This is a genomic window from Cellulomonas sp. P1_C4, assembly GCF_056406355.1.
In genome coordinates this window covers 1-57,671 of record NZ_JBFUAI010000001.1, presented here as the reverse complement: position 1 = coordinate 57,671, position 57,671 = coordinate 1, and the positions used below count along the sequence as shown (strand labels likewise).

The 57,671-nt window shown below is 72.6% G+C and carries 48 protein-coding genes (1 of these 48 running past the window's edge); 24 read left to right on the top strand and 24 right to left on the bottom strand.

The features are described 5' to 3' along the window. Positions 1 to 1,059 carry the 5' portion of an ABC transporter substrate-binding protein gene (locus AC1DYZ_RS00240; protein ID WP_477063219.1) on the bottom strand. 267 nt of this gene lie to the left of the window's left edge, so only the first 1,059 of its 1,326 coding nucleotides appear in the window; the start codon lies at positions 1,057 to 1,059; its stop codon lies off the left edge, out of view. 416 nt (positions 1,060 to 1,475) lie between these two features. Here AC1DYZ_RS00240 and AC1DYZ_RS00235 point away from each other — a divergent pair, with 416 nt between their 5' ends. Then, positions 1,476 to 2,687, top strand: a complete 1,212-nt coding sequence (locus tag AC1DYZ_RS00235) for an alpha-hydroxy acid oxidase (protein WP_477063218.1) — start codon at positions 1,476 to 1,478, stop codon at positions 2,685 to 2,687. A gap of 192 nt (positions 2,688 to 2,879) precedes the next feature. Here the strand turns inward: AC1DYZ_RS00235 and AC1DYZ_RS00230 are convergent, their stop codons facing one another. The 5 genes from AC1DYZ_RS00230 to AC1DYZ_RS00210 form a co-directional block, all read right to left on the bottom strand. Beyond that, positions 2,880 to 8,672 carry a rhamnogalacturonan lyase family protein gene (locus AC1DYZ_RS00230; protein ID WP_477063217.1) on the bottom strand — a complete coding sequence of 1,931 codons (5,793 nt, stop codon included), beginning with the start codon at positions 8,670 to 8,672 and terminating at the stop codon, positions 2,880 to 2,882. A 538-nt stretch (positions 8,673 to 9,210) separates the two neighbouring features. Further along, on the bottom strand, positions 9,211 to 10,095 hold the full coding sequence (locus AC1DYZ_RS00225; RefSeq protein WP_477063216.1) for a hypothetical protein: 885 nt from the start codon (positions 10,093 to 10,095) through the stop codon (positions 9,211 to 9,213). A gap of 126 nt (positions 10,096 to 10,221) precedes the next feature. Then, on the bottom strand, positions 10,222 to 10,731 hold the full coding sequence (locus AC1DYZ_RS00220) for a nucleoside/nucleotide kinase family protein (protein ID WP_477063215.1): 510 nt from the start codon (positions 10,729 to 10,731) through the stop codon (positions 10,222 to 10,224). A gap of 120 nt (positions 10,732 to 10,851) precedes the next feature. Continuing rightward, positions 10,852 to 12,018, bottom strand: coding sequence for a Gfo/Idh/MocA family protein (locus AC1DYZ_RS00215; protein WP_477063214.1), 1,167 nt, complete (start codon positions 12,016 to 12,018; stop codon positions 10,852 to 10,854). Continuing rightward, complete coding sequence (locus tag AC1DYZ_RS00210; RefSeq protein WP_477063213.1) at positions 12,015 to 13,964, bottom strand: DUF6807 family protein; 1,950 nt, start codon at positions 13,962 to 13,964, stop codon at positions 12,015 to 12,017. The genes AC1DYZ_RS00215 and AC1DYZ_RS00210 overlap by 4 nt, the downstream gene beginning before the upstream one ends. Positions 13,965 to 14,131: 167 nt before the next feature. Between AC1DYZ_RS00210 and AC1DYZ_RS00205 the strand changes: the two genes are divergently transcribed. The 4 genes from AC1DYZ_RS00205 (at position 14,132) to AC1DYZ_RS00190 (ending at position 18,823) form a co-directional block, all read left to right on the top strand. Then, positions 14,132 to 15,082, top strand: a complete 951-nt coding sequence (locus AC1DYZ_RS00205; protein WP_477063212.1) for a carbohydrate ABC transporter permease — start codon at positions 14,132 to 14,134, stop codon at positions 15,080 to 15,082. Then, on the top strand, positions 15,075 to 16,013 hold the full coding sequence (locus tag AC1DYZ_RS00200; RefSeq protein WP_477063211.1) for a carbohydrate ABC transporter permease: 939 nt from the start codon (positions 15,075 to 15,077) through the stop codon (positions 16,011 to 16,013). Before AC1DYZ_RS00205 ends, AC1DYZ_RS00200 begins: the two co-directional genes overlap by 8 nt. Before the next feature lie 56 nt (positions 16,014 to 16,069). Continuing rightward, entirely contained in the window at positions 16,070 to 17,386 is a 1,317-nt protein-coding gene (locus tag AC1DYZ_RS00195) for an ABC transporter substrate-binding protein (protein ID WP_477063210.1), read from the top strand. A gap of 228 nt (positions 17,387 to 17,614) precedes the next feature. Continuing rightward, the gene (locus tag AC1DYZ_RS00190) at positions 17,615 to 18,823 is read left to right on the top strand and encodes an MIR domain-containing protein (RefSeq protein ID WP_477063209.1); all 1,209 of its coding nucleotides are present in this window, start codon (positions 17,615 to 17,617) and stop codon (positions 18,821 to 18,823) included. On the opposite strand, the gene AC1DYZ_RS00185 is transcribed toward AC1DYZ_RS00190, so the two are convergent. Together AC1DYZ_RS00185 and AC1DYZ_RS00180 are read right to left on the bottom strand one after the other, a co-directional pair. Continuing rightward, positions 18,816 to 20,237, bottom strand: coding sequence for a serine hydrolase domain-containing protein (locus AC1DYZ_RS00185; RefSeq protein ID WP_477063208.1), 1,422 nt, complete (start codon positions 20,235 to 20,237; stop codon positions 18,816 to 18,818). The genes AC1DYZ_RS00190 and AC1DYZ_RS00185 overlap by 8 nt on opposite strands. A gap of 172 nt (positions 20,238 to 20,409) precedes the next feature. Continuing rightward, on the bottom strand, positions 20,410 to 22,995 hold the full coding sequence (locus AC1DYZ_RS00180) for an ATP-dependent Clp protease ATP-binding subunit (RefSeq protein ID WP_477063207.1): 2,586 nt from the start codon (positions 22,993 to 22,995) through the stop codon (positions 20,410 to 20,412). Positions 22,996 to 23,282: 287 nt separating this feature from the next. Between AC1DYZ_RS00180 and AC1DYZ_RS00175 the strand changes: the two genes are divergently transcribed. Together AC1DYZ_RS00175 and allB are read left to right on the top strand one after the other, a co-directional pair. Beyond that, positions 23,283 to 24,275: a ScyD/ScyE family protein gene (locus tag AC1DYZ_RS00175; RefSeq protein WP_477063206.1), complete on the top strand. Its 993-nt coding sequence runs from the start codon at positions 23,283 to 23,285 to the stop codon at positions 24,273 to 24,275. Between the two features lie 163 nt (positions 24,276 to 24,438). Then, positions 24,439 to 25,779, top strand: a complete 1,341-nt coding sequence (allB, locus tag AC1DYZ_RS00170) for an allantoinase AllB (RefSeq protein ID WP_477063205.1) — start codon at positions 24,439 to 24,441, stop codon at positions 25,777 to 25,779. A 4-nt stretch (positions 25,780 to 25,783) separates the two neighbouring features. Here the strand turns inward: allB and AC1DYZ_RS00165 are convergent, their stop codons facing one another. Next, positions 25,784 to 26,464 (bottom strand): YoaK family protein, encoded by a 681-nt coding sequence (locus AC1DYZ_RS00165; protein ID WP_477063475.1) that lies wholly within the window; start codon positions 26,462 to 26,464, stop codon positions 25,784 to 25,786. On the opposite strand from AC1DYZ_RS00165, the gene AC1DYZ_RS00160 reads away from it, so the two are divergent. The 10 genes from AC1DYZ_RS00160 (at position 26,455) to AC1DYZ_RS00115 (ending at position 39,807) form a co-directional block, all read left to right on the top strand. Continuing rightward, complete coding sequence (locus tag AC1DYZ_RS00160) at positions 26,455 to 27,573, top strand: acetamidase/formamidase family protein (RefSeq protein WP_477063204.1); 1,119 nt, start codon at positions 26,455 to 26,457, stop codon at positions 27,571 to 27,573. The two genes, AC1DYZ_RS00165 and AC1DYZ_RS00160, sit on opposite strands and share 10 nt — an antisense overlap. Continuing rightward, positions 27,570 to 29,090, top strand: a complete 1,521-nt coding sequence (locus tag AC1DYZ_RS00155) for an AtzH-like domain-containing protein (protein ID WP_477063203.1) — start codon at positions 27,570 to 27,572, stop codon at positions 29,088 to 29,090. Before AC1DYZ_RS00160 ends, AC1DYZ_RS00155 begins: the two co-directional genes overlap by 4 nt. Continuing rightward, positions 29,087 to 30,301: a pyridoxal-phosphate-dependent aminotransferase family protein gene (locus AC1DYZ_RS00150; RefSeq protein WP_477063202.1), complete on the top strand. Its 1,215-nt coding sequence runs from the start codon at positions 29,087 to 29,089 to the stop codon at positions 30,299 to 30,301. The genes AC1DYZ_RS00155 and AC1DYZ_RS00150 overlap by 4 nt, the downstream gene beginning before the upstream one ends. Next, complete coding sequence (locus AC1DYZ_RS00145; RefSeq protein ID WP_477063201.1) at positions 30,301 to 31,545, top strand: allantoate amidohydrolase; 1,245 nt, start codon at positions 30,301 to 30,303, stop codon at positions 31,543 to 31,545. The genes AC1DYZ_RS00150 and AC1DYZ_RS00145 overlap by 1 nt, the downstream gene beginning before the upstream one ends. Before the next feature lie 12 nt (positions 31,546 to 31,557). Then, positions 31,558 to 32,364: a Cof-type HAD-IIB family hydrolase gene (locus AC1DYZ_RS00140; protein WP_477063200.1), complete on the top strand. Its 807-nt coding sequence runs from the start codon at positions 31,558 to 31,560 to the stop codon at positions 32,362 to 32,364. Then, positions 32,361 to 32,891 carry an alpha/beta hydrolase family protein gene (locus tag AC1DYZ_RS00135; protein WP_477063199.1) on the top strand — a complete coding sequence of 177 codons (531 nt, stop codon included), beginning with the start codon at positions 32,361 to 32,363 and terminating at the stop codon, positions 32,889 to 32,891. Before AC1DYZ_RS00140 ends, AC1DYZ_RS00135 begins: the two co-directional genes overlap by 4 nt. 41 nt (positions 32,892 to 32,932) lie before the next feature. After that, positions 32,933 to 33,583: a SanA/YdcF family protein gene (locus AC1DYZ_RS00130; RefSeq protein WP_477063198.1), complete on the top strand. Its 651-nt coding sequence runs from the start codon at positions 32,933 to 32,935 to the stop codon at positions 33,581 to 33,583. 23 nt (positions 33,584 to 33,606) lie between these two features. Beyond that, a complete protein-coding gene (locus AC1DYZ_RS00125) occupies positions 33,607 to 34,659 on the top strand; it encodes an aminotransferase class V-fold PLP-dependent enzyme (RefSeq protein ID WP_477063197.1) in 1,053 nt (350 codons plus the stop codon). A 165-nt stretch (positions 34,660 to 34,824) separates the two neighbouring features. Next, positions 34,825 to 36,927, top strand: a complete 2,103-nt coding sequence (locus tag AC1DYZ_RS00120; protein ID WP_477063196.1) for an MMPL family transporter — start codon at positions 34,825 to 34,827, stop codon at positions 36,925 to 36,927. Positions 36,928 to 37,038: 111 nt separating this feature from the next. Further along, positions 37,039 to 39,807: a cation-translocating P-type ATPase gene (locus AC1DYZ_RS00115; protein WP_477063195.1), complete on the top strand. Its 2,769-nt coding sequence runs from the start codon at positions 37,039 to 37,041 to the stop codon at positions 39,805 to 39,807. A gap of 117 nt (positions 39,808 to 39,924) precedes the next feature. Here the strand turns inward: AC1DYZ_RS00115 and AC1DYZ_RS00110 are convergent, their stop codons facing one another. The 9 genes from AC1DYZ_RS00110 to AC1DYZ_RS00070 all read right to left on the bottom strand — a co-directional run bounded on the left by AC1DYZ_RS00110 (position 39,925) and on the right by AC1DYZ_RS00070 (position 46,609). Next, positions 39,925 to 40,479, bottom strand: coding sequence for an O-acetyl-ADP-ribose deacetylase (locus tag AC1DYZ_RS00110; protein WP_477063194.1), 555 nt, complete (start codon positions 40,477 to 40,479; stop codon positions 39,925 to 39,927). A gap of 768 nt (positions 40,480 to 41,247) precedes the next feature. After that, positions 41,248 to 41,685, bottom strand: a complete 438-nt coding sequence (dtd, locus tag AC1DYZ_RS00105; protein WP_477063193.1) for a D-aminoacyl-tRNA deacylase — start codon at positions 41,683 to 41,685, stop codon at positions 41,248 to 41,250. Beyond that, positions 41,682 to 42,638, bottom strand: coding sequence for an asparaginase (locus AC1DYZ_RS00100; protein ID WP_477063192.1), 957 nt, complete (start codon positions 42,636 to 42,638; stop codon positions 41,682 to 41,684). Before AC1DYZ_RS00100 ends, dtd begins: the two co-directional genes overlap by 4 nt. Before the next feature lie 2 nt (positions 42,639 to 42,640). Beyond that, complete coding sequence (locus tag AC1DYZ_RS00095) at positions 42,641 to 42,982, bottom strand: DUF2516 family protein (RefSeq protein ID WP_456823413.1); 342 nt, start codon at positions 42,980 to 42,982, stop codon at positions 42,641 to 42,643. Positions 42,983 to 43,001: 19 nt separating this feature from the next. After that, positions 43,002 to 43,421, bottom strand: coding sequence for a type II toxin-antitoxin system VapC family toxin (locus AC1DYZ_RS00090; RefSeq protein ID WP_477063191.1), 420 nt, complete (start codon positions 43,419 to 43,421; stop codon positions 43,002 to 43,004). 1 nt (position 43,422) lies between these two features. Beyond that, the gene (locus AC1DYZ_RS00085) at positions 43,423 to 43,689 is read right to left on the bottom strand and encodes a type II toxin-antitoxin system Phd/YefM family antitoxin (RefSeq protein WP_477063190.1); all 267 of its coding nucleotides are present in this window, start codon (positions 43,687 to 43,689) and stop codon (positions 43,423 to 43,425) included. A 34-nt stretch (positions 43,690 to 43,723) separates the two neighbouring features. Then, positions 43,724 to 44,824, bottom strand: a complete 1,101-nt coding sequence (locus AC1DYZ_RS00080; protein WP_477063189.1) for an FUSC family protein — start codon at positions 44,822 to 44,824, stop codon at positions 43,724 to 43,726. Between the two features lie 7 nt (positions 44,825 to 44,831). Next, positions 44,832 to 46,028, bottom strand: coding sequence for a CAF17-like 4Fe-4S cluster assembly/insertion protein YgfZ (gene ygfZ, locus AC1DYZ_RS00075; RefSeq protein WP_477063188.1), 1,197 nt, complete (start codon positions 46,026 to 46,028; stop codon positions 44,832 to 44,834). Then, the gene (locus AC1DYZ_RS00070; protein WP_477063187.1) at positions 46,025 to 46,609 is read right to left on the bottom strand and encodes a heme-binding beta-barrel domain-containing protein; all 585 of its coding nucleotides are present in this window, start codon (positions 46,607 to 46,609) and stop codon (positions 46,025 to 46,027) included. Before AC1DYZ_RS00070 ends, ygfZ begins: the two co-directional genes overlap by 4 nt. A gap of 179 nt (positions 46,610 to 46,788) precedes the next feature. On the opposite strand from AC1DYZ_RS00070, the gene AC1DYZ_RS00065 reads away from it, so the two are divergent. Continuing rightward, positions 46,789 to 47,160, top strand: coding sequence for a DsrE family protein (locus AC1DYZ_RS00065; RefSeq protein WP_456823407.1), 372 nt, complete (start codon positions 46,789 to 46,791; stop codon positions 47,158 to 47,160). On the opposite strand, the gene AC1DYZ_RS00060 is transcribed toward AC1DYZ_RS00065, so the two are convergent. Beyond that, entirely contained in the window at positions 47,157 to 47,609 is a 453-nt protein-coding gene (locus tag AC1DYZ_RS00060; protein WP_477063186.1) for a DUF4395 domain-containing protein, read from the bottom strand. The genes AC1DYZ_RS00065 and AC1DYZ_RS00060 overlap by 4 nt on opposite strands. A 310-nt stretch (positions 47,610 to 47,919) precedes the next feature. After that, the gene (locus AC1DYZ_RS00055) at positions 47,920 to 48,654 is read right to left on the bottom strand and encodes a hypothetical protein (protein WP_477063185.1); all 735 of its coding nucleotides are present in this window, start codon (positions 48,652 to 48,654) and stop codon (positions 47,920 to 47,922) included. 235 nt (positions 48,655 to 48,889) lie between these two features. Between AC1DYZ_RS00055 and AC1DYZ_RS00050 the strand changes: the two genes are divergently transcribed. From AC1DYZ_RS00050 to AC1DYZ_RS00040, 3 genes are all read left to right on the top strand, one after another. Beyond that, a complete protein-coding gene (locus AC1DYZ_RS00050; protein WP_477063184.1) occupies positions 48,890 to 49,618 on the top strand; it encodes a winged helix-turn-helix transcriptional regulator in 729 nt (242 codons plus the stop codon). Between the two features lie 66 nt (positions 49,619 to 49,684). Further along, positions 49,685 to 50,965, top strand: coding sequence for a Na+/H+ antiporter NhaA (gene nhaA, locus AC1DYZ_RS00045; protein ID WP_477063183.1), 1,281 nt, complete (start codon positions 49,685 to 49,687; stop codon positions 50,963 to 50,965). 11 nt (positions 50,966 to 50,976) lie between these two features. Continuing rightward, complete coding sequence (locus AC1DYZ_RS00040; protein WP_477063182.1) at positions 50,977 to 51,909, top strand: alpha/beta fold hydrolase; 933 nt, start codon at positions 50,977 to 50,979, stop codon at positions 51,907 to 51,909. Positions 51,910 to 51,915: 6 nt separating this feature from the next. Here the strand turns inward: AC1DYZ_RS00040 and nth are convergent, their stop codons facing one another. Continuing rightward, entirely contained in the window at positions 51,916 to 52,614 is a 699-nt protein-coding gene (gene nth / locus AC1DYZ_RS00035; RefSeq protein WP_477063181.1) for an endonuclease III, read from the bottom strand. A 176-nt stretch (positions 52,615 to 52,790) separates the two neighbouring features. Between nth and AC1DYZ_RS00030 the strand changes: the two genes are divergently transcribed. Further along, positions 52,791 to 53,207, top strand: coding sequence for a hypothetical protein (locus tag AC1DYZ_RS00030; RefSeq protein ID WP_477063180.1), 417 nt, complete (start codon positions 52,791 to 52,793; stop codon positions 53,205 to 53,207). A 131-nt stretch (positions 53,208 to 53,338) separates the two neighbouring features. Continuing rightward, positions 53,339 to 54,016, top strand: a complete 678-nt coding sequence (locus tag AC1DYZ_RS00025) for a Crp/Fnr family transcriptional regulator (RefSeq protein WP_456823399.1) — start codon at positions 53,339 to 53,341, stop codon at positions 54,014 to 54,016. An 18-nt stretch (positions 54,017 to 54,034) separates the two neighbouring features. Here the strand turns inward: AC1DYZ_RS00025 and AC1DYZ_RS00020 are convergent, their stop codons facing one another. The 3 genes from AC1DYZ_RS00020 to AC1DYZ_RS00010 are packed head-to-tail and all read right to left on the bottom strand — an operon-like array spanning position 54,035 to position 55,023. Next, a complete protein-coding gene (locus AC1DYZ_RS00020; protein WP_477063179.1) occupies positions 54,035 to 54,529 on the bottom strand; it encodes a RidA family protein in 495 nt (164 codons plus the stop codon). After that, positions 54,529 to 54,687 (bottom strand): DUF4177 domain-containing protein, encoded by a 159-nt coding sequence (locus AC1DYZ_RS00015; protein ID WP_146847999.1) that lies wholly within the window; start codon positions 54,685 to 54,687, stop codon positions 54,529 to 54,531. The genes AC1DYZ_RS00020 and AC1DYZ_RS00015 overlap by 1 nt, the downstream gene beginning before the upstream one ends. A gap of 42 nt (positions 54,688 to 54,729) precedes the next feature. Continuing rightward, entirely contained in the window at positions 54,730 to 55,023 is a 294-nt protein-coding gene (locus AC1DYZ_RS00010; protein ID WP_456823397.1) for a WhiB family transcriptional regulator, read from the bottom strand. Positions 55,024 to 55,264: 241 nt separating this feature from the next. Here AC1DYZ_RS00010 and AC1DYZ_RS00005 point away from each other — a divergent pair. Continuing rightward, positions 55,265 to 57,671 (top strand): penicillin-binding protein (locus tag AC1DYZ_RS00005; protein ID WP_477063178.1); only part of this gene is annotated, 2,407 nt, incomplete at its 3' end.

Below are 57,671 nucleotides of genomic sequence, written 5' to 3'. Positions count from 1 at the left end.
CTTGCCGACCTCGGGGTCCGTGAGCAGGAAGTTGATCAGGGTCGCGGCCTGCTCGGGGTGCTTCGTGTTGGCGCCCGAGGACAGCAGCATCGACGGCTTGAAGAACAGGTGCTTCTCGCCGGGCTTGACCGACGGGATCTGCGCCATCGAGAGGTTCGCGGTGCCGGAGTCGGCGACGTAGCCGGCCAGGAAGTTGTCCCAGCTCATCTCTGACGCGGTCTCGTTGACCGTGAAGCCACCCTTGGGCGCGAGCGCGATGTTGCGGTCGGTCGGGTAGACCAGCTTGTCCGCCCGCAGGTCGGACGTCAGGTCGAGGAACTTGACGACGTCCTTCTCCGTGAAGCCGAACGTGCCGTCGTCCTTGAAGGGCGTCTTGCCCTCCTGCAGCAGCCACTGGATGAAGAACCAGAAGGTGCCGGTGTAGTCGACCGCGCCGTACAGGCCGTAGCCGTCGGCCGTCTTCTCGCCGGCGCCGGAGACGTCCTTGATGAAGGTGTTGTAGTCGTCCCAGGTGTAGTTGGCCTCGTCCGGGAACGTGGCCCCCGTCTGCTCGATCACGTTCGGGTTCTGGAACATGGCGAACGTGTTGGTCGACGTCGGGATGCCGATCAGCTTGTCGTCGAGGACACCCGCCTTGGTGAGCGTCTTGTCGAAGCCCGACAGGTCGATGGTTCCGTTGTCGACGTACTTCTGCAGGTCGAGCAGCTGCCCGTTCTGGTTGAACTCACGCAGGTACGACAGGTCGAACTGCATGACGTCCGGGAGCGCGCGGCCCGCGGCCTCGGTGGAGCGGGCCGTCCAGTAGTCCGGGAACGCAGCGAAGCTGGTCTGGACCGTGATGTACGGGTACTTCTCCTTGAACAACGCCAGGGCCTGGTTGTACCGGTCGGCCCGGTCGTCGTTGCCCCACCACGTGAAGTTGAGGGTGACTGGGGATGTGTCCGGGCCGGTGGAGCTGGCCGTGGGCTCGCTGTCGCCAGAACCGCCAGAAGAGCAGGCGGTCAGGGCGAGGGCAGCGACGGCGGCTACCGCGGCCGTCTTCCAAAGGGTTCGCTTCATCGTCGTTGAGCCTCCTTGCTCGGGGTGTGAAAGCGCATTCCGGACGTTAGGCGAGCGCTTCCCGGGCTGTCAACGTCTGGCGCTGAATCGTTACAAAACCCTGCTCGGCCAGCGTCACCATGCCACGTCGACCGGGGACCGGCGGCTCGGGCGCCGGTCAGCGCGCGACGGGCCAGCCGAGCGCAGCGTCCGCAGATTCGGTCGTCCGGACGCTCGAATGTGCGGACGTCCCCACCATCCGTTGCAGCGTCCGCAGATTCGGTCGTCGGGCCGCTCGAATGTGCGGACGTCCCGTCGCCCTGCGCATCGGCCTCGGTTGCTAGCGTCGAGTGCAGGCCGTGGAGCTCCGCCTCCACGTGTTGTATCGTTTCAAACCCGTGCTGCCCGACGACGCGCCACACACTCTGGAGTCCCCGGTGACCAACCGTCAGATCCCCTCGTGGTCCGAGCTCAAGCCGCTGATGCGCCCGAAGCCCATCGAGCTCAACGGCACCAAGCGACGGCTGGCCGACGCGCTGACCATCGCGGACCTGCGCACGCTGGCGCGCAAGCGGACCCCGCGGTCGGTGTTCGACTACACCGACGGCGCCGCCGAGGCCGAGATCAGCCTGCGCCGCGCCCGGTCGCTGTTCCACCAGCTCGAGTTCCAGCCGTCGATCCTGCACGACGTGTCCCACGTGGACCCGACCACCGACATGATCGGCACGCCGAGCGCCCTGCCGTTCGCGTTCGCCCCCACCGGCTTCACGCGGATGATGAACCACGAGGGCGAGCGCGCGGTGGTCCGCGTGGCCCAGCGCCGGGGCATCCCGTACGCGCTGTCGACGATGGGCACGACGTCGATCGAGGAGGTCGCGAAGGCCGGTCCCGACGCCCGCAAGTGGTTCCAGCTGTACGTCTGGAAGGACCGCTCGGCGGGCGAGGATCTCATGGCCCGCGCCAAGGCCGCCGGCTACGAGGCGCTCATGCTCACGGTCGACGTGCCGGTGGCCGGCGCGCGGCTTCGCGACGCCCGCAACGGCTTCTCCATCCCGCCGGCCCTCACGGTCAAGACGGTCCTCGACGCCGCGACCCACCCCGCCTGGTGGATGAACCTGCTCACCACGGAGACCTTGACGTTCGCGTCGCTGACCACCTGGTCGGGCACCGTCGCGGACCTGCTGGACAAGCTGTTCGACCCGACCATGACGTTCGCGGACCTCGAGTGGATCCGCGCGTCCTGGGACGGGCCGCTGATCATCAAGGGCATCCAGACCGTCGAGGACGCCCGCCGCGTGACCGACGCCGGCGCCGACGCCGTCGTGCTGTCCAACCACGGCGGCCGCCAGCTCGACCGCGCGCCGGTCCCCCTGCGCCTGCTCCCGGACGTCGCCGAGGCCGTCGGCGACCGCACCCAGGTCTGGGTCGACACCGGCATCATGAGCGGCGCCGACGTGGTCGCCGCGCTGGCCCTCGGCGCGGACGCGACCCTCGTCGGCCGCGCCTACCTCTACGGCCTCATGGCCGGCGGCGAGCGCGGCGTCGACCGGGCGGTCGACATCCTCGAGCGCGAGGTCCGTCGCACCATGGCCCTCCTGGGCGTCTCCACGGTCAAGGAGCTCGGCCCCCAGCACGTCCGCCTGCCCTGACACGACCACAACGTCCGAGCAAAGGGAGGCCAGGACCTCCTTCTGCTCGGACGTTGCGGAATGCAGGTGCACAACGTCCGAACAAGAGTGGGCCAGGGGCTCCCTCTGCTCGGACGTTGTCGTTCTGGCATGGCATGACGACGGCCGGCCCGGGTGGGAGGAGCCACCCGGACCGGCCGTCGTCTGCTCAGGTCAGCGCGTGACCTTGACCTTCAGCTCCGGGCTGCTGGTCGACCCGAGCGGGTTGGCCAGCTCGGCGCGGTAGACGTGCGTGCCAACCGCTCGACCGGAGACGGACGTCGTCGCCTTCTGCGCGTTGAACCCGTTGGCCGTCAGGGACTGGGTGTCGATGAGCACCCCGTCCTCGTACAGCCGGTAGATCGTCGCGTTCGTCCCCCACCAGAGGTTGGTGGTGAGCGTGTACGACCCGTCGCCGTCCTTGTTGTCGGCGCTGAGCACCGGGGCTCCGGGGTTGGCCGCAGTGACCTTGACGGTCAGCGGGGCGGTCGTCGTCGACCCGTGCTGGTTGGTCAGCACCGCGGTGTAGACGTACGTCCCGTTGGGCTTGCCGGCGATCTGGAAGGCCGCCGACTGGGCGTTCGGGGTGGCGTCGACCAGGTCGCGCGTGGCCACCTTGACCCCGTTCTCCAGCAGCGTCACGGTCTGGGCGTTCTGGCCCCACCACAGGTTCATGGCGACCGTGTAGCTGCTGTCGTCGTCCCAGTTGTCGCTGGACAGCACGCCCTTGCCCGGTGCGGCGGTCGCCGGTCCCGGAACCCGCTCGTCCGGACCCGTCGCCGCACCCGTGTAGACGATGCTCGGCGCCGGCGGCGTCGACATCCCGTCACCCAGGAAGTAGCCCGTGTGCGGCGGCTGGTTGTAGCCGGTGTTCTGCCAGGCGACCCCGAGCCGGTAGACCGGGTCGGACTGCAGGGTGCGGAACCGGTAGTCGGTGAGGTCCACCGTCGTGGCGATCCGCAGGGCCGACGAGTCGGCCAGGCGGGTGACGATCTCCTCGCGCCAGTCGCCGAACAGGTCGGCCTGCAGGGCGGGCGTGCCCTTGGTGCCGTTGTCGGAGAGGGTGCCGGTCGCCCGGTAGATCTCGTCGGCGGTCTTCGTCGACGGGTTCCACTTGGCGATCGTCGGGACGCCGGTGAGGGTCGTCGTGTTCCAGTCGTGGTCGGTGATCTCCCGCAGGAGGTCGCCGTCCCACCAGGTGAGGAAGTTCGCCGCGGGGATGGTGGTGCTGAGCAGGGTGCCGTCGGCCGCCCTCATCTCCCCCGACCGCGAGTTCCACGTGCCGTCGGTGGTGACGGCCCACGACTCCGAGCCCGGGTGGGAGGCGTCGATGTCGCCCGAGGCGCCGCGGCCGGTGTCGGCGGTGGCCGGCATCGACCAGAGCACCTCCCCGGTCTTGGCGTCGCGGAACGTCGCCCCGATCCCCTTGCTGTGCGGCGCCTCCTCGTGCACCGCGAACACCTCGAGGCCCGGCCGGCTGGGGTCGAGGTCGCTGACGTGCAGCGCGTCCCCGTGCCCGAGCCCGGTGCTGTAGAGCGCCGTGCCGTCGTCGTCGATGGTCATGGAGCCGTAGACGATCTCGTCCTTCTGGTCGCCGTCCACGTCGGCCACCGACAGGTTGTGGTTGCCCTGGCCCATGTACTGCGAGCCGGACACGTCGGAGTCGAACGTCCAGCGCTTCACCAGCTGCGACCCGTCGAAGTCGTAGGCGACCAGGACGGCCCGCGTGTAGTAGCCGCGGCTGAAGATGACGCTCGGGTGCTCGCCGTCGAGGTACGCGACCCCGGCGAGGAAGCGGTCGACGCGGTTGCCGTAGGCGTCGCCCCACGCGGCCACGTCACCGCGCGGCGGCGTGTAGTCGATGGTGTCGATGGCCGCGCCCGTGGCCCCGTTGAACACCGTGAGGAACTCCGGCCCCGTGAGCACGTAGCCCGACGAGTTCCGGTAGTCCGCACGCGGGTCACCGATGACCGTGCCGACGCCGTCGACGGTGCCGTCCGCGGTCTTCAGGGTGACCTCGGCCTTCCCGTCGCCGTCCAGGTCGTACACCTGGAACTGCGTGTAGTGCGCGCCGGCCCGGATGTTCTGGCCCAGGTCGATGCGCCACAGGCGGGTGCCGTCCAGCTCGTACGCGTCGATGTAGACGTTGCCGGTGTACCCCGCCTGGGAGTTGTCCTTGGAGTTGGACGGGTCCCACTTGACGATGACCTCGTACTGCCCGTCGCCGTCGACGTCCCCGACGGAGGCGTCGTTGGCGTTGTACGTGTACGGCTGGCCGTCCTTCGTGTACGCGTCCGCCGGCTTGTCCAGCGGGACGTCCAGGTGCTGGCTGTCCCACACGCGGAACTCGCCCGTCGCCCAGCGCTCGATCCCGTCGACCACCGAGCTCACCCGGTACACCGACGCCGCCTTGCCGCCCGCGTCCAGCAGGTTGGTGCTGGAGGTGAGGGGCAGCGTGGTGATCTTCTTGCCGTCCCGGTACACGTGGAACGCGATCGAGTCGGGGTCGAGGCCCAGCTGTCGCCAGCCGAGGTAGACGCCGCCGTCGGTCTTCACCGCGACCGGCGACCGGTCGAGGCGCTCCGCCTGCCGGGCGAGGGTGGTGACCGCGGGGGTCGTGATCGACGACGACGCCGCCGACACACCACCCGCGTTGACCGACGCGACCTTGTACGTGTACCCGATCGTGGTCAGCACGGTCGTGTCGGTGTACGACGGACCGTCCGCACGCCCGACGACGACGAACGAGCCGTCCTTGGCCTGCCGCGACACCTGGTAGAACAGTGCGCCGTCGACGGCACCCCAGGTGAACGTGACGTCGTTCTTGTTGACCGCACCCAACTTGAGGCCGGTCGGCACGGCGGCCGTCGGGACGTCGGGATCGACCGTGGTCACGTCGAGCGTGTCCGTCGGCACCGACTCGAGGCCGCTCGGGTCGAGCGCGACGACGTGGTACTCGTACGCCAGCCCGACGTCGGGCGTGGTGTCGACGAATGTCGTCGTCGTGACGTCACCGAGCGCGACGGCCGCGGTGGCGCCGGCCGCCTTCCGGTAGACCCGGTAGCCCGCGGAGTCGTCCGTGCCCGTCCAGCTGAGCGAGACGTTCACCGACGAGCCGTCGATGCTCAGGTCGTCGAGCGTCAGACCCGACGGCGCCAGCAGCAGCGGCGTGATCTCGATGCCGTTGAGTCGCGACGAGGCGCCGGTCATCACGAGGTTCAGCTGGCCGTCGGTGACGAGCACCGGCTGGCTGACCTTCTCCGAGACCGACCCCGCCCCCGCGTTGGAGGCGCCGAAGTCCTTGCCCTCGATCTGGACGTTGGAGCGGCTGGTGCCGATCCAGTCGCCGTTGTACGTCTTCACGGCGTAGCTGCCGTCGGGCACGTCGACCGCGAACACGTGCTGGGTGCCCGGCAGCAGGAAGTCCCGCTGCAGGTCGTTCGGCGGCGGCGTGAAGTTGACCCCGCGGTCGCGGCCGCCCAGACCCGTCGGGTCCAGCCAGCCCCAGCCGATCTCGGGGGTGTAGCGCGAGTTCTGGCTCAGCTCGGTGTAGCCCGGCATGAGCGGGCCGCCGGCCAGCTGCACGTCGAACTTGTAGAGCGCGGCCTTCGTCGTGACCCGCACGGCGGCCGACGGGGCCGACGAGCCGCGGCCGTTGACGGCCACGACCCGCAGGTCGTACGACGCCCCCTCGACCAGCCCGCCGACAGCCGCCTGCGGCAGCGTGGACGTGGCGACCAGCGCGTACGCGCCGTCACCCGCCGCGGCGTCCTTGCGGAACACCTGGTAGATGTCCGCGCCCTCGCTCACCGTCCAGGTCAGCTGGACGCCGGCGTTGGAGACGCTGCCCGCGACGACCCCGGCCGGCGCGGCCGGGACCTGCGCCGGCGGCTCGGCGTCGACCACCTCGTCGGCCAGCGGGACGTCCAGGTCGGCGATGCCCGAAGCGACCAGGCGGGCCATCTGGATGGCGCCGTACTCCTGGAAGTGGGTGTCGTCGATCGTGCCCGTCGGCCGGCCCGGGTAGACCCCGGCCGGCACGTACAGGAACACGCTCGTCGACGCCTCCGGACCGATCTGGTCGAGGTACGCCCGGCTGGAGGCCGCGAGGTCGACCAGGGGCGTCCCGGTCTCGGCGGCCAGCGCCGTCGCCGCGGCCACGTACTCCGGGAACGAGACGTTGAACTTGCCCGTCGCCGGGTCGAAGCTGCGCCGCGAGACGGGCGTGACGATCACGGGGGTGGCCCCGCGCTGCACGGCGCCGTCGACGTAGGTCCGCAGGTACTCGGCGTAGTCGGCCGGGGCGGCGAAGCGGTCGTCGACCCCGTAGGTCGCGTCGTTGTGCCCGAACTGCACGAACACGTAGTCGCCCGGCTTGACCAGCCGGAGCACCTCGTCGAGCCGGCCCTGGCTGATGAAGTTCTTCGACGAGCGGCCGCCGATCGCCCGGTTGTCCACCGTGACGTCGTCGGACAGGAACCGGTCGATCATCTGGCCCCAGCCGGCCTGCGGCGCGTAGTCCGCGGTGTAGCTCTGGACCGTCGAGTCGCCGGTGATCCACACCGTCGGCTCGGCGCCCGGCGCCCGCGGGCTCTGCGCCGCGATGCGGAGCTCGTTGAGCTTCGGCGCCGTGCCGGAGAACTCGAGGTTGAGCTGGCCGTCGACCACCGCGATGTCGAACGACATCTCGAGGAACTGGCCCGCCGTCTTCGTCGTCGGCGCGACCTTGGCCATCTGCTCCGCGGTGATCGCGACGTCCGTCGCCTCGGTCGCGTCTCCTGCGATCAGGCTCACCGTGTAGTCGCCGTTGGGCAGGTCGACGACGAGCTCGGTGTCGCCCACGCTCACGAAGTCGGAGCGAAGCGGGTCGGCCGTCCCCCGATCTGTCGCGGTGACCGCCCGGGTGTCGACGAAGCCGTAGCGAGTGGTCGCCGAGTACGCGCTCGTGGCGTCGAGCCGCGTGGCGCCCGGCGCGAGCGCGCCGCTGCCCAGGTCGAAGTCGAGGACGGCGGGCACGGTCAGGGGCGTCGGCAGGCTGGTCACGGCGGCGGCCGACGGGGTGGACAGGCCGGCCGCGTCGATCGTCTGCACGCGGTAGTAGCGCAGGGTCGAGGTGTCGACGGCGTCGGTGGTGAACACCGCGCGCGCGCCGGTCCGGGCGACCTCGGTGTAGGTGCCGTCGACCGCGTCGGACCGCGAGACCACGTAGCCCGTGGCACCGGCGACCTCGTTCCAGCGCAGCGTCACGGCGCTCGGGGTCACGTGGGCCATGCGCACCGAGGTGGGTGCGGCGATGGTCGAGGTGCTCGGGTCGGGCTCTTCGGGCGGCGTCGTGCCGGTCTGCGACACGACGATCGAGTTGACGTACCCGCCGGCACCCGCGCCGGAGATCCCCACCGTCAGCTGACCGTCCGCGACGGTGACCGGCCAGGTCCCGGCGATCGCGGCGGCCTTGGTGCTCAGGGTCCCGCCGCCGGCGCCCTCGAGGGTCACGGTGGTCTTGGTGGTGCTCGTGCCCGCGAGGAGGTCGCCCGAGCGGACCGTCACGTCGTAGGTGCCGTTGGGCACGTCGAGCACGAACGACCAGCTGGTCGCGAGGACGAAGTCACGGTCCCCGGGGTCGGCAGCGCCGCGGTCGCGGGAGATCGGGGTGACCCCGTCGGCCGGCACGATGCCGAAGCCGGTCGCGGCGCTGTAGCGCGTCGCGTCGGTCACCTGCTGGTACCCGTCGGCGACCGGGCTCGTCGCGGTGCCCAGGTCGAACTTCCACGTGGTGGCCGGGTCGGCCGCGAGGGCGGGTACCCCGCCCGCGGCGATCAGGGCGGCCGCCGTGACCGATGCCGCGGCAGCGGCGAGGCCGCGCGAGGCGCGTCGCGCCGTCGGTGCCCGACCCGTCCCTCGTCCCGCGACGGACGGCCGTGCCGCCCGTGCTTCTGGTCCCTCGTCGTGCGCGCGCGTCCGGCGCATGGCATCACCCTTGGTCTCGTCGTTGAGAGCGGTGCCTGATCGGTGGTGAATCGTTTCACCCTGTAACGATTCACCCGAGCAAGCAGGACATTCCTACCGACCCGTCCGGGGCCGCGCAAGGGTTTCGGGCAAACTGGGGAAAGCGCTCGCCGTTGAACTTTCCGTGAGGGCGGGACCCGTGGTGGCCGCCGACTACGCTGTCATGGTGGGCGCCATCGGGCCGCCACGAGCGGTCTGACCTGCGCCGATGCCCGCGCACCGCGCACGCGCTCAGTCGGCGTACAGGCGGCGCCCGCACGTCTGAGCGGGCTCAAGAAATCATGCGACCTCACCGGCGACGCACCCGCCCACGGCCGCCGCGGACCGCGATCGGACTCTCCGACTCGGGGCTCCCCGACTTCGCGGAGACGGAGTCATGGGCGAGGGTCAACCGGTGCCCCGGCATGCCGGGCACCGGCGGCACATCGAGCGACAGCCGCCGCGGACCGACGGACGCTCGTCCTCCACGACCTCGCAGGGACCGCGCCTCTGGCGCCCATCACCCGGTGCCCGGCATCCCGCACGACTCGCCGACGAACTCGTGCAGCGCCCCGCGCAGCTGGTCGCTCGCGGCGACGTAGAACACCGGCTGCTCGACCCCGTCCACCCGCGCGTGCACGCCGAAGAACGTCCCGCGCTTGTCCTCGGCGACGGCGTGCGGGTCGCACCGCGACGGCACGAGCGTCAGCGGCACCGTCCGCGAGGCACCGTCGCCCGTGTCGACGTCGGTGGGCCAGCCGGCCGCGCCCCCGACCGGCGCGAGCAGCACGGTCCCGTCCACCCCGGTGATCTCGACCCGTGGACCGTCCGGCACCGGTGCGACCTCCAGGTCCACCCCGGCGGCGAGCGTCCCGTTCATGTCGCTCGTGATCAGGGCATCGGCCAGAGTGAGAGAAGCCCCGGCCGCGACGGCGGCGGCCGCGCAGTCCTCGCCGTGGATGCGGGCCAGGTGTCCCTGCGGGTCGTCCGGCTCGACGACGAGGGTCGAGCGCCCACCCGCGCCGTCCACCAGGTCGAGCTCCGCGCGCGCCGGCCCGGAGGCGGGGTCGTCACACACCGGCTCCCCCAGCGGCACCGACAGGTCCCGGTCGACGCCAGCACGCACGGGCCGCTCTCGGTCGCTCGTCGCGACGCCCTCGTCGTCCGGAGTTGTCAGCCGGGCCTCCGCCACCGTGACGTCCCCGGGTCCGGCGTTGGTCACCCGCAGCTGCACCACGCGGAGCGCCCAGTCGCTGCGCGCCTGCCGGACCTCGACGGACAACCCGGCGAGCACGTCGGCGGGGATCGGGGTGGGCGTCGCGGTCGGCTCCGATGCCGAGCCGCCCGTGCAGCCGGCCAACGCGAGCACGCCGACGACCACCGCCACCCGCCAGCGCCCGACCACCCCCCGATCGTGCCGCACGAACCCGACGCAATCATCCGCCAAGCCGTCGCGGCGGCCACGCCTCCACGCCCGCGCCGATCGCGCGGGCGACGTCGTCGGACAGATGCCACGGTCCCGCCGGACGCGTTACCAGCCGACCGTCGCGCGGATCGCGCGGGCGACCTCGTCCGGCGAACGACCGTCGGCGCCGATCCGGTGCGTGCCCACGGGGGCGTCGGCGTCCAGGTGTGCGGCCGCGGCCGCGGAGCGCAGCCGGTGCGCCTCGAGCTCCGACCCGGACTCGCGTTGGGCCAGCCGCGCGTCCGCCACGGCGTCGCTCGCGGTGAGCAGGACGCGCGTCACGCGCGGTGAGCCGCCCATTGCCGCGGCGAGCTCCTCGGCCTCGAGCACCGCGACCGTGTTCGTGTAGACCAGCCGCCGGTACCCGAGGGCGCGGTAGTTCGCCCAGACGGCGGCGAGGTTCCGCATGCTCAGCCGGTGCTCCCACGGCGTGGGCCAGGCGAGGTCGAGGGCGTCCCCCTCGATCACCGCGTGAGAGACGTCGTCGCCCCGCAGCAACGCGTGCAGCGCGAACGCCGCCGTCGACTTCCCGACGCCGGACCGCCCGCCAATGACCAGGAGCTCGTAGCCATCCATGCGCGAGACGCTCGCACAGCGCGGACGCCCGGCCTACGGCTTTGCGCCAGCGGGAACACCATCAGACCCGTTCTGGGCCGCGATCACGAGCCTCGTGTTGTTCTCGGCGGTGCGATGCCGTCAGGCCCCGCGGGCGAAGGGCGCGCCGAGGTCCGTGAAGGTCGCCCCCTCGTCGGCCACCCGCGCGCACCAGTGCTCGACGTCCGCGATCACGGGGTGCCGCGACGGTCCCTCGCCGCGCCACTCGACGTGCTCGGCGGCGACGGGGGTCGGGTCGGGGCCGGTCCGCACGGCCTCGAGCACGCGGAGGAACGCGCCGGTGTCGGCGACCGAGCACCGCAGCGCGACGTCGGCCTGAGCTCGCGCGGTCAGGAGCTGGGTCAGCAGGTCCACACGACCGCACCGGATGCGCCGGGTGCCGCGCGGCGAGCCCACCTCGATCTCGTCGGTCTCGTAGAACAGGGTCGCCGTGCCCAGCGACCCCCGGACCGTGACGCGCGCGGGCGAGCGGTCAGGGGCGCACAAGGTCAGGCCGGCCGACACGCGCACGCCCGAACGGGTCTCGACGACCACCGCTGACGTGTCGTCGGCCTCGATCGGGTGCGCCCGGAAGAGGTCGACGCGCACGTCGGCGACGTCGTCGACCGTCCGCGCGCCGGCGACCAGCAGGGCGGTCGCGACGGCGTGCGCCAGGGGGTTGGTGACGACGCCGTCGACCACCTCGACCCCGTCCAGGGTGCGCCGACCGGCCCACGGAGCGCGCGCGTAGTACTCCGCGGTGCGCACCCACGTGCCGACCGCCCCGACCCCGTCGATCCGGCCGAGCTCGCCGGAGCCGACGATGCGCGCGAGCTCGTCGACGGCCCCCGAGCCGTAGGTCTGGAAGCCGACCTGGCAGAGCCGGCCGGTCTGGTCGACCACGTCGAGAAGCGCGGCGTGGTCGGCCAGCGACGCGGTCGTCGGCTTCTCCAGGAGCACGTCGCAGCCGGCGCGCAGGGCCGCCGACGCCAGCGGCAGGTGCGTCGGGATGGGTGTCGAGAGCACCACGACGTCGGGCGGCGCCTGCGCCAGGAGCGCGTCGAGGTCGGGAAACCAGGGCGGGCCCCCGTCGACGGGCCGGGGGTCGACGACCGCCGCGAGGGTCGCGAGGCCGCGTTCCTGCAGGTCGGCGACGTTCCGGACGTGCGAGGCCCCGTGCCCGTGCACGCCGACGACGGCGACGGTCGGCGGGCGCGTCCGAGCAGACCCGGAATCGACCGAGGTCGAGGACGGCGCCCGGGTCGTCATCCCCACGCCTGCCCGGCGAGCTCGGCGGCCTCGTCGGCGCCCAGCGCGCGGTCCACGACGACCGCGGCGAGCCCGACGTCGAGCCGGCCGCCGGCGGGCACGTCGACCACCCGGTCCCAGGCGAGCGCCGGTCCGGCGCCGACGTACTCGGCGACCCGCGCGAACCAGGGGCGCAGCTGCGACGGCGGCTGCACCAGCAGGACGGTGGTCGTCGCGGTCTCCCGCCGCTGCACGAATGCGAGCCACGGGGACAGGCTGCCGTGCACGGCCTCCTCGCCCACCAGGCCCTCGCCCAGCACGGTGGTCACGTCCGCCGACGGCAGCCGCCAGAAGATCCCGCCGTAGCCGGCGCTCGGGCGGCCGTTGGTGCCGGGGCTCTCGATGCGCAGGGGGCCGTGCGCGGCGTGCAGCACGCTCGACCAGCGCAGGGACCAGCCGCGACCGTCCGCCAGGGGAGCCGCCTGGAGCCGGCGGTCCTCCTGCAGGAGCGGGCGGTCGCGCTCGTCGCGCCACAGGATCTCGTCGACGAGCGCGGCGTCGTCGTCGGCGAGCCGCGTGCCCTCGCTGATCTGCCGGCCGTGGTTGGGCAGCAGAGTCGGGCCCTCGTCGCGCAGGAACGTGCGGCCGCCCCAGTACGAGGTGCCGTTGACCACGGGGACCGCCATCGAGACGCCGTAGTGGTGGCGGTGGTCGACGGGGCTGATCTCGGTGAGCGCGGTGCCGGCCGCGGAGTGCACGGGGTGCAGGTAGGGGCGCGGGGCGTGCACGGCCGGCACCCGGCTGCCGGACTCGTACCGGGCGAGCGGTACCGTCGAGCCGGAGGAGACCCCGGACAGCAGGTAGGCGCCCAGGTCACGGGCCCAGCGCGTGCCCGTGAGCACCGGCACCTCGGGTCCGACGGGGTCCGACGCCGCACGACGCCCGAGCCGCGCGGCGGGCGGCACCGGCCCGCTGCTCGCGCGCATCGCGAGGACGGGTGCGATCAGCGGGGGCGTCGGGTCCAGGACCTCGCCGCCGAGCAGCGAGCGCAGGTGCGCCCACGCCTGCCGGCCGAGCTCCGCCTGCGGCACGGTCGCCGTGGTGAGCGAGGGCGTCGCGAACCGCGCGAGCTCGATGTCGTCGAATCCCGTGATCGACACGTCGCCCGGCACCGCGACGCCGAGCTCGTTGAGCCGCGCGAGCAGGCCGAACGCGACCAGGTCGTTGTAGGCGACGACGGCGGTGGCGCGGGAGGCCAGCACGTCCTGCGCGGCGGCGTAGCCGGACTCGACCGAGGAGCCGGTGGGCCGCTCGCTGAGCCGGACGTCCTCGCGCCGGGCGGCGGCGGCACGCAGGGCGTCGAGCCGCGCGCCGTGCGACGCGCTGTCGAGCGGCCCGGCCAGGTACAGCAGGTGGCGGTGGCCCAGACCCGTCAGGTGCTCGACGATCTGGTCGATGCCGGCGGCGTAGTCGATGGCCAGCGTCGGCGTCACCCCGTCTGCGGCGCGGTTGACCACGACCACCGGGCCGATCTCGGGCAGCAGCGCCCGCAGGACCGCCTCGGGCATCCGCGGCGAGACGAGCACGAGCGCGTCGCAGCGCAACCGGGCGTCGAGGGCGATGCGCTCCTCGTCGGCCGCGTGCTCCGCCGTGTCCGCGACGAGCACCCGGTACCCCTCGTCGCCCGCGGCGGAGGCGACCCCGCGCAGGACCTGCTGGAACATCGGGTTGGCCAGGTCGGGGACGACCACGGCGACGGTGTTGGTGCGGCCGAGCGACAGGCTGCGCGCCGTGTTGCTGGGGCGGTAGTGCAGCTGCTCGGCCACGTCGCGCACCCGCGCGGCGAGCTCGGGGTCGACCGTGGAGCGGCCGTTCATCACCCGGCTCACGGTCGCCCGGGACACGCCCGCGGCATGCGCGACCTCGGCGATGGTCGACGCGCTGCGCGTCCACCCGTTCTGCGTCACTGCAGCCTCCAGCGGTCACCGTCGGCCCCCCTCATGGGGGTGGCTCCGCGCCGAACATACACCACGGGAAACCGGTTCCCAACCCACAGAATCGGATGCTACGGTACCGCCGAGGAACCGGTTTCTCACCGGTTCCACACGGCGAACACATCGAGGTGATCGACGACATGTCCGTAGTGACGGAGCTACGCCGGACCGCCCGGTCCGCACGTGCCGAGAAGGGMGCGCCCACGCGGCGACCCCTGCGGCGCGGCGACGGGCGGAGCGCGGCGATCTTCCTCGCCCCCTGGTTCCTGGGCCTCGGCCTCATCACGATCGGCCCGATGATCGCGTCGGGCTACCTGTCCTTCACGGACTACAGCCTGCTCGCACCACCGAAGTGGATCGGCGTCGAGAACTACACGCGGATGTTCGAGGACCCCCGGCTGCTCAACTCGCTGCGGGTCACGTTCACCTACGTGTTCACCGCGGTGCCGCTGCAGCTGATCGCCGCGCTCGCGCTGGCGCTGATCCTCGATCGCGGGCTGCGCGGGCTGGCGTTCTACCGGTCGGTCCTCTACCTGCCGTCGCTCTTGGGCGGCTCGGTCGCCGTCGCCATCCTGTGGCGCCAGGTGTTCGGAGTCGACGGGCTGGTGAACCAGTTCCTCGCCCTGTTCGGCATCGTCGGCAAGGGCTGGGTCTCGGACCCCGACACCGCGCTGGGCACGCTCGTGCTCCTGCACGTGTGGACGTTCGGGGCGCCGATGATCATCTTCCTCGCCGGCCTCCGGCAGATCCCGGAGATGTACTACGAGGCTGCCGCGATCGACGGCGCGGGGTTGCTGCGCAAGTTCCGCAGCATCACGCTGCCGCTGCTCACGCCGATCATCTTCTTCAACCTGGTGCTCCAGGTGATCGGCGCCTTCCAGAGCTTCACGCAGGCCTTCGTCGTCTCCGGCGGCACGGGCGGCCCGGCCGACTCGACGATGTTCTACACGCTCTACCTCTACCAGAAGGGCTTCACGGCCTTCGACATGGGGTACGCGTCCGCCATGGCCTGGCTGCTCGTCTTCATCGTCGGCGTGATGACCGCGATCAACTTCTTCGCCTCCAAGTTCTGGGTCTTCTACGATGACTGAGGTCCACGTGCGCCCCACGCCCACCGACGCGCCCGGCCCCGCCCAGCGCATCTCCGCCCTGGCCGCCGACGCACCGCCGCCGCTGCGCCACCGCTCCCCGTGGCCGGCCCGACGCCGCTCCGCGCTCAAGCACACAGGCCTCGTCGTGCTCTGCCTGCTGATGCTCTACCCGCTGATCTGGTTGCTGGTCAGCTCGTTCAAGCCCACCGACCTGATCTTCCGGGACGTGTCGCTGATCCCCTCGGACGTCGACTGGACCAACTACTCGGAGGGCTGGAACGCCCTGCAGTACCCGTTCGGCCGGTACCTGATGAACTCGGCGGTCATCGTCCTCGGCTCGCTGCTGGGCAACCTGGTCAGCTGCTCGATGGCGGCCTACGCCTTCGCTCGGCTGGAGTTCCGCGGCCGGCGGCTGTGGTTCGCGATCATGCTCGGCTCGATCATGCTGCCGATCCACGTGATCATCGTGCCGCAGTACATCCTGTTCGCCCGGCTGGACTGGATCAACACGTTCCTGCCGCTGATCGTGCCGAAGCTGCTGGCCACGGACGCGTTCTTCATCTTCCTCATGGTCCAGTTCTTCCGCGGGATCCCCCGGGAGCTGGACGAGGCCGCGCGGCTCGACGGCTGCGGGCACGGGCGGATCTACCTGCGGATCATGCTCCCGCTGTCGCTGCCGGCCCTGGCGACCACGGCGATCTTCACGTTCATCTGGACGTGGAACGACTTCTTCAGCCAGCTCATCTTCCTCACCCGACCGGACATGTACACCGCGCCGGTAGCACTTCGTACGTTCCTGGACTCCACGGGCGCGAGCTCGTGGGGCCCGATGTTCGCGATGTCGATCGTCTCGCTCGTCCCCGTCTTCCTCGCGTTCCTCTTCGGCCAGAAGTACCTGGTCAAGGGGATCGCGACGACGGGCATCAAGTAACACCGGCCCTCCCCTCCCGACAGCACAACGTCGTCCTCGTCATCCAAGGAGAATCCATGCGCCCCCGACCGTCCCTTCGCGTAGGTGCCCTGCTGGCCGTCGCGGCCCTGGCCCTCACGGCCTGCGCCGGCTCGTCCGGCGGTTCCGACGAGCCCGCCGACGCGCCCACGTCGTCCGGCCCTCCGGAGCCCGTCGAGATCCGCTTCTCGTGGTGGGGCTCGGACACCCGGCACGAGCTGACCCAGCAGGTGCTCGACAAGTTCACCGAGAAGTACCCGTACATCACGGTGGTCCCCGACTACACCGACTGGAACAGCTACTTCGACAAGCTGGGCACGTCGGTCGCCGGCGGCGACGCGCCGGACGTCATCACGCAGGAGGAGCGGTTCCTCAACGACTACGCCTCCCGCGGCGTGCTGGCGGACCTCAACGAGCTGGGCCTGGACACCTCGAAGATCGACGAGAACGTGCTGCAGTCCGGCACGATCGACGACAAGCTCTACGGCGTGGCCACCGGCGTCAACGCCTACGCGATCGTCGCCGACCCGGCGGCCTTCGCGGCGGCCGGCGTCGAGATGCCCGACGACTCCACCTGGACGTGGGACGACTACGTCGACGTCGCCGACAAGATCTCCGCCGCCACCGGCAAGTCCGTCTGGGGCACCCAGGACTACGGGTTCAACGAGCCCGGGTTCTCGATCTTCGCCCGCCAGCGCGGGGAGTCGCTGTACACGAAGGACGGCAAGCTCGGGTACGACGACAAGACGCTCGCCGACTGGTGGCAGTACTCGCTCGACCTGCAGGCCGGCGGCGGTGAGCCCGACGCCGCGACCACGGTCGAGGTCGACGCCGGCGGTCCCGAGCAGTCGCTGGTCGGCACCGGCAAGGGCGCCATGGCGTGGTTCTGGACCAACCAGCTGACCGCCATCACCAACGCCTCAGGCAAGGAGCTCAAGCTGCTCCGCGTTCCCGGCGAGTCGGAGGAGAAGCGCACCGGCATGTACTTCAAGCCGGCCATGTTCTACTCCGTCGCGGCCAAGTCCAAGCACCCGAAGGAGGCCGCGCTGCTGGTCGACTTCCTGCTCAACGACGAGGCCGCCGGCGACATCCTCCTCTCGGACCGCGGCCTGCCCGCCAACACCGACGTCCGCGCCGCCGTGCAGTCGAAGTTCTCCGCGACCGACCAGCAGGCCGCCGACTTCCTGGCCGACCTCGAGGACGAGATCGTCGACGGACCCGCCGTCCCGCCCGTCGGCGCCGGGCAGGTCGCCGAGATCACCCGCCGGATCAACCAGGAGGTGCTGTTCGGCCGCATGACGCCGGAGGACGCCGCCAAGCAGTTCACGCTCGAGGTGGAGTCGGCCATCAGCTGACCCCAGCACCAGCCGCAACGTCCGCGCTCCCGGGGCCCCCTCCCCGCGGGAGCGCGGACGTTTGCTGTGTGCGAAGCGGGACGTCCGCACGTTCGAGCGTCCCGGCGACCGAATCTGCGGACGTTGCGGCGGTGTATCTCACCCATCCGCGGCGACTCCTTCGTGGCACCCTCGACATCGGGGGTTGCCGCACGTGGAGGTGCGGCTCGCGGGACGAGAGGGACGTCGATGACCGAGCAGGTCCTCACCCGGCGGGCGGTCGCCTTCGACCCGGCCACCCACGGCTTCGCGTTCCCCAACGCGTTCGTCAACGAGGTGCTCACGCTGCCCAACGGCGCGAAGATCACGACGGCGGGCCGATGCGGCGGGATGGCGTACGCGGCCCTCGACTACTTCCTCGCCGGGCAGCCGGTCCCCCGGTGGCGCTCCGACCTCTGGGCGCCCGGCCGGGTCCCGCCCGACAGCCACTGGCTCGCGCAGCTGTGCACGCAGCGCCTGCGCGACTCGTTCTTCACCGGGTCCGCCGCCAAGTTCGTCACCTGGTCCATGCACTCCGACGACGAGACGTGGGTGTTCAAGGGCGTCACGCGGTGGACCAAGGAGGAAGAGCTCCCCCGGGTCATGCGGTCGATCGACGCCGGCCGCCCGGTCGTGCTCGGGCTCGTCGTCGCGCGCTCGCTGGCCGCGATCGGCGACAACCACCAGGTCATCGCCTACGGCTACGAGCAGGACCGGACCACCGGCCGCGTGACCGTCCAGATCCACGACAACAACACCCCCGGCAGGCCGGTGACCCTCACGTCCGGCAGGGACCAGCACGACTGGACCGCCTCGAACGGCCACCGCTGGCGCGGCTTCTTCGTGCAGGACTACACGCCCAAGCGCCCCCGGGTCCTCACCAAGCACGCGCCCGACGTCAAGGACCAGGTGTCCACCGGCGACACGGTCAAGCTCTCGCACGTGTGGACGGGCCTCACGCTGCACTCGCACGACCGCCGGTACGTGCACCCAGGGTCCGACGGGCTGCAGCAGGTCACGGCCTTCGGCGGCGCCGACGACAACGACCGCTGGCTGCTGGTCGGCACCGCCGGGACCCCGGCCGGGACGGACGTGCGCGACGGCTCGGTGGTCCGGCTGCGCCACGTCTCGACGGGCCGGTGGCTCCGCAGCGCGGCCGGCATCCCGTCGCCGCTGTCCCACCAGCAGGAGGTCAGCGCGTCGGCCACCGCCGACGCCGACGCCGACTGGCGGGTCGAGGTGATCGACGACCGCCCGTGGACCGCCGGCGCCCGCGTCCGCCTCGTGCACGTCGCGACGAACGCGGCGCTGCACTCCCACCACGCCTCCGACACCCGGCTCACCGCCGGCCAGCAGGAGGTCACGGCCTTCGCCGAGCGGGACGTCAACGACTGGTGGACGGTGCTGGAGCTCAGCTGACCGTGCCGCGGAGCATCGGCAGGTCCGTCGGCCCGAAGGCGACGTTGAACCCGCCCTCCACCACCAGGGCGTCGCCGGAGACCGTCGCCGTGGCGGTCACGACGAAGGGCGACTCGACGAACCGGAACGTCAGCACGTAGGTGTCCGGGCTCGTCCACGCGCCGCTGACCAGGACGTCCTCGGGATCGCGGCGGCGCAGCGTCGTGCGGGTCAGCGCGGGCTGCGCGTGCCCGACCGAGACGATCACTGTCTCGTCCTCGTGGTCGACCGTGAGCCGGTCGTGGCTGTCGCCCACCTCGAGCACCGCGTTGCGGATGCCGAGCGTGTTCGGCTCGAAGGTGATGGTCCGTCCGCTGAGGCGGTCGCCCGTCGGGGTGGTCGGGGCGCCGTGCGGTGGGTCGATGCGCAAGCCGTCCAGCCGCGCAGTGAGCTCCCGACGGCCCGCGTGGTCGTCCGGCAGCGGCCCGTCCGACAGGCCGGGCAGCAGGTGCTCCCAGACCAGCGCGAGCTCACCGTGCATCTCGCCGACGCCCGACGTGATCGCCACGACCACGTCCTGCGCGGGCAGCACCACGCAGAACTGCCCGAACGCCCCGTCGCCGCGGTAGCTGTCATGCCGCCCGCGCCAGAACTGGTACCCGTAGCCCTGCGCCCAGTCGACGTCCGGGTTGCCGTCGTTCGGCACCTGCTTCGTGGTGGCCTGCGCGGCCCACCCCTCCGGCAGCACCCGGCGCCCGTCCCAGATCCCGTCCTGCAGGTAGAGCTGGCCGAGGACCGCGATGTCCTCGGTGGTCCCCGACATGCCGGTGCCGCCCGCGTCGATCCCCGCCGGCGACTGCATCCACGTCGCGCCCTCGATGCCCAGCGGCTCGAACAGCCGCGGGCCGAGGTAGTCGAGCAGCCGCTGCCTGGTCAGCTTCTGGACCAGGGCCGAGAGCACGTGTGTGCCCGCGGTGTTGTAGACGAAGAACGTGCCGGGCTCGTGCTCCACCGGCTCCGCGAGGAACGCGGTCACCCAGTCGTCCGTCCCCTGCACGCTCGGCGTGGGGTCCGTGTCGTGCCCGGACGTCATCGTCAGCAGGTGCCGCACCCGCATGCGCCGGAGGTTCTCGCTCGGCTCGTCCGGCGCCGGGAAGTGGTCGAGCACCAGGTCGTCGACGGTGAGCAGCCCCTCGGCCGCCGCGAACCCGACGGCCGTCGACGTGAAGCTCTTGCTCAGCGAGAAGAGCTCGTGCAGCCGGTCCGACGCGAACGGCGCTGCCCACCCCTCCGCGACCACCGCCCCGTGCCGCACGACCATCAGCGAGTGGAGCTCGGGCCAGGCCTCGAGCGCGTCGACGAGGTTCAGGAGGGCCCGAGGGTCGACGCCCTGCTCCTCGGGGGTGGACCGGGGCAGACGTCGAAGTCCTGGCATGCGCCCACCCTGCCACCGAGGCCCGACAGCCGCGCGTCCCACACCCCGCAACGTCCGCACTCCGGTGGGTCCTGACCCACTCGAGCGCGGACGTTGCGGGTGCGAGAACGGCGCCGGACGCGACGAAGCCCCGGCCCGCTGAGCGGACCGGGGCTTCGACGTGCGTGCGGTGTCAGCCCACCTGGGGCAGGGTGCCCGCGCCGCCATCAGTGATGGCGGGACCGGCCGCCGGCAGGTCGGTGCCCGAGGTCGGCGTGCCGTACGACGACGCCGCACCGACGGCCACCGGCTCCGGGACTGTGGTGCCCCTGGGGACGCCCCGGAACGTGAACTCCCCGAGCAGGCCTTCGCCCTCGGCGTCCACAATCACCAGCTGGCCGGCCTTGAGCTCGCCGAACAGGATCTTCTCGGACAGCGCGTCCTCGATGTCCCGCTGGATGGCGCGGCGCAGCGGCCGAGCACCCAGGACCGGGTCGTAACCCTTCTCCGACAGCAGCTTCTTGGCCGCGGGCGTGATCTCGATGTCCATGTCCTTGTCCCGCAGGCGCTTGGCCAGCTTGGCGACCATGAGGTCGACGATCGCGAAGATCTCCGGCTGGGACAGCTGCGGGAACACGACCACGTCGTCAACGCGGTTGAGGAACTCAGGCCGGAAGTGCTGCTTGAGCTCGTCGTTGACCTTGGACTTCATGCGCTCGTACGACGTCGACAGGTCCCCGCCGGCCTGGAAGCCGGTCATGAGGCCCTTGGCGATGTCCCGGGTGCCGAGGTTCGTGGTCATGATGATGACGGTGTTCTTGAAGTCGACCACCCGGCCCTGCGAGTCGGTCAGGCGACCGTCCTCGAGGATCTGCAGCAGCGAGTTGAAGATGTCCGCGTGCGCCTTCTCGACCTCGTCGAAGAGGACCACGGAGAACGGCTTGCGCCGCACCTTCTCGGTGAGCTGACCGCCCTCGTCGTACCCGACGTAGCCGGGGGGCGAGCCGAACAGCCGCGAGACGGTGTGCTTCTCCGAGAACTCGGACATGTCGAGCTGGATGAGCGCGTTCTCGTCGCCGAAGAGGAACTCCGCGAGCGCCTTGGCCAGCTCGGTCTTCCCGACGCCCGTGGGGCCGGCGAAGATGAACGACCCACCGGGACGCTTCGGGTCCTTGAGGCCCGCACGCGTGCGGCGGATGGCCTGCGAGAGCGCCTTGATGGCGGCGTCCTGGCCGACGACCCGCTTGTGCAGGTTCTCCTCCATGTGGAGCAGGCGGCTGGACTCCTCCTCGGTGAGCTTGAACACCGGGATGCCCGTGGCGATCGCCAGCACCTCGGCGATGAGCTCCTCGTCCACCTCCGCGACCGCGTCGAGGTCGCCGGACTTCCAGGCCTTCTCCTTCTCCACACGCTTGAGACCGAGCTGCTTCTCGGCGTCGCGGAGACGGGCTGCCTTCTCGAAGTCCTGCTCGTCGATCGCCGACTCCTTGTCGCGACGCGTCTCGGCGATCTGCTCGTCGAGCTCGCGCAGCTCCGGCGGAGCCGTCATGCGGCGGATGCGCAGGCGGGCGCCGGCCTCGTCGACCAGGTCGATCGCCTTGTCCGGCAGGTAGCGGTCGTTGACGTACCGGTCCGCCAGCGTGGCGGCGGCCACCAGCGCGGCGTCCGTGATGGACACGCGGTGGTGGGCCTCGTACCGGTCGCGCAGACCCTTGAGGATCTCGATCGCGTGCGCCAGGTTGGGCTCGGCCACCTGGATCGGCTGGAAGCGACGCTCCAGGGCCGGGTCCTTCTCGACGTACTTGCGGTACTCGTCGAGCGTGGTGGCACCGATGGTCTGCAGCTCACCGCGCGCCAGCATCGGCTTGAGGATGCTCGCGGCGTCGATGGCGCCCTCGGCGGCACCTGCCCCGACGAGCGTGTGGATCTCGTCGATGAACAGGATGATGTCGCCGCGGGTGCGGATCTCCTTGAGCACCTTCTTCAGGCGCTCCTCGAAGTCACCGCGGTAGCGGCTGCCGGCCACGAGCGCGCCCAGGTCCAGCGTGTAGAGCTGCTTGTCCTTGAGCGTCTCGGGCACGTCGCCGCGCACGATGTCCTGCGCGAGGCCCTCGACGACGGCGGTCTTGCCGACGCCGGGCTCCCCGATGAGGACCGGGTTGTTCTTGGTGCGGCGGGACAGCACCTGCATGACCCGCTCGATCTCCTTCTCGCGCCCTATGACCGGGTCGAGCTTGCCGTCGCGCGCAGCCTGCGTGAGGTTGCGGCCGAACTGGTCGAGGACGGCACTGCCCGAAGGCTGGCCCTCCTGCGGACCGCCGGCGGCGACGGGCTCCTTGCCCTGGTAGCCGGAGACGAGCTGGATGACCTGCTGGCGCACGCGGTTGAGGTCCGCGCCGAGCTTGTTGAGGACCTGGGCGGCGACGCCCTCACCCTCGCGGATCAGGCCGAGCAGGATGTGCTCGGTCCCGATGTAGTTGTGACCCAGCTGCAGCGCCTCGCGCAGCGACAGCTCGAGCACCTTCTTGGCGCGCGGGGTGAAGGGGATGTGGCCCGACGGAGCCTGCTGGCCCTCGCCGATGATCTCCTGCACCTGGGCGCGGACGGCCTCGAGCGAGATGCCGAGCGACTCGAGAGCCTTGGCGGCGACGCCCTCACCCTCGTGGATCAGGCCCAGCAGGATGTGCTCCGTGCCGATGTAGTTGTGGTTGAGCATCCGTGCCTCTTCTTGGGCAAGGACGACCACGCGACGGGCTCGGTCCGTGAATCTCTCGAACATGTGCACTCCTCACGAGCTGCGTGCCCACCGATCCCCGGGCTGGCGCACCGGGGGTCTACGAGCGGCGTTGATCGATGCTAACGGCGGGGTGGTGCCTCGACTGCCCGTGTTCGCCGCAGGCGTGACGACGTCGCCGGGTTGCCCGGGGTCATTTATCCCCCGAGCGGGCAGGTCTAGCGTCGTTGAGCGCTGGTGGGGCTTTTCCGGGCGCGCGGGGGCGACGACGCCGCCGGCCCAGCAACCCCGACACGCACGACTCCCAGGAAGTTGTCGAGGGGAGGGGTCCTATGGGTCCCCGACGAGTTCTTGTCCTGTTGTCCGCAGCTCTGCTGCTGGTGCTCACGCCGTCCGCGGCCAGCGCGCACCATCCGTCACCGAGCCCGGAGCCCCAGCTCCTGGTCGGCGGCCTGTCCGGTGGGTTCGGGAGCACGGTGGGGCCGGAYGGTGCCCTGTACGTGACCGAGCCGTCCGTCGGCGAGATCTCCCGGATCGACCCGCACACCGGTGCGCTCACCACGTTCGCCAGCGGGCTGCCGACGAACGTCTCCATCAGCGGCGCGTTCGGCGGCGCGTTCGACGTGGCTTTCCTGCACGGCACGGCGTACGCGCTGGTCACGTTCGTCAGCGCCGATGTCGGCGGCACGTTCCTCGACGGCATCTACCGGATCGACGGCCCGACGACGTCGACGCTGGTCGCCGAGACCGGCAGCTTCGCCGCGGCGAACCCGCCCTCAACGGCCTTCTTCGTGCCCACGGGCGTGCAGTACGCGTTCGAGCCTTACAAGGGCGGGTTCCTGGTCACCGACGGCCACCACAACCGCGTCTACCAGGTCGGCCTCGACGGCTCCGTCTCCGTGCGGCTCGCGTTCGACAACATCGTGCCGACCGGGCTCGACGTGGCCGGCTCGACGGTCTACATGGCCGAGGCCGGCCCCCTGCCGCACCTGGCGGCGGACGGCAAGATCGTGACGTTCGGCAAGCGCTCGACCAGCGCGACCGAGGTCGCGTCGGGTGGACCCCTGATGGTCGACGTGAAGCTCGGCAGAGGGCATGCCCTCTACGCGCTCGCGCAGGGCGACTGGCCGCTGGGCGGCGAGGCGGGCTCACCCGCAGCCCCGAACACCGGGCAGCTGTTCCAGGTCGGTCGGCACGGGTCGCTCGAGCTCATCGCGGACGGGCTGAACCAGCCCGTGTCGTTCCAGGTCATCCGCAACACGGCCTACGTCGTCACGCTCGGCGGGGAGGTGTGGACGGTCGACCTCCACGGTCACGGGCACTGACGCCGCACGCGAAGGGTCGGGCCGCGGGCTCGGCCCTTCGTCGCGCCCAGGGACTCATGCCAGACGCCCGCTGTTCACACACCCGAAATCGATCGCAGGTTGGGTGGGCCGCGCCGACGTGCACGGAGCCGTAGCCTGACGCAGACGACCGCAAGGAGCCTGGATGACCACGCCTGACCTCGTCGTACGCGCCCGCCACGCCTGGATCGAGGGTGCGCTGCGTCCGGCCGAGGTCCACGTGACCGATGGCGTCGTCACCGCGGTCGACGGCCCCGTGCCGCAAGGGACGACGGTCGTCACGCTCGCCGACGACGAGGTCCTGCTCCCCGGCCTCGTCGACAGCCACGTGCACGTCAACGAGCCGGGCCGCACGCACTGGGAGGGCTTCGCCTCCGCGACGCGGGCGGCCGCCGCCGGTGGCGTGACGACGCTCGTCGACATGCCCCTMAACTCGATCCCGCCCACGACGACGGTCGCGGCGCTCGACGCGAAGAGGTCCGCCACGGACGGCAAGCTCAGCGTCGACGTGGCGTTCTGGGGTGGCGCCGTGCCGGAGAACCTCGGGTCGCTCGGCCCTCTGCACGCCGCGGGCGTCCGGGGGTTCAAGGCGTTCCTCACGCCGTCGGGTGTCGACGAGTTCGGGTACCTCGACACCGACGGGCTCGAGCTCGCGCTGGCCGAGGTCGCGACGCTCGGCAGCGTGCTGATCGTGCACGCGGAGGACCCCGCCGACCTGCGCGGCGACGGCGCCCTCGGGCCGCGGTACGCCGACTTCCTGGCCAGCCGCCCGGCCCTGAGCGAGCGGCACGCGATCGCCGGCGTCATCGACGCGATGCGGCGCACGGGCGCCCGCGCCCACGTGCTGCACCTGTCCGACGCCGGCTCGCTCGGCCTGGTCCGCGCCGCGAAGACCGAGGGCCTGCCGCTCACCGTCGAGACCTGCCCGCACTACCTGGCTCTGCGGGCCGAGGACGTGCCGGAGGCGGCCACGCAGTTCAAGTGCTGCCCGCCCATCCGGGACACGGCCAACCAGGACCTGCTGTGGGCCGCCGTGCTGGACGGCACCATCGACGCGATCGTGTCGGACCACTCACCGTCCACCGCGGACCTCAAGAGCGCCGACTTCGGGCTCTCGTGGGGTGGCATCGCCGGCCTGCAGCTGGGCCTGTCGGTCGTGTGGACCGAGGCGCGAGCCCGCGGGATCCCGCTCGAGTCGCTGCTGCCGCTGTTCACCACCGGCCCGGCGGGCGTCGCCGGCCTGGACGGGCTCGGCGTGCTGCGGGTCGGTGCGCCCGCGCACCTCGTGGCGTTCGCGCCCGACGACCAGCGAGTGGTGGACGTGCACCGCCTCGAGCACCGCAACCCGGTCTCGCCGTACGACGGCGCGACCCTGGCCGGCGCCGTCCGCACGGTGTGGCTGCACGGCTCGCCCGTGGTCGAGCGCGGAGCGGTCACCGCCCCCGGGACCGGCCGCGTGCTGCTGCCGGAGGCCGCCCGTGCGTGAGCCCTCAGGCCTCGCGGTGCCRGTGGCCGAGACCGGCTGCGCCGAGGGCGAGCACGCCCGCGAACAGCATGCCGACGCCCACACCCTGCTCACCGCCCACGCGCAGCAGCAGGGCACCGACTCCCGCGCCCACCAGTATCAGCGCCACCGCGAGCGCGCGCCGCGCCCAGCCGTCGCCGGTGCCGCCCGCCAGCCGGCTGTCGGCCGCCAGTCCCGTGAGCGTGGACGTCACGACGACCGTCGTCACGTCCTTGACGGCCAGCCGGCGGGCGGTCGCGGCCTGCAGGCCCATGGCCACGGCGAGCAGAGCCGTGACGACGAGCGCCCAGGTGGTGCCCTGCTCGGGCGGGACCACGAGCGCGCCCACCCCGAGCGCGACCGCCAGCACCCCGGTGGCCGCGAACGTCACGCTCGTGCGGTGCGACCAGCCGGCCGGTGCCGTGCGCAGCACCCGGCCGCCGAGGGCCGCGCCGCCGAGGAAGCCGGCCAGCGCGAGCGCCGGACCGAGGATCGGCAGGTCGTCGGCACCCGCGAGAGCCATGCCGAGGATGACCACGTTGCCGGTCATGTTCGCGGTGAAGACCCGGTCCAGACCGAGGTAGCCGACGGCGTCGACGATGCCCGTCGTGAACGTCAGTGCCAGCATGAGCACCAGGTGGCGGCGGGCGTCGTCCCATGTCTTCATCACGGCGTCATGGTGGGGGTGAGGGGCCGATGAGCGCAACGCTGCAGCCGGGCACGGGCGAGATCCGGGCGGCCTACCTGCTGTCGACGCCGGCCACCGTGCTGTGGGGGCGGCTCCCCTGCGCGACCGATGCGCCCGTGCTGCGGGTCGCGGCCGGCAGCGAGGTCACCATCGACACGGTCAGCCACGAGGGCCTGCTCGACGACCAGGGCAGCGACCCGTTGGCGTTCTTCACCGGCCACGGGGTCGCGCCGCGGGACGTGCTGACCGACGCGGTCGAGATCGTCGGCACCCTGACGCGCTCCCCGCACGACGGTCCGCACGTGGTGACCGGCCCGATCCACGTCGAGGGCGCGTTGCCGGGCGACCTGCTGGCCATCACCGTGCTCGAGACCACGCCGCGAGCTCCCTACGGCGTGATCTCGAACCGGCACGGCCGTGGTGCGCTGCCGGGCGAGCTGCCGCGCGGGCCGGAGAACGTCTCCGTCTTCACGACCGTCGGTGAACGGGACGGGAAGCTCGTCGGCTGCCTGCCCGCCGTCGAGGGCGGCGAGCGCCTCATCGAGTTCCCGCTCGCGCCGTTCCTCGGGATCATGGGCGTCGCGGTGGCCGGCGACGAGCGGCCGCACTCCGTGCCGCCCGGCGCGCACGGCGGGAACATCGACATCAACTTGCTGCAGGTGGGCGCCACGCTCTACCTGCCCGTGCAGGTGCCGGGCGCGCTCGCGTACGTGGGTGATCCCCACTTCGCGCAGGGCGACGGGGAGGTCGCGCTCACCGCCCTGGAGGCGTCGCTGCGGGTGACGCTGCGGTTCGACGTGATCCCCGCGGTGGAGGCGCTCGCGCGGTTCGGCCCGTTCGAGGGACCGCTGGTCGAGACGCCGGAGTACCTGGTCCCCACCGGGCTCGACAAAGACCTGACCGAGGCCGTCAAGAAGTGCGTCCGGGCGGCGCTCGCGCTGCTGCAGGCGCGCTGGGGGCTCGACGAGCACCTCGCCTACGCGTACCTGTCGGCGGCCACCGACATCGACATCTCGCAGGTGGTGGACCAGGTCTGCGGGGCCCACGCGCGCATCCGCAAAGCCGACTTCGAGAAGGTGTCGACATGATCCCCGACGACCTGCAGGAGGCGTTCGACGCCTACGAGCGCGCACTCGCGGACGACGACGTCGCGGCGCTCGACGACGCGTTCGCGCCCGGACCGGAGACGATGCGCGGCGACAGCAGCGGCCTGCTCGTCGGCCACGACGCCATCAGCGCGTTCCGCGTCGCCCGCGGCGGCATCGCACCCCGTGTGCTGGACCGCGTGGAGTCCCGGCGCCTCGCCGACGACTGCTGGCTGATCGTCGCGACCTCGCGCTACGAGGGCGGCGGGACGGGGCTGCAGAGCCAGGTGTGGCAGCTGGCCGACGGTCGCTGGCGCATCACCGCGGCGCACGTCACCGGGCGCACGCCGAGCTTCGACCGGTCGGTGTGGCGGACGGTCGGCGACCCGCTCTACCAGGGCGCGTTCGAGGGTCCGCTGCTCGGGCTGCGCGTCGCGGTCAAGGACGTGTTCGCCGTTCGCGGCTATCGCGTCGGCGCCGGCAACCCGACCTGGCTGCGCGAGGCCGCCCGCGAGCGCGAGCACGCGCCCGTGGTGCTCGACCTGCTCAAGGGCGGCGCCTCGGTGCGCGGCCTGGCCAGGACCGACGAGCTCGCGTACTCGATCGCGGGCGTCAACCCGCACTACGGCACCCCGCCCAACGGCGCCGTGCCCGGCGCGCTGCCCGGCGGCTCGTCCAGCGGGCCGGCCACGGCGGTCGCCACCGGGCAGGCCGACGTGGGGCTGGCCAGCGACACCGGGGGGTCCATCCGCGTCCCCGCGTCGTACCAGGGCCTCTGGGGGCTGCGGACCACCCACGGGCTGGTCCCGCGGCAGGGCATGGTGCCGCTGGCGCCGTCTTTCGACACCGTCGGCTGGCTGACCCGGGACGGCGCGACGCTGGAGGCCGTGGCCACCTGGTGCCTCGAGGACGACGCCCCGCTGCTGCCTGCCCGCTGGGTGGTGCCGGTCGAGGTCCTGCAGGTGGTCGAGCCGGCCACCCGTGAGGCGTTCGAGGCGTGGGCCGCGGGGACCGTCGAGGAGATCGAGGTCGGCCCGCTCGACGAGTGGTTCGAGGCGTTCCGCGTGCTGCAGGCCGCCGAGGCGTGGCGCGCGCACGGCGCCTGGCTCACGGCGCACCCCGACGCAGTCGGCCCCGGCGTCCGCGAGCGGTTCGCGATCGCCAGCGAGATGACCGCCGCGGACGAGGCGTCCGCTCGCGCCGAGGTCGAGCGGCTCGCGGACGTGATCCGCGCGATCGTCGACGAGGCCGTCCTCGTGCTGCCGACCACGCCGGGCCCGGCCCCCGCCCGGACCGCGAGCGCCGAGGACCTCGACCGCGTCCGCTCAGCGACCCTGCGGATGACGGCCCTGGCCGGCGTCGGCGGCCTGCCAGCCCTGTCCGTCCCCGCCCTGCGGTTCCCGTCGGCGCTCGGGCCGGCACCGGTCGGCGTCTGCTTCGTCGGCCCCCGCGGCACCGACCTGTCCCTCGTCCGCCACGCCCGCTCCCTGGGCCACGCAACTGTTGGAGGCCACGCATGACCGCCCCGGTCAACCCGCCACCCCGCCTGCTCATGGGCCCCGGACCGGTCAACGCCGACCCGCGCGTGCTCCGGGCGCTGTCGACGCCACTGATCGGCCAGTACGACCCGGTGATGACCGGCTACATGACCGAGACCATGGCGCTCTACCGCGAGGTGTTCGCGACGGGCAACGAGGCGACCCTCCTGGTGGACGGCACGTCGCGGGCGGGGATCGAGGCGGCGATCGTCTCGCTGGTGCGCCCCGGGCAGCGCGTGCTGGTCCCGGTGTTCGGCCGGTTCGGGCACCTGCTCGCGGAGATCGCGCTGCGCGCGCAGGCCGAGGTGCACACGATCGAGGTGCCGTGGGGCCAGGTGTTCACGGCGGCGGCCGTCGAGGAGGCGATCCTCCGGGTCAAGCCGCACCTGCTCGCGATGGTGCAAGGCGACACGTCCACGACGATGAACCAGCCCCTGGACGAGCTGGGCGCGATCTGCGCGAAGCACGGCGTGCTGCTCTACGCCGACGCCACCGCGTCCCTGGGCGGCAACCCGTTCGAGATGGACGCGTGGGGCATCGACGCCGCGACCGCCGGCCTGCAGAAGTGCCTGTCCGGCCCGTCGGGGAGCGCGCCGATCAGCCTGTCCGACCGTGCCGTCGAGGTGATCCGCGGCCGCCGCCGCATCGAGGCCGGCATCCGCGAGGAGTCCGACGAGGACACCGGCGAGCCCGTGCACTCCAACTACTTCGACCTCGGCATGGTCCTCGACTACTGGGGTCCGCGGCGGCTCAACCACCACACCGAGGCGACAAGCATGCTGTACGCCGCGCGGGAGTGCGCCCGGATCATCCTCGAGGAGGGGCGGCAGGCCGTCATCGACCGGCACGAGCGGGCGGGGGCGGCGATGCTCGCGGGAGTCCGCGGCCTGGGCCTGACGGTGTTCGGGGACGTCGCGCACAAGATGAACAACGTGGTCGCGGTCGAGATCCCGGACGGCGTGAACGGCGACGCTGCGCGTGGGGCGATGCTGCAGGACTTCGGCATCGAGATCGGCACCTCGTTCGGCCCGCTGCACGGCCGCGTCTGGCGCATCGGCACTATGGGCGCCAACGCGCGCCTGGACACCGTGCTGGTCACCCTGGCCGCGCTCGAGCAGGTGCTGCGCCGGGCCGGCGCCGCCGTGCCGGCGGGCGGTGGGGTCGACGCGGCCTACGCCTCGTGGGCGGCCTGATGCTCGACGTCAGGACCGCGGCCCGACGGATCATGGCGCGCTGCGACGAGCTCGCCACCTACACGTCGATGACCGGCGGGATCGAGCGCGTCTACCTGTCCCCCGAGCACGCCCGCGTGAACCGCGTGGCGGCGCGATGGATGCGCGAGGTGGGGCTGGACACGTGGCAGGACGCGGCCGGCAACCTCTGCGGGCACCTCGACGGCCAGGACCCCGAGTCGCCGTCCCTGCTGCTCGGCTCGCACCTCGACACGGTCCGCGACGCCGGCCGGTACGACGGCATCCTCGGCGTGCTCATGGCGATCGAGGTGGTCCGCGCGCTCAAGCCCCGGGCCGCCAGCCTGCGGTTCGGGCTCGACGTCGTCGCGTTCTGGGACGAGGAGGGCGCCCGGTTCGGCACCGCCCTGCTCGGCAGCTCCGCGATGGCCGGGAAGTGGAACGAGTCGTGGTGGGACCTCACCGACGAGCACGGCACGACGCTGCACACCGCGTTCAGCGAGTTCGGCCTCGACCCCGGCCGCATCGGTGCGGCCGCGCGCTCACGCGAATCGCTGGCGGGGTACCTCGAGGCGCACATCGAGCAGGGCCCGGAGCTCGACGACGGGGGCGCCCCACTGGGCGTCGTGACCTCGATCGCGAGCGCCCGACGGTTCGCCGTGCAGATCGACGGCGAGGCCCGGCACGCCGGCGGCGCACGGTACGAGAAGCGGCACGACGCGCTGCTCGGCGCCAGCGAGGTCGCGCTCGCGGTCGAGCGGCTGTGCCGGGCGGAGCACCACATCATCGGCACGGTCGGCCGCCTCGAGACGTTCCCGGGCGCGGTCAACGTGGTGCCCGGCGAGGCCCGGCTGACGGTCGACCTGCGCGGCGAGCACGACGACGACCGCGACCGGGTGTGGGGCTCCATCACCCGCGAGCTCGACGAGATCGCCGGGCGTCGGGGCCTGACCTGGTCCGCGCGCGAGCTGCACGAGGCACCCGCGGTCATGTGCGACACCCTGCTGCAGGACGTGGTCCGGGCCGGGATCGAGGACACCGGCCGCCGGAACGTCCCCGCGCTGTTCAGCCGCGCGGGCCACGACGCCATGGCGATCGGGGCGGTCACCGGCGTCGGGATGCTCTTCCTGCGCAACCCCGACGGCATCAGCCACCACCCGGACGAGGGCGTGAGCCTGGCCGACGTCGAGACCGGCCTGCAGGCGCTGACCGCCACCGTCGAGCACCTGGCCCGCGAGGCCGCCTGAGAGGATCGCCCGGTGGAGCCCCTCGCCTTCGACCCCGTGCCCGACATCCGGCTGATCGCCGTCGACATGGACGGGTCGCTGCTCGACGACGAGAAGAAGATCCACGACGACTTCTGGCCGCTCCTCGACGAGCTGGACCGTCGCGGGATCCGGCTGTGCCCGGCGAGCGGTCGGCAGTACGCCACCCTGCGGCGCCAGTTCGGCCGCGACGAGCTGGTGTACATCGCGGAGAACGGCTCCTACGTCATGCAGCACGACGAGGAGGTCAGCTCGGACGGGCTGTCCCTGACCACGGCCCGCGCCGCGATCGAGGTCGTCCGCGCGGCGACCCACCTGGACCTCGGCATCGTCCTGTGCGGCAAGCGCTCCGCCCACGTCGAGCGCACCGACGACGCGTTCCTCGACCAGGCCGCGCCGTACTACGCGAAGCTCGAGGTGGTCGACGACCTGCTCGCCGTCGACGACGACGTGCTCAAGGTCGCGGTCTACGACTTCGGCTCGGCGGCCACCGGCGCCGGGCCGCTGCTGCAGCCGTTCGACGCCCTGGTGTCCGGCGAGCACTGGGCCGACGTCATGAGCCCCACCGCCGACAAGGGCCATGCCCTGCGCGCGGTCCAGGACGCCCTCGGCGTCACGGCCGCGCAGACCATGGCCTTCGGCGACTACTTCAACGACATCGGCATGCTCGACGCCGCGCACTGGTCCTTCGCGATGGACAACGCGCACCCCGACGTCCGGGCGCACGCGCGGTTCGTCGCGCCCGCCAACACCGAGAACGGCGTCGTCCGCACGATCAGCTCGGTGCTGGGGCTGTCGTGACCGGCGCAGGCCTGCTGCTCACCCCCGGCTTCGGCGGGAGCCGCACGAGCCCCGCGCTGGTCGCCGTCGAGAAGGCCGTCGCCCCGCTGCCCGTCCTGCGGGTCGACCTCCCCAAGACGGCGGCACCGGCGATAGCGAGTGTGCGTGCGCAGGCGTCGGCGTTCGCGGCCGCCCTCGGGGTCGGCACCGAGTCCGTGGTGCTCGGCGGCCGTTCGTTCGGCGGCCGCATGTGCTCGATGGCCGTCGCCGACGGCCTCCCCGCCGCCGGCCTGGTGCTCCTCTCGTACCCGTTGCACCCGCCCGGCAAACCCACGACCCTGCGCATCGCGCACCTGCCCGACATCCGGGTGCCGGTCCTGGCCGTCTCGGGCACCACGGACCCGTTCGGCTCGCCGGCGGAGCTGACCGAGCACCTGGCCGCGATCCCCGGTCCGGTCACCACCGTCTTCCTGCCCGGACCCCACCTGCCGACCAGCCAGGCCGCCGTGGCCGCGGCCGTCCGCGACTGGCTCGGCACGCTCGACTGAAACGCCCTCCCGAGCCCGGTCCGCCGCTCTACGCTCCGTCCGTGAGCACCCGCCGACGCGTCGCCTGGATGGCGCTGGCGGCCGCGTTCGTGCTGGTCGCGGCGCCGATCCTGTGGGTGCAGGGCGTCGGCCAGACCGAGGTGCGCGCCGCCGGCGACGTGCGGCCGACGTCCGTCGCGCTCGTGCTCGGCGCCGGCCTCAAGCCCGACGGCAGCCCGTCGGTGTACCTCACCCGCCGGCTCGAGGCGGCCCGGGAGCTGTACGCCCGCGGCGCGGTCGACGTGGTCCTGGTGAGCGGCGACAACGCCCGCACCGACCACGACGAGCCCACCGCGATGCTCGACTGGCTGGTCGCCCACGGCGTCGCGACGGACGACGTCGTCCGCGACCACGCCGGCTTCGACACCCACGACTCCTGCGTCCGGGCGCACGACGTCTTCGGGGTCGACGCCGCGGTCGTCGTCACGCAGGACTACCACCTGCGCCGCGCCCTGTTCTCCTGCACCGAGGCGGGGATCTCGGTGACCGGCGTGGGCGTCTCGTCCACCTCCGTGCGGCCGGTGCAGGCGGTCACGTGGCGCGCCCGCGAGCTGCCGGCGTCGTGGCGGGCGGCGTGGGACGCGGTGACCGGCCGCGACCCCGTCGACGCCGGTCCGCCGGAGACCGCGGTGCAGGACGCCCTCGCGCGCTGACGCCGGGTGCGACGATCGTCTCCGTGGACACCCTCACCACCCTGCGCGCCGCGTTCACGCCCGTGCCCGGCTACCTCGACGCCGCCACCTGCGGGCTGCCGGCGCGGGCGACGGCCGAGGCGATGCACGAGGCGATCGACGTCTGGGCGGCGGGCAGGGCGGACCTCGCGGTCTACGACGAGGCGGTCGTGGCCTCCCGCGCGGCGTATGCGCGGCTCGTCGGGACGGATCCGTCGCGGGTGGCCATCGGCTCGCAGACGTCCGCCCTCGTCGGCGTCGTCGCGGCGACGGTGCCGGACGGCGCCGAGGTCCTCGTGGTCGACGGCGACTTCTCGTCCGTCGTGTTCCCGTTCGTCGCCCAGGCCGACCGGGGCGTCACGGTCCGGCACGTGCCGCTCGAGGAGCTGGCGGCGGCGATCCGGCCGACCACGCACACCGTCGCGTTCGCGCTGGTCCAGTCGCGCGACGGGCGGGTCGCGGACGTCGACGCCGTCGTCGCCGCGGCGGGCATCGCGGGCGCCCGCACCGTCTGCGACGTGACGCAGGCCGCCGGTTGGCTGCCGGTCGACGCCGACCGGTTCGACGTCACCGTGTGCTCGGCCTACAAGTGGCTCTCCGCCCCGCGCGGCACGGCCTTCCTGACGGTCCGTCCCGAGCTCCTCGCCGACCTGCGGCCCAGCAGCGCCGGCTGGTACGCGGGCGAGGAGATCTGGTCGTCGGTCTACGGTCCCGGCATGGTCCTCGCGCGGGACGCCCGGCGGCTCGACGTCTCCCCCGCGTGGCTGTGCTGGGTGGGCGCGGTGCCAGCGCTCGAGGCCTTCGCCGGCGCCGACGTCGAGCAGGTCCGGCGCTACGACGTCGGCCTCGCCGACAGCTTCCGCGCGGGCCTCGGCCTGGCACCCGGTGGCAGCGCGATCGTCGCGCTGCCCGACGACGCGGCGGGGACCCGACGGGCCCTACTCGCCGCCGCCGGGACGCGTGCGGCGGGCCGGGGCGGCGGCGTCCGGCTGGCGTTCCACGTCTGGAACGGCGCCGCCGATGTCGCGCAGGCCGTGGCTGCCCTGAGCAACTCCTGAGGGGAACCTGAGGGTCGCTTCGGGGGTCTCCCTGATATCCCTGGGCCCGACGGCGCGGGAATCCTAGGATCACAGCAGCACCGGCACCGGCGCCCCGACGCGGTATCACCCGTCGCGCGAGCCGCCCCTCCCAGTCGTCGTCGACATCCCCACAGAGGAATCGCTATGTCTCACGTCGCCGGATGGATCACCCATCGCTACCTCAAGTTCGCCGTCATCGCCTTCTGGCTCGTCGTCGTCGCCCTGCTGGGTCCCCTCGCGGGCAAGCTCACGGGCGCGCAGGACAACGACGCCAAGTCCTGGCTCCCGTCCAACGCCGAGTCGACCGAGGTCCTCGACGTCGCCGGCAGCTTCGTGTCCGCCAACACCATCCCCGCCGTCATCGTCTACGCGCGCGCCTCGGGTCTGACCCCCGAGGACCTCGCGGCCATCCAGGCCGACGCGCAGGAGTTCGGCACGCTCGACACCCTCGACGGGCAGGTCGTCGGCCCGATCCCGTCGGAGGACGGGCAGGCGGCCCAGATCATCGTCCCGCTCGACCTCGGCAAGGACGGCTGGAACCTCGCGGCCGACGCCGTCACGGACCTGCGGGCCACCGCCGAGGACGGCCCCGACGGGCTCGACGTCTACGTCACCGGCCCGGCCGGCTCGGCCGCCGACTCGTCGAAGGCGTTCGAGGGCATCGACGGCACGCTGCTGTACGCGGCGGTCGCGGTCGTCATCGTCATCCTGCTCATCACGTACCGCAGCCCGATCCTCTGGCTGCTCCCCGTCATCTCCGCGGGCGTCGCGCTGACGGTCTCGCAGGCCGTCATCTACCTGCTGGCGGACAACTTCGACCTCACCGTCAACGCGCAGAGCGCCGGCATCCTCACGGTCCTGGTTTTCGGCGCGGGGACGGACTACGCGTTGCTGATCGTCGCGAGATACCGGGAAGAGCTGCGCAAGCACGGTGACCGGCACGAGGCCATGGCCCTGGCGCTGCACCGGGCGAGCCCGGCGATCATCGCGAGCGGCGCCACGGTCGCCATCAGCATGCTCTGCCTGCTCTTCGCCACCATGAACTCCACGGCCGGTCTCGGCCCGGTGGCCGCGGTGGGCATCGTCGTCGCCCTGCTCGTCATGCTCACGCTGCTGCCCGCGCTGCTGGTCACGTGCGGCCGGTGGATCTTCTGGCCGCGCACCCCGCGGCTCGGCGACGACGAGCCGTCCGTGCACGGCTTCTGGGCCCGGGTCGGCGGTCGGATCGAGCGTCGCCCGCGCGCCACGTGGGTCGGCACGTCCGCGGCCCTCGCCGTGGCCTGCCTCGGCATCGTCGCGCTCAACGCGACCGGCCTGACCACCGAGGAGTCGTTCCGCGGCGTCCAGCCGTCGATCGAGGGCGAGAAGGTGCTCTCGGCCCACTTCCCCGGCGGCGCCGGCTCGCCCGTCGCCGTCATCGCGAACGCGGACCAGGCCACCGAGGTCGCCTCCGTCTTCGCCGACGTCGAGGGGATCGACCCGACGAGCATCACCGAGCCCGTCGTCAAGGGCGACCTCGCGTACATCGAGGGCACGCTGACCTCCGCGCCCGACAGCGACGACGCCTACGCCACGGTCGACCGCGTGCGCGACGCCGTGCACGCGGTGCCCGCTGCCGACGCCCTCGTCGGCGGCACCACGGCCGTCAACCTCGACGTCCAGCGCGCCTCGTCGGCGGACAACAAGCTGATCATCCCGATCATCCTGCTGGTCGTCTTCGTCATCCTGATGATCCTGCTGCGGGCGGTGGTCGCCCCGCTCGTGCTCGTCGGCACCGTCGTGCTGTCGTTCGGCGCCGCCATCGGCATCAGCGCTCTCGTGTTCAAGTACGTCTTCGGCTACGCCGGGGCGGACACGTCGTTCCCGCTGTTCGTCTTCGTGTTCCTGGTCGCGCTCGGGATCGACTACAACATCTTCCTCATGACCCGGGTGCGGGAGGAGGCGCTGCGGATCGGGCACCACCGCGGCTCGCTGGTGGGTCTCGCGGCCACCGGCGGGGTCATCACGTCGGCCGGCCTGGTGCTCGCGGGCACGTTCGCGGTGCTCGGCACGCTGCCGCTGGTGGCGTTCGCCGAGATCGGGTTCGCGGTCGCGTTCGGGGTGCTCCTCGACACGCTCGTCGTCCGGTCCGTGCTGGTCACAGCGCTGAACCTCGACATCGGCAAGACGATGTGGTGGCCCAGCGCGCTGAGCAAGCAGGCCGAGCCGGTGCCCGCCGAGCAGCAGGTGTCCATCCCGGTCGCTTGAGCGGCACGCGAGATGCCCGGATCGTCCAGACGATCCGGGCATCTCGGGATAGCGTCTGCGCAGGGCCCTTTGCCGGGGCCCTCGCAGGCCCCCCGCGCGCCAGGAGCTGACGTGACCGAGATCGCTGAGACACCGACCACCACCGCGCCCGCCACCAGGTGGTGGGCGCTCGACCCGGCGGCCGCGACCGCGGAGCTCGTCACCGATCCMTCGACGGGCCTGTCCGCCGCCGAGGTCTCGGCCMGGCGGGAGCGGTACGGCTCGAACACCCTGACCGCGCAGGCTGCGCCGTCCGTGTGGTCCGTGGTCTTCCAGCAGCTGCGCGACCCGATGAACATCATGCTCATCGCCGTCGCGGCGGTGAGCGCGGCCATCGGGCAGGGGTCGACCGCGATCATCGTCGGGTTCCTGGTGGTGATCAACGTCGTCATCGGCGCCCGCCAGGAGATGCTCGCGCGCAAGAGCGTTGACGCGCTGGCGACGATGCAAGAGCCGCAGTCCCGGGTGCGGCGGGACGGTGCCCTGGTGCAGATCCCCGCCCACGAGCTGGTGCCCGGCGACATCGTCGAGCTCGAGGCCGGCGACATCGTGCCCGCCGACGGCCGGCTGCTGCGGACCGCCACGATGGAGACGCAGGAAGCGGCGCTGACCGGCGAGAGCACCCCCATCGGCAAGGACGTGATCACGCTCGCCGACGAGGAGGTCCCGCTCGGCGACCGCGCCAACATGGCGTTCCAGAACACGTCGGTCACCCGCGGCACCGGCACGATGCTCGTCACCGCGACGGGCATGACGACGCAGATCGGCACCATCGCCACGCTGCTGTCGTCGGTGGAGAAGACGAAGTCGCCGCTGCAGCGCGAGCTCGACAAGCTCACCAAGGTGCTCGGGGTCATCGCGTGGAGCGCGGTCGCGGTCATCGTGCTCATCGGCGTCCTGCGCGGCCAGTCGGCGAGCGACCTGCTGTTCCTCGCCACCGCGGTCGCCATCTCCGCGATCCCGACCGGTCTCCCCACGTTCGTGCAGGCGATGCTCGCCTACGGCGCCCGCCAGCTGGCCGACGCGAAGGCCGTCGTCGCCAACCTCAACGACGTCGAGACGCTCGGGGCGACCAGCTCGATCAACTCCGACAAGACGGGGACGCTGACTCTCAACGAGATGACGGTGACCGCGCTGTACACGATCGGTCAGCACTTCACCGTCGAGGGCAGCGGCTACGCGAAGACGGGCCAGATCCTCCAGACCGCCGGCGCTGCCGTGCCGGACCTGACGCCGCTCGCCTACGGCCTGTGCCTGGCCAGCGACGCGACGGTGTCCGATGATGGCGCCGTCATCGGCGACCCGACCGAGGCCGCACTCGTGGTGCTCGCCGCCAAGCTGGGGATCGACGCGGAGGAGAGCCGCCGGACCTACCCCCGCGTCGCGGAGGTGCCGTTCGACTCGGCGTACAAGTTCATGGCGACGGCCCACTGGCTGCCCTGGCGTGGCGACCGGTCTCTCGTCGAGGTGGTCAAGGGCGGACCGGACGTCGTGCTGCAACGCTGCACGCACGCCCTGGCGGGTCCCGGCCAGACCGTCCCGCTGGAGGACATGCGCGCCGACATCGAGGCGGAGATGGAGCGGCTCGCCGAGCAGGGTCTGCGCACCCTCGCCTTCGCGACGCGGTTCCTCACGCCGGCCGACGAGGCCCCCCTGGTCGCCGACCCGATGTCCTACGTCGAGGAGCTCGTGTTCGTCGGGCTGGTCGGCATCGTCGACCCGCTGCGGCCCACCGCCAAGGTGGCCGTCGAGATCGCCCTGAAGGCCGGCATCGAGGTCCGCATGATCACCGGCGACCACGCGGTGACCGCGAGCGCGATCGGCAAGCAGCTGGGCCTCGGCCCGGGAGCGATCAGCGGACCCGAGCTGGCCAGCCTCACGGACGAGGAGCTGCTGGAGCGGCTGCCGAACCTGCACGTGTTCGGTCGGGTCACCCCGGAGGACAAGCTCCGGCTGGTCCAGCTCATGCAGCGCCAGGGACTGGTGGTCGCCATGACAGGCGACGCCGTCAACGACGCCGCCGCGATCAAGCAGGCCGACATCGGTGTCGCGATGGGCTCCGGCAGCGAGGTCACCAAGCAGGCGGCCCGCCTGGTGCTCACCGACGACAACTTCAGCACCCTGGTGCACGCGGTCGAGCTGGGGCGCAGCATCTACCAGAAGATCACCGCGTACATCCGCTTCCAGATGAGCCAGCTGATCGGGCTCGTGGTGCTGTTCCTGGCGGCCAGCATCTTCGACATCGCCGACGGCGTCGCGATGACCCCGATGATGGTGCTGTTCCTCAACTTCTTCGTCGCCGTGTTCCCGGTGATCGCGATCATGCTCGACCCGGTCGGCCCCGGGATCATGGACCGGGTGCCGCGCGACCCGAAGGTCGGCATCAGCAACGGCTACGCCGTTCGCCGCTGGATCCTCTACGGCCTGGTCCTGTGCATCTCCTCGGGGATCCCGCTGGTGTTCGGTCCGGACACCCCGTCCGCCGACACCCCGACGGCGTCGATGACGATGGCATTCGTGGTCATGGGCCTCGGCTCGGTCCTGTCCGGGCTGGTCCTGCGGCGCGAGCCGGAGTCCGGCCTCGCCGCCCCCTTGCTGACGGCGGTGAAGGTGCTCTCGGCCCCGGTCATCCTCGTCGTGCTGGCGACCGAGCTGGACTTCCTGCAGGGGTGGCTCACGACGCAGTCGCTGTCCGGTGGGCAGTGGCTGGCCTGCCTGGGCCTCGCGCTGCTGCTGCCGGTCGTCGCGGAGCTCGACAAGGTGGTCAAGCGACGCCGCGCCGCCGCACCCGTGGTCCTGAACACGCAGGAGACGGTGAGCCCGGMGCGCGCCCGGGCGTGAACCACCGCACGCGCAGCGCTCAGGGCGCCTCGTCGCTCAGCGGCGGGCGCGCCAGCAGGTCGTAGTCCCGGAACCGCACGGCGTGCTCACGCCGTGCGGTTCCGGCGTCCTGCGGCGCTAACGGCCGTTCAGCGCCGCCTGGAAGGCCTCCAGGGCGTCCGCCGAGAAGAGCACGAACCGCACGAGCTCGACGCCGTCCGGCCGCGGGTGGCCGTCGGACCAGCCCGCGTCGGCCCCTTCCCGCCAGGCGCGCACCGTGCGGACGGCGATCTGTGCCACGTCGCCGACGGCCCAGCCGTACACCCCCGCGCTCACGGCCGGGAACGCGATGCTCGACGCGCCGAGCTCGACCGCCAGCTCGAGGGGCCGCGCGAAGCACGACGACAGCAGCACGGGGTCCGTCTGGCCTGCGTGCCGGTTCGGCCCGACCGTGTGCACGACCCACCGCGCCGGCAGCCGGAACCCGGGGGTCGCGACGGCGTCGCCCACGGGCAGCCCGTCGGGGAGCGTGGTCCGTCGCAGCTCCCGGCAGGCGGCGAGCAGCTCGGGGCCGGCGGCCGCATGGATCGCTCCGTCGACGCCGCCGCCGCCGAGGAGGGAGGAGTTCGCGGCGTTGACGATGACGTCGACGTCCTGCGTCGTGATGTCGCCCTGGACGGCTTCGATGCGCATGGGGCAATCATCGGGGGTCGGACGCAGCAAGGCCCCTCGGACGCTTACTCCGAGGGGCCTTCGCTGGAATCAGGCTACGGGAGCCGTCGCGCAGACGGGTGAACGACACACGGCCCGTCCACAAATTCTGTCCACAGCCCTGTGTTAACCGGATGTTTCCGCAGGTGAACCTGTGGACAAGGGTGTGGGGAAACCGGTGGACAAAGAAAGCCACCGGAAGCCCTTGTGGCCCCTTCTCGAACAGGACTAGAAATCTCACATCGAGATCGACAGATCGAGAACCGCAGGTGAAGGATCCCGCCAGGGACGACTGAAACCGCAGGTCAGGTGGCCTCTTCGGAGATCACCGGATCGGGGTGGAGGTCAGCTCGGGAGGGCCGGAACCTCGACGCGGCGGAGCCCTCCGGGGCACCGCGCAGGCGGCGCAGAACGCCCTTCGGGGAGGTGGCACCGGCGTGGACAGGCTGTGGATGTCGGGCCGACCGGAGAACGGACGACCACATCGCCGTGGCAACACGGCGACCCGCGGATGACGCCGCGGGGGTCGCTACGGACCGGGCGGTTGCTCGCAGTCGTCCCGCCCGTGGCGGGCCGCAGGTGCTGGACTCCCTCCGGGGTCGACGGCACCGGTGGCGCACCGGGTGCCGGGACGAAGCCGCATCGTCAGCGCGGCGTCGGTCGCCGGTCCGCCGGTGACGGAAGACCTGAGAGCACGGGAAGGCCCCTCGGACGCTTACTCCGAGGGGCCTTTTCCGTGTGCGAACCCGGTCAGGCGTCCGGCACCGACTCCAGCAGGATCGTCACCGGCCCGTCGTTCACCAGCTCCACGGCCATGTCCGCGCCGAACACTCCGGTCGCCACCTCGAGCCCTCGGCCGCGCAGGTCCGCCACCACGGCGTCCACCAGCGGCTGCGCCACCGGACCCGGGGCGGCGGCGTTCCATGTGGGCCGGCGCCCCTTGCGGGTGTCGCCGTAGAGCGTGAACTGGCTGACGACGAGCACGGGGGCACCGGCGTCGACCGCGCACTGCTCGTCGCGCAGGATCCGCAGCTCGGCGATCTTCCGGGCGATCAGGCTCACCTGGGCGGGCCCGTCTCCGGGCGTCACCCCCACCAGCGCCAGCAGCCCGGGACGGTCGATGGCGCCGACGACGATGCCGTCGACCGTGACAGAGGCGCGCGTGACGCGCTGGACGACCGCCCTCACGGGCCGAACGTGGCGACGACCTCGCCCACGGGCGCACCGTGGCCGAGCACCGGGGTGAGACCCACGGGCTGGACGAGCGCCGGGTCCACGCCGGCCACGGCGAGCGCGGCGGCCAGCACGGCCGGGCGCGGGCGCGCCGACCCGTCGGCGATCTTGACGGCGACCGCGCCGCCGTCCGGCAGGCCGGCCGCGTAGACGCCGTCGGCGCCGTCCTTGGCCACGAGGCCGGGCACCGCCTCCATGAACYGCGTGGCGTCGCGACCCGTCCCGGCGACGTGCCACGGGTGCGCGGACATCGCGGAGCCGACGCGCCCCTCGAGACCATCAGCGGAGGCCAGGCGCCCGAACGACCCGGCCAGGCCGCGCAGGGTGGTCGAGAACAGCGGGGCGCCGCACCCGTCGATGGTGCCGCGGTCGACGGGGACGCCCGTGAGCTCGGCGATCACCGCGCGCACGGCGCACTGCAGCGGGTGGTCGGGCTCGAGGTAGTCGTCGGTGGACCAGCCCGCGGCCACGCAGGTCGCCAGCATCCCGGCGTGCTTGCCCGAGCAGTTCTGCGTCAGCGGCTCGGTGCCGTGGCCGTCGGCGCGCCACTGCCAGGCCGAGTCCGCGTCGAGCGGCCAGTCGGGGGTGTTGCGCAGGTCGTCCGGCCCCAGGCCGGCGCGCGCGAGGATCGCGCGGACCACCTCGAGGTGTCCCGGCTCGGCGTTGTGGCTGGCGCACACGAGCGCGAGCGAGACGTCGTCGACGTCCAGCCCCGCCCGCAGCATCGCGACGGCCTGCAGCGGCTTGAGCGAGGACCGCGCCCACACTGTGACGTCGGCGTCGCCGAGCACGAGGCGCTCGGACCCGTCGGGTGCGAGCACCACGACGTGCCCGGCGTGCACGGACTCGACCAGGCCTCCGCGCAGCACCCGTGCGAGCGGGACCGCGGCGGTGCCGACGTCCGCCACGCTCACCAGCCGCCGGACGGGCCGCTCGGACCGCGCGGGCCCCCACGACCGCCCGAGTACGGCGTGACGGCCGGCTTCACGTCGACGAGGTAGACGATCCCCCCGACCGCGGCGAGGAGCGCCAGGAACGACGGCAGGTGCGGCACGCCGGGGATCGGGATGACGCTGAACGAGACGGCGGTGGCGACGCCGACGATCGCCCCCCACAGGCCCTTGGTGAGCTTGCCCGCCCGCGGGAACGCCGCCGCCGGGCGCCGGAGCAGGTCGATGAGCGCCCACAGGCACAGCCCGAAGATCGCGATGTAGAAGACGAAGAAGATGAGGACCTGCAGACTCCCGATCACGGGGCGAGCCTACGAGACATCACGGGACGACCAGCAGCCCTTCGGCCCGCGCGGCGGCCGCGAGGTGCAAGTCCCAGGCGGCGACCACCAGGTCGGGCGACCGCAGCTCCAGCGCGGACGCGAGGTGCAGCGCGTCGGCTGCGCGCAGCGGGTGCCGACCGACCAGCGCGGCCGCGGACGTCGTCACCTCGTCCCGGAGCTCGAGCACGTGCAACCCGGGCCACAGGCGCTCCCACGCCGCGAGCGCGTGCGCGGCCGCCTCGTCGTCCAGCCGTCCCGCACGCCGGCCGCCCTCGAGCACCGCGCGCACCTCGGCGTCGGCCAGCCGGGACGTGACCACCAGGTCGGCGCCGTCCCACAGCGCCGCGGCCAGCGCGGACCCCGGCTCCTCGACGCAGAGCTTCACCAGCGCGCTGGTGTCCAGGTAGACGACCGCCATCTCAGCGACGCAGCCGGCGAACCAGGTCGGAGACCCCGCCCTTCGCCGCCGGTGAGGTGCGGTCGCCGCTGCGGGCCGGCGGTCGGGTCTGTACCGACGCCGTCAGCAGGCCGTCGCGCTCGAGCCTCGTCAGCAGGTCGGCCGCGGCGATCCCGCTGAGCCGCGCGACGGGGATCCCCCGCTCCGTGATGACGACGTCCTCCCCCGCGCGGGCGGCCTCGATCCACTGCTTGAGCTCTGCGCGCAACGCGCTGACCGGGACGTCCACGGAGCGACGGTACCGAACACCCGGGGCTGCCGGGTCAGATCTCCGGCAGGGAGTCGCGCGCGGCCTGCGGGGAGACGCCGGCCGCCTCGAGCAGGTCGACGACGAGCGAGCGCTGCAGCAGCACGAGGCTCTGCACCTGCCAGTCGCGGGCGGCCAGCAGGAACGGGTCGAGCGCGCGCGAGACCTCGAGCAGCTGCGTGCGCGCGCGTTCCGGGTCTCGCCCGGAGCCGAGGGCGGAGGCCAGCTCGTCGGTGGCGCGCGCGGTCGCCTCGACCTGCCCGGCGATCGTCGCCATGTCGTGCGTCTGCGTCTCGACGGCGGCCAGCGCGCGGCGCGCCAGCACCCGGGCGTTGCGCATGGCGCGGTCGATGAGCACCGCGTTGCCGGCCAGGCCCGCGAGCTCGTCGCGGTACCGGCGGATGGTCGGCGACACGCGCGCCAGCTCGCCGGCGCTGGTCGCCATCTCGGACCACTCGTCGAGTGCCGGCTGGGACGCGCGGCCGCGCACCAGCGCGTCCTCGACGTCCGTGGTGGACCCCGACCGCAGGCCGCGAGCGAGGATCCGCAGCATGCCGGCCAGCTCCTCGACGGCGGCGTGCGCCAGCGCGCGCGGGTGCCGGCGCGGGTCCCGGGGCGTCAGCACCGCGACCGCGAGCGCGACGACTCCCCCGACGGCGGCGTCGATCCACCGGCCGAGCGGGCCACCGCTCGCGGTGATCGCGGGCAGCCCGACGATCACGAGCGCCTGGACGCCGGCCTGCGTGGTGAGCATCTGCCCGCGGTCGATGAATCGCGCGATGATCGCCGCGAGGAACAGCACGACGGCCACCTGCCAGGCGCCGTTGCCGATGAGGTGCACGAGCAGGTCACCCAGCGCGACACCGATCGCCACGCCGACGGCGAGCTCCGCCACCCGCCGCGGGGACCGGTCCGCGGTGAACCCGAGGGCCACCCACGCGCTGACCGGCGCGAAGAACGGGTACGGGTGGCCCACCCAGTAGCGGGCGATCGCGAAGGCGATGGCCGCGGCCAGGGACGCCTGGAGGATCGGGAACCAGGCGGCCCGCACGCGAGCCCAGCCCTGCCGGACCCGCGCCTCCACGACCACCCGCGCGCGCGAGGTCGTGTCCGTCACCAGACCCTCACAGCATCGGGTGCTGCCCCAGGCCGCGGGTCAGGGGTCCGCGGGCGGCGGGCCGGTCCACGGACACGCCGTCGCCGGGCACGATCGGCTCCTGGCCGGCCGCGACGGCACCGCCCTCGCTGTCGACCACGAGCTCGACGTCCGACGGCGTGGAGCGCTTGACCACGGCGAGCGCGACCGGGCCCAGCTCGTGGTGCCGAGCGACCGTGGTGACCTGCCCGACCACCCGCCCGGGCTCCTGCGAGGCGTCCGTCTTCACCACGTCGTGCACCGCGGCGCCGGGCTCGGGCAGCAGGTGCCCCGACCCGTCGAGGTGCAGCATCACGAGCCGGCGCGGCGGGCGGCCGAGGTTGTGCACGCGCGCCACCGTCTCCTGCCCGCGGTAGCACCCCTTCTGCATGTGCACGGCCGTGCGCAGCCAGTCGAGCTCGTGCGGGATGGTCCGGTGGTCGACCTCGTGCGACGCCCGGGGGCGCCACGCCTCGACGCGCGCGGCCTCGCTGGCCCAGGTGCCGACGAGCGGCCAGCCGGCGGCCTCCCGCGCGCGCACCTCCTCGACCAGTCGGTCACGCGGCACCAGCACCAGCCGCCAGGCGCGGTCGGCCCCGGGGTGCTCGTCGTCGGCCGGCCCGTAGCGCGTGCCGCCGACGGCCGTGGTGGGCCACGGGTCGCGCCAGGTGACCGGCTCGTCGGGCGTGCCCTCGGCGTCGACGGGCTCGCCGATGGCCGCCCAGTCGTCGGTCGCGTCCGCGATCTCGACCCGCAGCATGAACTTCATGCGGTTCAGCCACGCGGCCAGCGCGATCGGCGTCTCGGTGAGCAGCCACGTGGTCTCGCCGTCGTCGACCACGCCCGCCGCGTGCTCGACGTGCCCCTGGGGGCTGAGCACGAGCAGCTCGGTCGACGTGCGCGGCGCGAGGGTGGTCAGCTCCTGCGACGTGATCGAGTTCAGCCAGCTCAGCCGGTCGGGACCGGTGACGGTGACCACACCGAGGCTCGACTGGTCGACCACGGCACCGCCGCGCGAGAGGGCGCGCTGCTCGGCGGTCGGGTCGCCGTAGTGCCAGGCGACCCCGTCGTCGGGACCGGACGCACGGACCGCACCGTGCCGGGCGAGCAGCGGGCTGCTGTGGCGGGGGGGCTCGCCGTGCTGGGGCAGGCCGGGGTTCGTCTCGACGGTCGCGTCGGTGGTCATGAGGCCTCGTCGTCGGTGAGGGCCTCGACCCGCGCGAGGCGGCCCGAGGCGTAGGACTGCATGGGGTGCCCGAACGCGGCGATGTCGTGGGCCCACATGAGCTCGCCGTTCACCAGGCCGTACAGGCGCTTGCCGGCGCTGACGGCGGCACCGGAGGCCGTCCGCACGATCGCGTCGCTGACCAGGTCGATGCGCCCCTTGCCGACGGCGCCGATGTAGAGGGCGACGTGACCGGACGGGTCCGCCACCAGCAGCTCGACGGGGTGCTGGTCCTGCGTGAGCCCCCAGTCGGTGGGCCGCTCAGGCGGGATGCGCCAGAAGCCGGACTCGGTCTGCCAGACCGGGGCCGGGGGCTCGTTCTCGAGGGCGGCCGTGTCGGAGGGCGCCCTGACCAGCCGGATGGTCGACGTGTACGACAGGTACGGGCCGCCGTCGCTGTCGATGACGATCTCCTGCGTGAACGTCGCCTCGTCGATGCCGGGGTAGTCGACCACACCCTCGCCGCGCCACGTGCCGAGCAGCCACGCCAGCGGGTACACCTCGGGGGCGAGGCCCTCGGGATCAGGCAGGACGAACGGCATGGACGGGCCTCCCAGCATCAAGGCACGAAGTTCAGCGCTGGCCCTTGTAGAGCCGGTAGACGACGAAGCAGGCGAACCAGCCGATCGTCAGCGTCGCCGCGACCAGCAGGCCGATGAAGACTCCCTCGAGCGCAGTCATGCCGACGATCCTAACGAGCGCGCACCCCTAGCCTGTTCCGATGACCCCCACGCCACGCCCACTCGTGATCAAGACCACGTCCGGTACCGACCGCCCGGAGGCGGCCAACCAGGCGTTCACGGTCGCCGCCGCGGCCGTCGCCGCCGGCGCCGAGGTGAGCCTGTGGCTCACGGGCGAGTCGGCGTGGTTCGCCCTGCCCGGGCGTGCCGACGACCTCGTCCTGGAGCACGCGACGCCGCTGGCCGACCTGCTGGCGATGGTGCTCGAGGGCGGGCGCGTGACCGTGTGCACGCAGTGCGCTGCCCGTCGCGGCATCGGCCCGGAGCACGTCCTGCCGGGCGTGCGGATCGCGGGTGCTGCGGTGTTCGTCGAGGAGGCCCTGGCGGACCGGGCGCAGGCCCTCGTCTACTAGGCGGTCCGTCCCGCGCGCACCCGCAGGCCCAGCAGGTACAGCTCGCAGCCGAGGCACAGGCCGAACACCGCGTTGAGGAACGCCGCGACGAGGGCGAGCGCGGCGGCGACGGGGACGGCGGCGCTGACCCCGAGCAGCCCGAGCAGCAGCCCGGCACCCGTGATGATCAGGCCGACCAGCTGCGCGAACGTCGGCGGGCGCGGGTCCTCGAGCTCGGTCGGCGGGGCCAGGCGCGGGCGGACGACCTTCTTGAACACCCACGCCTGCCAGGTCCGGCCGACGCCGCCGAACGCCCCGAGGGCGAAGCTCGCGACGACCACGGCGAGCACCGCGTAGGCCGCGGGTGTCGTGCCGAGCAGCAGGACGACGATCAGCAGGACGAGCGTGAGGGCGGCGCCGAACCGCGGGCCGCGGGGATCGATACCGGCGGGGATGCTGGGCGTGCTCATGGGGACTCCTGGGGAGGGGACAGAGGTGGGGCCGTCGATCGGCGGGGGGGCCGACCCGGGGGCCGAGGTCGCAGCGCGCCCGGCCGATCGCCCTCGAAGGGGCCGGCCGTCAGGCGGCGGGGACCTCGCCCGGACAGGACGCCGGCGCGCTGAGCCCGCCGGGGCGGTCCGGGGCACACCCGGGCGCGACGCGGGAGGCGTCGAGCGGCAGGAGAGTCGGGGTGCGCATCGTGCTGAAGAGTCGCACGGGACCGACCGTCGGCACCATGTCCATCTCGCCGTGTKGGCGCCCGCCGCACGGGCGGCCGGGTCAGCCGACCAGCACCCGGCCGACGACGTACACGAGGATGCCGGTCACGGTCACGGGCAGCGTCACCGCGGCGAGCGAKGGCCAGCGCTTCTCGAGCGACGGCAGCTGGTCGAACAGGGCGTGCAGGGTGGCGACCAAGATGCCCACCGCCAGGCCGAGCAGCGCACCGGCCAGGGGGTCGAGCCCGGGCAGCAGGAGACCGCCCAGGGCGCCCGCACCGGCCGCCGCGCCTGCGGTGACCAGCGCTCCGATCCACCGGGCCAGGTGCAGCGCCACGACGGCGGACCCGACCGCGAGCGCCAGCGCACCGACGACCACGAGGTGCTCGCCGCCGGGCGTCCGGCCGATGGCGACCCAGCCCGCCACGGCGACCGCCACGAGAGTCCCGGCCACGGTCCCGGAGACGGACTCGACCAGCCGCGTGCGCCCATCGCGCCGCAGGAGCTCGCTGACGAAGGCCAGCAGGATCGCGGCGGCGAACACCACGGGCAGGTAGCGCAGGAAGGGCTGGGTGTCAGTGAGGTGCACGACGGCGACCGCGCCGACCCCGCCGAGGGCCACGACGGTGGCCGAGCCGACCACGAAGGGCAGGCCGGCGAGCGCGGGCCAGCCCAGGGCGAACACCACCGCGAGGACCGCGGCGGAGATGCTCAGCGCGAGGCCGCCGAAGTATCCGGCGACGGCCACGGCAGCGGCGAGCGCGGCCGTGACGACCGCGCGGGTGGCGAGCTGCATGGGTCCCCTACCGTCCCGCGACCGGGGTCAGTGGCGACCGGTGCGGGAGCGCGCGCAGGCGGGCGGCCTGCAGGGAGGGGAGGAGCACGCCGCCGATTGTCGCATCTCGTCGCGATTTCCCTCGCGTTACGGCGGACGCGCGCACAGACCTGTGACGCCATCCCTCGACATACGGGCGCAACGTGGCCGACGCGCGCGGTACCGTGGCCCCCACTCGCACGCGGGGAGGTCCCAGGTGGCAGATCTGCTGCTGCTCACTCCAGCGTCCGGGGGCTCCGCCCAGGTGCTCCCGGCCCTCGGTCTGTTGTCCCACCGTGTCCGTGTACTCCCCGTCGAGCCGTCGGCTCTCGTGGATGCACCGGACGCGGACATCGTCGTGCTCGACGCCCGGCGTGACCTGGTCACCGCCAGGACCACGTGCCGCCTGCTGCGCGCGACGGGCCTGACCGTGCCCCTGATCCTCGTGCTGACCGAGGGCGGCCTCACGGTCGTCACCGCCGAGTGGGGCGCGGACGACATCATCCTGGAGACGGCCAACCCGGCCGAGGTCGAGACGCGGTTCCGGCTCGTCATGGAGCGCGCCGCCACCGCCGGGTACGACGACTCGCCCCAGGAGATCTCGTCGGGCGAGCTCACCATCGACGCCGGCGGCTACACCGCCCGGCTGCGCGGTCGACCGCTCGACCTCACCTACAAGGAGTTCGAGCTCCTCAAGTACCTGGTGCAGCACCCGGGGCGCGTGTTCACCCGCGCCCAGCTGCTGCAGGAGGTCTGGGGCTACGACTACTACGGAGGCACGCGGACGGTCGACGTGCACGTGCGACGGCTGCGCGCCAAGCTCGGCCCGGAGCACGAGCAGCTCATCGGCACCGTGCGCAACGTCGGCTACCGCTTCGACCCGCCCAAGGACCGCCGCAACGCGGTCGACGGGCGCTCCGAGGTTCCCGAGCCCGCGGACGCCTAGCCCGCTAGCCTGGCTCCCGGTGAGCCGGGGACCTGGTCGGCGCCCAGACCGCCCGGAGGTCCATCCGTGTCCACGCCCGCCAGCCGCCTCTTTGCCGCCCTCTCCCCCGGCTCCGAGCGCAACCTGCTCGACACGTTGCGGGAGGAGCGCGTCGGCGGCGCGCTCCTGCTCTCCGCCACCGTGGTCGCCCTCCTCTGGGCGAACGTGGCCCCCGCGTCCTACGCCACGGTCTCGGACACGGTCATTGGCCCCGCGGCGCTGCACCTCGACCTCACCGTGGCCACGTGGGCGACCGACGGCCTGCTGGCCATCTTCTTCTTCGTCGTCGGCCTCGAGCTCAAGCGCGAGATAGTCGCCGGCGAGCTGCGGAACCTGCGCACGGCCGTCGTCCCGATCGTGGCGGCCATCGGCGGCATGGCCGTCCCCGCGATCCTCTACCTGGCGGTGAACCTGACCGCCGCGGACGGGGTCCCCCGGGGCTGGGCCGTGCCGACGGCGACGGACATCGCGTTCGCGGTCTCCGTGCTCGCCATCGTCGGCCGGAGCCTGCCCAACGCCCTGCGCGCGTTCCTGCTCACGCTCGCCGTCGTCGACGACCTGCTCGCGATCATCGTCATCGGCGTCGTCTACACCGACACCGTCTCGGCGCTCTGGCTCGGTGTCGGTGCGGCGACGGTCGTCGTCTTCGCGCTCCTGATCCGGCGCGGCTGGGTCAGCGGCTGGCTGCTGGTCCCCCTCGGGCTGGTGGCGTGGGCCGCGGTGCACGCATCGGGGGTGCACGCGACCATCGCCGGCGTCGCGCTGGGGCTCGTCGTGCCCGGGTCACAGGAGTCGACCCGGAAGGCGCTCCGGCTGTCTGCCCTCCCGTCGGAGTCGCTGGCCGAGCGCTGGGAGCACGCGTGGCGACCCCTGTCCGCCGGCATCGCGGTGCCGGTCTTCGCGCTGTTCGCCGCCGGGGTGACCCTGACCGCCGGCGCGCTGCAGACGACGTTCGCCGACCCGGTGGCGCAGGGCGTCGCGCTCGGGCTCGTCGTGGGCAAGCCGCTCGGCATCCTCGGCGCCACGTACCTGGTCGCCCGCTTCACGCGCGCCTCGCTCGCGCCGGGCCTCGGCTGGGCCGACGTCGGGGCCGTCGGGCTGCTGGGCGGCATCGGGTTCACGGTGTCGCTGCTGGTGGGCGAGCTCGCGTTCGGCGCCGGCAGCCCGCAGGACGAGCACGTGATCGTCTCGGTGCTCATCGCGTCGCTCGTCGCGGCCGTGCTCGGCGGCGCCGCCCTCTACCAGCGGGACCGACATCACGCGCGCGTGGCCGCAATCGCTGGCCCGGAGACCGACGGGACCGGGTAGGTTCGGCTCCGATGAGCACCGTCGACTCTGCCTCGCTCCTCATCGACGGCCCCTGGGAGCACCGGTTCGTGGCCGCGAACGGCGCACGTTTCCACGTCGCCGTCGCCGGACCTGATGACCGCGACGCACCGCTGGTCGTGCTGCTGCACGGCGTGCCCGAGTTCTGGTGGGCGTGGCGTCACCAGCTGCCGCCGCTGGCCGACGCGGGCTATCGCGTGGCCGCGATGGACGTCCGCGGCACCGGCGGCTCCGACAAGCCCCCGCAGGGGTACGACGTCCCGACGCTCGCCGCCGACGTCGCCGGGGTGATCCAGTCCCTCGGCGCCGCCGACGCGGTGGTCGTCGGCAGCGGGACGGGCGGCGAGATCGCGTGGGCGATGGCCGGCCTGCACCCCGACCGCGTGCGCGCGATCGCGCCGCTGGCGGCCCCTCACCCTCTGGACACCCGTGGCCACCCCCGCGCGGCGATGCGGGCGTCGGCGGTCCGGCGGCTGGCGTTCGTGCAGCTGCCGTCGTTCCCCGAACGTGCGCTCATGGAGGGCGACCTGGTCACCCGGCTGCTGCGCGAGTGGGGCGGGACGCCCGGCTGGCTCGACGCCGAGACCGAGCGCACGTACCGCTCCGCGGCCAACGTCCCGTTCGCCGCGCACAGCCAGATGGAGCAGCTGCGCTGGCTGGTCCGCTCGATGCCCCGCCTCGACGGCCGGCGCTACCACGCGGCGCTCGAGCAGACCCGGCCGCTGCCCGTGCTCCAGCTGCACGGCGGCCGCGACGGGCTCCGGCCCCCGGCCCGGGCCGCGCTCTCCCGCGACACGGCGGCGGTGATCGGACCGCGCTACGAGTTCGAGCTCCTGCCGTCGGTGGGTCACTACCTCGCCGAAGAGGCCCCCGAGCTCGTCACGGACCTGCTGCTGACGTGGCTGCGGACGGTCGCACCGGCCTGACGCGATCTACCCCTTGACCATCGCGAGGGCCTTCACGGGGTCGATCTCCCCGATGCCGGCCGACGGGCACATCGACGCGACCGGGCACGCGCCGCACGCCGGCTTGCGCGCGAAGCAGGTGCGCCGCCCGTGGAAGATCAGCCGGTGCGACGCCATGGCCCAGTCCTTGCGCGGGATCAGCGCGTCGAGCTCCTTCTCCACCACCAGAGGGTCGTCGCTCTCGGTGTAGCCCAGCCGCTTCGACAGCCGCATGACGTGCGTGTCCGTCGTGATGCCCGGGACGCCGAACGCGTTCCCGAGCACCACGTTGGCGGTCTTGCGCCCGACCCCCGGGAGCGTCACCAGGTCCTTCATCCGTCCGGGGACCTCCCCGCCGAACCGCTCGACCAGCTCCCGGGACAGACCCATCACCGACTTCGCCTTGGCCCGGAAGAACCCGGTCGGCCGCAGGATCTCCTCCAGCTCCTCGGGGTTGGCCGCCGCGAGGGCTGCCGCGTCCGGGTAGCGCGCGAAGAGGACCGGGGTGGTGAGGTTCACGCGCACGTCCGTGGTCTGGGCGGAGAGCACGGTGGCGACCAGCAGCTCGAACGGCGAGGTGAAGTCGAGCTCGCAGTGCGCATCGGGGTACCGGACCGCCAGGGCGCGGTCGATGCGACGAGCACGGCGGGTGCGGGCGAGGTCGGACTCCACTGCGTAGCCGGTCACGGTGGCAGCGTACGACGCGGCGCCCACACCCGTGGGAGGGGCCTGCGACCTGCGGGGTTGCTCCCTTGGAGTGATCCCGTGGCGCACACAGGTATCACCGCTCAAGGTCAGACTGGACCGGGCCGAAACGAGACATGGCGCCCGTGCGAGGTGCCCGGTTGAGGAGGACCTGCCCCATGGCGCCACCCGTCGACCAGCGGGTCAGCGACCTTCGCCTCGACCGCCGCGCACTGCGCGCCGAGCAGGCCCGGGTCACCTGGTGGCGCCGACTGGTGCGCGCGCGCCTCGACCTCGCGGTGGCCCAGGCGGCGCGCCCGCAGACCCTCGGCGAGGACGTCGCCTTCCAGCTGCCGCTCGAGGTCGGCGTCGGGGTTCCCCGACCCGCCGCACTCGCCTCGGTGCTGGGCGGCCCCGAGCCGGTCGCCGACGCCGCCCGGCTCGACGAGCTCCGCGCCCTCGACGCCCAGCTCTCCACGTACGCCGCCGGTGTCGACGCGGCCCTCGTCCGCGCCACCGACCGCCTCATCGCACGCCTGGCGGTCGACCCCGACGTGGTCGTCGTCGGGCTGCGGGACGCTCTGGGCCGCGGATGACACCCACCATGGGGCAGACTGAGGGCGGATCAAGCCGCTGACCAGCGGTCGGTCCGTCTGTGCTCAGTCATGAACGATGCCGCCACCGGGACGATCCGGGCAGCGCGCGGCCAGAAAGGTGAGGTGTCCCCGTGGAGGACGACATCGTGCTGTCGGCGCCGCTGTTCGCCGGTCTCGACCCGGAGGCGTCGGAGGCGCTCGTCGCGACGATGAAGGCGATCGACTTCGCCCGCGGCGACGCGCTCTTCCACGAGGGCGAGCCCGGAGACCGGCTCTACGTCGTGCGCGAGGGCAAGATCAAGCTCGGCCGACGCTCCAATGACGGCCGCGAGAACCTGCTCGCCGTGCTCGGCCCGGGCGAGATGTTCGGCGAGCTGAGCCTGTTCGACCCCGGCCCGCGCACCGCGACCGCGACCGTCGTCGCCGACGCCGTCGTGCTCGAGCTCGGGCACAGCGACCTCATCCGCTGGCTCCAGGACAAGCCCACCGTCGCCCAGCACCTGCTCCAGGCGCTCGCCCGTCGGCTGCGGCGCACCAACGAGGCCCTCGCGGACCTGGTGTTCTCGGACGTCCCCGGTCGCGTCGCCAAGGCGCTGCTCGACCTGTCCACCCGGTTCGGCGAGCGCGTCGACGAGGGCATCCGCGTGGCGCACGACCTGACGCAGGAGGAGCTCGCGCAGCTCGTCGGCGCCTCGCGGGAGACCGTGAACAAGGCGCTCGCCGACTTCGCCGCGCGCGGCTGGGTCCGTCGCGAGGGGCGCGCGGTCGTGCTGCTCGACGTCGAGCGGCTGGAGCGCAGGGCCCGCTGAGAACGGGCTCGCCGAGGCTCAGGCCAGCTCGACGACGATCTCGACCTCGACCGGCGAGTCCATCGGCAGCACCGCGACCCCGACCGCGGACCGGGCGTGCACGCCCGCGCCGCCGAGGACCTCGTGCAGCAGGACGCTCGCGCCGTTGACGACCCCGGGCTGCCCGGTGAACGCCGGGTCGCTGGCGACGAAGCCGACCACCTTGGTCACGTGCACGATCCGGTCGAGCGCGTCGGCACCCGACGGACCGCCCTCGGCCGCGACGACGGCGGCGACCGCGGCGAGCGCGTTCAGCGCGCAGGTCCGGGCGTGGCCGGCGGCGTCCTCCGGGCTGACGAGCCCCTCCCCGACGCCGACCTTGCCGGTCTCGAGCAGCGCGCCCCCGACGAACGGCAGCTGGCCGGACGTGTACACGTAGGCGCCCGAGCGGACGGCCGGCACGTACGCCGCGAGCGGCAGGGCCACCTCCGGCAGCTCCAGCCCGAGCTCGGCCAGCCGGGCGGCGGCACCCATCAGGACTCCTTGGGCCGCTTGAGGTAGGCGACGAGGCCCGCATCCGGCCCCTGGATCACCTGGACGAGCTCCCACCCGTCGGCGCCCCACTGGTCGAGGATCGCCTTGGTGGCGTGAATGATGAGCGGAATCGTCGCGTACTCCCACGTCGTTGCCATGGCAGTCACCCTAGCGGGGGCACCGGACGAGTCGGAGCGCTCTCACAGGCCGCCGAGGGAGTCGGAGCCGACCAGCTCGGCCCGCCAGGACCGGACCTCGGGCCGCCGACGCAGCAGCGCCCGGCGCTCGCGCTCGGTCATGCCGCCCCACACCCCGAAGTCCATGCGGTTGTCGAGCGCGTCCGCCAGGCACGCGAGCCGCACCGGGCAGGCGGTGCAGACCGCGCGCGCCTCACGCTGGGCGGCACCCTCGACGAAGAGCGCGTCGGGCGCCAGCTTGCCCGCGCCGCATGCCGCGAGCGCAGTCCAGTGCGCGTCCTGCACGAGTGTCGTCACTCATCCTCCTGAACACGCCGTGGGGGCGTGCCGTGGCAACCGCACCCGAGTCCTGCCCGGAAACTAGCGGTCGGACGCCCTTCCTGGCGAGACTCCGTTCGGGTCATATCGTCAGATGGACGTGTGACCGAGTCGCGGGGGTCGTAGGCACGGGCTGCGGCATGTGCAGGTCCGGTGCAGGTCGACGTGTCGACGTCGGATCCGGACAAGAGGTGACAGGGGCACCTACTACCCTGACGGCATGCCGAACCCTGCGCGCCAGCGCGGCCGACAGGTCAACGTCTTCCAGGCGTTGGCCCTCTTGCTGTCCTTCGTGCTGGTCGCGGTGGTTGCAGGGGTGCTCGCCGCCGGACTGGTCCTGCCCGGAGTCGCCGCCGCGAACGGCGTGACCGACCTGACCGTCACGGCCTTCGACGACCTGCCGACCGAGCTCCAGGAGCAGACCCTCCCGGAGAAGTCGATCATCCTGGCGGCCGACGGTTCGCTGCTGGCGACGTTCTACGACCAGAACCGGGTCGTCGTCCCGCTGACCGAGATCTCCCCCCAGCTGCAGCACGCGGTCGTCGCGACCGAGGACAAGCGCTTCTACAAGCACGCCGGCGTGGACCCGCAGGGCATGCTCCGCGCCTTCGTCAAGGGCCAGACGACGAGCGGCCCGCAGCAGGGCGCCTCGACCCTGACGCAGCAGTACGTCAAGAACGTCCTCATCGACGCGGCCCTGTCCAAGGACACCGAGGCCGAGCGCCTGGCGGCCATCAACGCGGCACGCGAGGCCGACGGCGCCGAGGGTGTGGCCCGCAAGCTCCGTGAGGCCAAGCTCGCCATCTCGCTCGAGAAGCGGCTCACGAAGGACCAGATCCTCGAGAAGTACCTGAACATCGCGCAGTTCGGCGCCTCGGTGTACGGCGCGGAGTCGGCGGCCCAGTACTACTTCGCCAAGCCGGCCAAGGACCTCACCTACCTCGAGGCCGCCACCATCGCGGGCATCACGCAGAGCCCGTCCAAGTGGGACCCGGTCCTCAACCCCGACAAGTCGCAGGACCGCCGCAACATCGTCCTGTCGCTCATGAAGCAGCAGGGGTACATCACGGGGGACGAGTACGCCGCGGGGATCGCCACACCGCTGGCGGACACCCTGCACGTCACCGCCCTCAAGCAGGGGTGCGTCGGCGCGAGCGACGTCATCGCCGGCTCCGGGTACTTCTGCGACTACGTCACCAAGGTGATCGTCAACGACCCCGCCTTCGGCCCGACCCCCGCGGAGCGCAAGTCCCTCCTCTACCGCGGCGGGCTCACCATCACGACCACCCTCGACCCGCGCCTGCAGACGCTCGCCGACACCGAGGTCAAGAACGGCATCCCGGTGGACGACCCGTCGGGCGTGGCCACCTCGATCGTCACGGTCGAGCCGGGCTCGGGCAAGATCCTCACGATGGCGCAGAACCGCATCTACGCGGCGGCGGCCCAGCCGGGCACGCGCGAGGAGTCCGTCAACTTCAACACCGACGGCGCGTACGGCGGCTCGGGCGGCTTCGCGCCCGGCTCGACGTTCAAGCCCTTCACCTTGCTCGAGTGGCTCAAGTCGGGGCACAGCCTGTACGAGCAGGTCAACGGCACGGAGCGCACGCTGAACGAGAACATGTTCACCACGTGCGGCCAGAAGGGCCCGAACAAGCCCTGGCCCGTGGGGAACTCCGAGGGCGGCGCCGGCATGATGACCGTGCTCGATGCCACCAAGAACTCCGTCAACCTCGCCTACCTGACAATGGCCAGCCAGCTGGACATGTGCAACATCATGAAGGGCGCCGAGGACCTCGGGATGCACACGGCGAAGCCGAGGGGCGACGGCTCGTCGACTCCCGGCACCAACCCGTCGAACGTCATCGGCAGCGACTCCGTCGCCCCGCTCTCCATGGCCGCGGCCTTCGCGACCTTCGCCTCCGGCGGCACCTACTGCACGCCGGTCGCCATCACGAGCGTCAAGGACGCCAACGGCGCCGAGCTGCCGATCCCCCAGGCCAACTGCCACGCGGCGATCGAGCCCAAGTACGCCAACACGATCAACTTCGCGCTGAGCAACGTCTGGAACGGCACGGCCAAGACGGTCGGTGCGCCGCCGTTCCCGTCCGCCGGCAAGACGGGCACGACGAGCCACAACGAGGAGACCTGGTTCGTCGGCTACACGCCGAAGCTCGCGACAGCGGTGTGGGTCGGCTACAAGGAGGGCTTCACGCCCGTGCAGCGGCTCACGATCGCCGGCAAGTACATCAAGTTCGCCTTCGGGTCGTCGATCGCCGCGCCGACGTGGAAGCGATTCAGCGTCCAGGCGCTCGACGGCGGCGACAACCCGGGCTTCGGTGCTGCTGACGACAAGCTGGTCTTCGGCGAGAAGATCCCGATCCCGTCGGTCGTCGGCAAGTCCGAGGGCGACGCCCGCGCCATCCTCAAGGGTGCCGGGTTCAACGTGAGCGTCGACCCGACCCAGGTGGCGTCGGCCCTCCCGGCCGGCACCGTGGCCTCGCAGAACCCGTCCGGCTCGGCCACCCGCGGTACCGCCGTCACGCTGACGCTGTCCAACGGTCAGCCGGTCGCGCCGCCGCCGGTCGATCCCGCCCAGCCCGCGCCGCCTGCCCCGCCCGGTCCGGGCG

Bases quoted from the DNA above. Each gene is read 5' to 3' on its own strand.
- AC1DYZ_RS00230 (WP_477063217.1), bottom strand. From the start codon at position 8,672: ATGCGCCGGACGCGCGCGCACGACGAGGGACCAGAAGCACGGGCGGCA.
- AC1DYZ_RS00220 (WP_477063215.1), bottom strand. From the start codon at position 10,731: ATGGATGGCTACGAGCTCCTGGTCATTGGCGGGCGGTCCGGCGTCGGG.
- AC1DYZ_RS00215 (WP_477063214.1), bottom strand. From the start codon at position 12,018: ATGACGACCCGGGCGCCGTCCTCGACCTCGGTCGATTCCGGGTCTGCT.
- AC1DYZ_RS00200 (WP_477063211.1), top strand. From the start codon at position 15,075: ATGACTGAGGTCCACGTGCGCCCCACGCCCACCGACGCGCCCGGCCCC.
- AC1DYZ_RS00195 (WP_477063210.1), top strand. From the start codon at position 16,070: ATGCGCCCCCGACCGTCCCTTCGCGTAGGTGCCCTGCTGGCCGTCGCG.
- AC1DYZ_RS00190 (WP_477063209.1), top strand. From the start codon at position 17,615: ATGACCGAGCAGGTCCTCACCCGGCGGGCGGTCGCCTTCGACCCGGCC.
- AC1DYZ_RS00185 (WP_477063208.1), bottom strand. From the start codon at position 20,237: ATGCCAGGACTTCGACGTCTGCCCCGGTCCACCCCCGAGGAGCAGGGC.
- AC1DYZ_RS00180 (WP_477063207.1), bottom strand. From the start codon at position 22,995: ATGTTCGAGAGATTCACGGACCGAGCCCGTCGCGTGGTCGTCCTTGCC.
- AC1DYZ_RS00160 (WP_477063204.1), top strand. From the start codon at position 26,455: ATGTCTTCATCACGGCGTCATGGTGGGGGTGAGGGGCCGATGAGCGCA.
- AC1DYZ_RS00155 (WP_477063203.1), top strand. From the start codon at position 27,570: ATGATCCCCGACGACCTGCAGGAGGCGTTCGACGCCTACGAGCGCGCA.
- AC1DYZ_RS00150 (WP_477063202.1), top strand. From the start codon at position 29,087: ATGACCGCCCCGGTCAACCCGCCACCCCGCCTGCTCATGGGCCCCGGA.
- AC1DYZ_RS00145 (WP_477063201.1), top strand. From the start codon at position 30,301: ATGCTCGACGTCAGGACCGCGGCCCGACGGATCATGGCGCGCTGCGAC.
- AC1DYZ_RS00120 (WP_477063196.1), top strand. From the start codon at position 34,825: ATGTCTCACGTCGCCGGATGGATCACCCATCGCTACCTCAAGTTCGCC.
- AC1DYZ_RS00110 (WP_477063194.1), bottom strand. From the start codon at position 40,479: ATGCGCATCGAAGCCGTCCAGGGCGACATCACGACGCAGGACGTCGAC.
- AC1DYZ_RS00090 (WP_477063191.1), bottom strand. From the start codon at position 43,421: ATGGCGGTCGTCTACCTGGACACCAGCGCGCTGGTGAAGCTCTGCGTC.
- ygfZ (WP_477063188.1), bottom strand. From the start codon at position 46,028: ATGACCACCGACGCGACCGTCGAGACGAACCCCGGCCTGCCCCAGCAC.
- AC1DYZ_RS00070 (WP_477063187.1), bottom strand. From the start codon at position 46,609: ATGCCGTTCGTCCTGCCTGATCCCGAGGGCCTCGCCCCCGAGGTGTAC.
- AC1DYZ_RS00065 (WP_456823407.1), top strand. From the start codon at position 46,789: ATGACCCCCACGCCACGCCCACTCGTGATCAAGACCACGTCCGGTACC.
- AC1DYZ_RS00060 (WP_477063186.1), bottom strand. From the start codon at position 47,609: ATGAGCACGCCCAGCATCCCCGCCGGTATCGATCCCCGCGGCCCGCGG.
- AC1DYZ_RS00040 (WP_477063182.1), top strand. From the start codon at position 50,977: ATGAGCACCGTCGACTCTGCCTCGCTCCTCATCGACGGCCCCTGGGAG.
- AC1DYZ_RS00030 (WP_477063180.1), top strand. From the start codon at position 52,791: ATGGCGCCACCCGTCGACCAGCGGGTCAGCGACCTTCGCCTCGACCGC.
- AC1DYZ_RS00020 (WP_477063179.1), bottom strand. From the start codon at position 54,529: ATGGGTGCCGCCGCCCGGCTGGCCGAGCTCGGGCTGGAGCTGCCGGAG.
- AC1DYZ_RS00015 (WP_146847999.1), bottom strand. From the start codon at position 54,687: ATGGCAACGACGTGGGAGTACGCGACGATTCCGCTCATCATTCACGCC.